Here is a 52,804-nt window from a genome sequence, read left to right on the forward strand (position 1 = left end):
GTTCGGAGAGCAGCGCAGCATATTGCCCCGCCGACACCGTTTCAGCCTCGGGCTCAACGACCGCAATGCGGCCGTGCAACTCAGACAAGCGCTGCGCCAGCCCGTCCGGGGCGACGCCGCTATTAACCATGCAGCACCTTTTCGATCTTCGACTGCAGCGTCTCCGCATTGAACGGCTTGACGATGTAGTTACTCACACCGGCCTGCTTGGCGGCGATCACGTTCTCGGTCTTACTCTCAGCCGTGATCATGATGAAAGGCGTGCTCTTGAGCCGCGTATCCGCGCGCACTTCCTGCAGCAACTGCAGCCCCGTCATCGGCGCCATGTTCCAGTCGCTGATCACCAGGCCGAAATTACCCGCGCGAAGCTTATCCAGCGCCTCACTGCCGTCGCTCGCTTCCTCGACGTTGTGGAAGTCGATCTGCTTCAGCAGGTTGCGGACAATCCGAAGCATGGTCTTGTAATCATCCACGATCAGCACGCCGGCAGAGGTATCCATCATGCTACGCAATTCCCTCGGTCGTCAGCCCGCGCCCTGATGGTCCGGGGGCGGCAGTGTGGTGGAGCGGGTTCGCTGAGCTGCCAGTTGCGTCGTGGCGAGGCGGGCCCGATCGGGCTGCATCGCACCAAGCACCAAGGCTGCCTTCGCGTCCTTCATCCGGTCCAACACATGAAGCAGCACAGGCATTTCCATATCGTTAAAAATTGCGGCGGCTTCACGAGGCTTCATCGTCTCGTAAACCTTTACCAGCCCGGTCCAGTTCGCCTCGTCATGGTCCTGACGCTCCTTCTCCAGCGTCTCCAACCGGGTTTGCAGGGCGGTTAATTCACCCACGCGCGCGCTTAACTTCTGCTCGGCTGCCGCCATCACGGCTTCGCGCTGGTTCAGCGCCTGCGCCCGCGCATCCAGCTCCTGCCGCCGGCCGCGCAGGTCCTGCAGCAACTGCTTCTCGGCATCGCTGACCATCGGTTGGGGCGGTGCGCTCGGCTCCCGCGGTGCACTCGGGACCGATGGTTTGGCGTACGGGCTGGCACTGGCAGTCCGCTCCACACCCGCTTTGGCCGCATCCTTCGCGTCGCCAGGCTTCGCCGCACCATGCGCGTCCGCTGGTTTCGCCGCCGCATCTTCATGCGCCGGCGCCGCTTCGGCGGATGACACGACGCTGCCAACGGGAAGGAACGCCAGACCCAACGTTACCGTCTTGGTCGCCATCAGCAGCCCCATCATGCCGAGCGTCGCCGGTAGCAGCCGCGGCTTCAACGTCCAGCCGTTCATCACCGGGTCACCCGCAAGGCACGCAGAAGATCGCGTTCCGCCTGGCTGCGCACCCGTGCACCACCAGAATCGGCCATTTCGGGTTCCGGCGCGGCCACGGGCGCCGCGTAGCGCCGCGTAGGCTCCGGCTCGCGGTTGGCACGCACCAAACCATCCATCCGGTCCGCCAGGCGCTCCCCGCGATCAATCAGTGCGACCAGATCATCCTTCAAATTGGCAGCGGCTTCGATCTGGCGGGCAATATGTCGCCCAGCGCCATCGGCGGCGCTGCGCAAACGCTCCACACCATTCTCGGCTTGGCGCGTGCTGTCGTTGAAGCCGCGCAGCAGCTCCTCCAACTCCGCGCGGTCGCGGCGCACGACGCCGAGCGCCTTCTCCAGCCGTAGGGCGTGAAACAACGTCGTGCCCAGGAGGGCAATCAACGCGACTTCCAACAAAATCTGCCAACCGCCCATTTTCCGGCGTCTCCTTCGTCAGGCGTCACGTGGCAATTGAGCCACTTCATTCTCAATCCGAACCGCGACCCGGTTCTTGCGTCGGCCAACCTTGCCTTCGAACAGCGTTACCGCGCCGCATCGCAGTTGCACCGGGCTGCCAGGGCCGCACGCCAGAACGATCTGGCTTCCGGGCTGCAGCGCCATCACATCCGCCAGGCTCATCACCTGCTCATCCAACACAACATCGATATCGACATCGGTCGCCCACAACTCTTCGGCCAAATGGGTTTCCCAAATGCTATCGCGGCCGAACTTTTCGCCCATGAATTGCTGCAGCAGCAATTCACGTACCGGCTCCAGCGTCGCATACGGCAGCAGCAATTCCATGCGCCCGCCGCGATCCTCCATATCGACCCGCAGCCGCGCCAACACCGCCGCATTCGATAGGCGGCTGATCGTGGCGAAGCGCGGGTTTACTTCCAACCGCTCGAACTTGAACGTCACCGGGCAGAGCGGGTCGAAGCTGGCGGAAAGATCGGTCAACACGACCTGGATCAGACGCTCGACCAACGTGCGCTCGATCGTGGTGTAGGGCCGCCCCTCGATCCGCATCGCCGCGGTGCCGCGACGGCCACCCAGCAGCACGTCGACGATCGAGTAGATCATGGCGGAATCAACCACCATCAGCCCGTAATTGTCCCACTCCTCCGCCTTGAACACCGCCAGCATGGCCGGCAGCGGAATGGAGTTGAGGTAGTCGCCAAACCGCAGCGACAGGATGTTGTCGATCGAGACGTCAACGTTGTCGGAAGTAAAGTTGCGCAGGCTGGTCGACATGATCCGGACCAGACGATCGAACACGATCTCCAGCATCGGCAGGCGTTCATACGATACCAGGCCGGAGGAGATAATCCGGTGCATGCCGGACCGGCTATCCTCCGCCGACGGGCCGCCATCGAAGCCCAACAGGCTGTCGATCTCGGCCTGGTTCAGCACCCGTGCCGGGGCCGCATTCTCCTCCGCAGCAGCACCCCAGGCGGCAGCCAATTGTTCGTCGTTACCGCTCACTGGACCAACAACTCGCTGAACAGGACGTCCACCACGGTTGCCGGCGCCGCAGCCAGGCTGGCCCGCGCGATCAACTCTTCCCGCAGGCGATAGCTGCCGGCGGAACCGCGCAACTCATCCGGCCGCATCTCCCGCAGATAGGTTTGGAACAGGTCGATCACCCGCGGCTGCGCAGCGGTGAACGCCGCCTGGTCCGCTTCCTTCGACAACTCCAGCCGTACCTTCAGCTTCACGAACGAAGCGCGGCGGCCAGGTGCGTTAAGGTTGGCGATCATCTCCGGCAGTTCGACGAAGACGGGGGCATGCGCCTCCTTCTCCTTCTCTTTGCCGGCATGTTCTTCAGTCTCGGCCTTATGCCCCATGCCCAGCATGTTTGGCAGGATGCCGCTGAACCACAGACCCGCGCCGATTGCGATCAGCAGAACCGGTATCGCCAGAATGATCAGCTTCTTCTTGCCGCCCTTCTTCGCCCCGCCCGCCCCGGCTGCCGCGTCACCCGGCGCCATCGTCGCTGCTGCCGCACTCATCATGCGCCCCTAGTACTGTGCGAGCGCGAATGTGGCGGCAGACAGTTAAAGCCGTCTCAACATCCCATTGCGTGATCGATTTATTCCAAAGGGCTGCCCGGCAATTTGGGGCGGATTTGACCCGGCATGTTCTGCCGACACGGCACATCCGCACCCTACCACGCCATACCAAAAATCCATCAAATCAACTACTTATCCAGTGGCACGTCCTTTGCGCTAGCTCCGCCGAACAAGCCGGACGCCGCGACGATGCAAAACTCCACCTCGGTTGCCCTCTCCCGCCTCGTTGCGCAGCAGCGCGCCATGGACGTGACGGCCATGAACCTCGCTAACGCCAACACGCCCGGCTTCAAGACCGGCCACACGCTCTTCGCCGACTGGCTAGACAATCAAACTGGAGTCAACCCGCCGCAAGGTGGTCGCCAACTCGCCTTCACCCAGGACCGCGCCACCTATCGCGACCAAGCCGAGGGCACCGTCAGCCACACCGCCAACCCGTTGGACATCGCCATCACCGGCGACGGCTTCTTCACCGTGCAGACCAAGGCCGGCCCGATGCTGACCCGCGCCGGCCGCTTCAACCTGCAGAACGATGGCACCGTCGTCGACATCGACGGCAACGCCCTGCTCGATACCGGCGGCCAGCCGCTGAAGGTCTCCTCCACCGACACCTCTCTCGCAGTAACCGGCGACGGCACGCTCAGCAGCGAGAACGGGCGGCTCGGCAAGATCGGCATCGTCAAGCCCGCCGACCTCTACCGCATGCAGGCCCAGGGCGACCATTTGTTCACCGCCCAAACCGCCACCACACCCGTCGCCCAGCCGAAGCTCATCGGTGGCGCGCTGGAGGAAAGCAACGTGCAGCCCGTCGCCGAAACCACCCGCATGATCAACGAATTGCGCCAATTCCAATTCGTCACCCAGTTCGTTCAGGGCGAGTCCGATCGGCAGCAATCTGCCATCGACAAGATCACTCAGCACCTGTCCTAAGGAGACCTAGTTCATGCGATCCCTCGACATCGCCTCCACCGGAATGCAGGCGCAGCAGACCAACGTGGACGTCATATCCAACAACCTGGCCAACATGACCACGACCGGGTTCAAGCGCCGCCGGACCGAGTTCCAGGATCTGATCTACGAGAACATGCGCCGCGTCGGCTCCAACACCTCCGACACCGGTACCGTCGTGCCGGCTGGCGCGCAGGTCGGCCTCGGCGTGCGCACCGCCGCCATCTACCGCATTAACGAGCAAGGCACGCTGCAGCAGACGTCGAACAGCCTGGACCTGGCTATTCGCGGCAACGGCTACTTCCCCGTCACCCTACCCTCCGGCGATACCGCCTACACCCGCGACGGCACATTCGGCCTATCCCCCGACGGCACCATCGTCACCGCGGACGGCTACCCGATCGCCGGCGGCATCACCGTCCCGCCCAACGCCACCTCCGTCACCATCAGCACCAACGGCCAGGTGCAGGCCAGCCTGGACGGGACCACCGCCCCGCAAACTGTAGGCCAGATCCAGCTCGCGACCTTCGCCAACGAAACCGGGCTCGACGCTCAGGGCGACAACCTGTTCCTGCAAAGCGGCGCCAGCGGCAACGCTGTCACCGGCAATCCGGGCGCACCCGGCTTCGGCACCGTGCTGCAGGGCTTCGTCGAAAGTTCCAACGTGAACGTCGTGACCGAGATCTCGAACCTGATCACCGCCCAGCGCGCCTACGAGATGAACAGCCGCGTCATCACGACGTCCGACCAGATGCTCTCCACCCTCACCAACCTGCGGTAAGACAGATGCGCGCGCTCCCCCTCGCCTTGATGGTCATCGTCGCCTTCCCCGCCGCCGCCGCAACCCTGCGGGGCGGGACCACGCTCACCGACCAGCAGGTCCGCCTGTCAGATCTATTCGACGGCGTCGACAACGACCGCGTCATCGGCCCCAGCCCGGACCCAGGCGGCCGCATCATCGTCGAATCGGCACAGCTCGGCGCAATCGCTCGCCAGTTCTCTGTCGACTGGCGTCCCAGCAGCACCGCGGACCGCATCGTACTGGACCGACCGGGCAGACCATTCTCACGCGACCTGGCGGTGGACGCCTTGCGCGACGCACTCAGCGTGGCCGGCGTGGCTACCGATGCCGAGGTGGAAATGCCCGGCTTCACCCCACCGATCGTCCCAACCGGCGCCACGGGCACTGCGGAGGTCGGCCAACTCGACTACAACTCCACCAGCGGCCAATTCACCGCAGTGCTGTCCGTCACCGCGCCGGGCATGTCGCCCGCCCACACTCGCCTATCCGGCCGGGTATCGGAGATGGTGGCAGTGCCGGTGGCCGTGCATCGCATGATGCCCGGCGACATCATCGGCCCGAACGACCTACAGATCGCCCGGCTACACGCCAACGCCGTCCGCTCGGACGTGGCGCAAGCACCCGCCCAGGCAATCGGCATGACCCTGCGCCACCCCGTTGGGCCCGGCGCGCCCATCCCCGTTGCCGACCTCGCGCGGCCCCAAATGGTTCAGAAAGGAGAGGCCGTGCAAATGCGGTTGGAAACGCCAGGCATTCAGCTCATCGCCCAGGGCATCGCCATGGACGGCGGCGCCATGGGCGAACACGTCCGGGTCCTCAACGCCTCCTCCCGCGCCATCGTGGACGCCGAGGTACTGGGCACCGGCAGGGTCCGCGTCAGCGGCACCACTCCCGTCGTTCTGCCCGCCGGCGCCAGCATGCCCGTTCGGTTGGCCGCCCGATGAGACCCGCGCTGACGCTGGCGACCGCGCTCGCCTCCACCCTCGCCCTGTCCGGCTGCGGCACCCTGTCCAAATTGGCGGAAGTAGGCCGCGCGCCCGCCATGTCCGCCATCACCAATCCGACGGCGGATCCAAACTGGCGCCCCGTCAGCATGCCGATGCCCCGGCCGGAGATGGCGCCTACCCAGGTGAGCAGCCTATGGCGATCCGGCAGCCGAGCGTTCTTCAAGGACCAGCGCGCCGCCATGGTCGGCGACATCCTCACCGTGTTGGTCAACATCTCCGACACCGCCAACCTGGCCAACGCTACCGGCGCCACCCGCACCGGGTCGGAAGATGCCGGCCTGCCGAACTTCCTGGGATTGGAGGCGCAGTTGCCGAAGCTGATTTCCAAGGCTCTGGACACCAGCAAGCTCATCAGTTCCAGCAGCACCAACGCCAACACCGGCACCGGCACCATCAAGCGTAACGAGACAGTGACTCTGCGCCTGGCTGGTACGGTCACCCAGGTGCTGCCCAACGGCAACCTGGTCGTCGCCGCCAAGCAGGAGGTTCGGGTCAATAATGAACTGAGAGAACTGCAGGTCAGCGGTATCGTTCGTCCACAGGATATCGCCAGCGACAACACGGTGGTGCACGATCGTATGGCAGAGGCCCGGATCGCCTATGGCGGCCGCGGGACGCTCAGCGACCTACAGCAGCCACGCTACGGCCAGCAAGTCATGGACGTCCTAATGCCATTCTAACCGAGAACGAGCGCTAGCCCAAAATGGGTCCGGCCAAAACGGCCAGATACAGCATCCTCATCGCGTCAGAAGACCCTTCCCGCCGGGAGGGTTGGATGAGGGTCCGCCACTGCAGTGTGACGATGAGACAAACGCCTCAATCGTCGCGATGCACCCGCTCCATACGCTCATGACGCTCCTGCGCCTCGATCGACAGGGTTGCGATGGGTCGGGCTTCCAGCCGGCGAAGGCCAATCGGCTCGCCAGTTTCTTCGCAGAACCCGTATGTCCCGCCTTCGATGCGGGCCAGGGCCTGGTCGATCTTGCTGATCAGCTTGCGGGCGCGATCTCGGGTCCGCAGTTCCAGCGCCCGATCGGTTTCCACGCTGGCCCGGTCGGTAATATCCGCCTCGTGGATGCCGCCCTCGGACAAACTGGCGAGGGTTCCGTCCGCTTCACGCAACAGGTCGTTGCGCCAACGCAGCAGCTTTTGCCGGAAATACTCCGACTGCCGCGCGTCCATGAACTCTTCGTCCTCGGCGGGGCGATAGTCTTGGGGCAGGGTTAGCATCATCAGTGCCATCCTTCGCGCTCCGGCCGCGTCCCGGCCTGAATGACCGGGTGGGCCGTTTCGCGGCTGTATAGCGATGCAGGTTCATGTCGCCAAGGGGACGGATGGCACGAATGTGGCGCAAAGAAGGCCGTCCGAGCCAGGTTTGGCGACATTCCATTCCGTGTCGCCAAACAGTCACATGGCGCGCCGGGCGATCTCCACTTGTACTCGCAGCGAAACGGCGCCCAGCGTCGCCCGCAATCCCGGATCGGCAGCCTCCGGACAATGCTCGGTCAGGGCACCCAGCCGTTCCAGCGTGCCTGGGTCCACATCGCCATCCAGCAATTCCCGTTGCAGCGCGGCCAGCCCCTCCAGCATCGCCTTGCCGTGCTTGCGCGCCTGGCGGTCCCGGGTTGCCCCGTCTTCCACCTGCTGCTGCAGCATCAACATGCCGTCCATCGACGTGGCGGACGTGGCCGCCGGGCCGGTGGCACCACTGGTGCCCGGCGTCGACACGGCAAAGCCGCTGCCACCTGCGACCCGACGTGCGCCGGCAGTCTGGATCGGAGGGCTACTCACCCGCCCGACGCTCACCATCCGAAAGACCTCATCGACCCGGCTCCTTCTACCCATCCCGGCAAGTTCTGCCGGGGCTTCTATCACCCGATCCGCAGAAATCCGCGGTTTACGGGGCGATCGAGGCTGGCACGCCGTTTGCGCTTAACGGTTCCGAAGCCCCGACGGGGTCAGAGTGCCGCGTAAATCTAAACGAGCCGGAAAGAAGACATGCACGTGCGATCCCTATTGCTCGCCGCCGCGTTATTCCTGCTGCCCGCAACCGTGTTCGCGCAGGTGCGGATCAAGGATATCGCCGACGTCGAAGGCATCCGGGAAAACCAACTGGTCGGCTACGGCCTGGTCGTCGGCCTGAATGGCACAGGCGACCGGTTGGACAACGCGGTCTTCACTCGCCAGTCGCTGATCGGCATGCTGGAACGGCTGGGCGTCAACACCCGCGACCAGGAATCCAAGTTGCAGACCAAGAACGTGGCCGCTGTCATGGTCACGGCGAATTTGCCCGCGTTCGCCCGCGGCGGCAGCCGGATCGACGTCAACGTCTCCGCCCTCGGCGACGCGAAGGACTTGACGGGCGGCACTCTGCTCGTCACCCCGCTGCTCGGCGCCGATGGCGAGGTCTACAGCGTCGCCCAAGGCGCCCTGGCCACCGGCGCCATCTCCGCCCGCGGCGCTGCCTCCTCCGTCACCCGCAACGTTCCCACCTCCGCCCGCATTGCCAACGGCGCGACGGTGGAAAAGGAGGTCCCGTTTCAGCTCGGCAGCAAGGCGCAATTGCGCCTCGGCCTACGCAATCCGGATCTGACCACGGCGCGCCGCATGGCCTCCGTTATCAATGCAGCCCTGGGCGGCGGCATCGCCAGCGCACGCGATCCTCGGACCGTGGCGCTGGACCTGTCGGGCCGCGACATCATCGACACGCTGGGCCGGATCGAGGATTTGCGGGTCGAACCCGACAGCCCGGCCGTCGTCGTGATCGACGAAGCCAGCGGCATCATCGTCATGGGCGCCAATGTCCGCGTCAGCACCGTGGCCATCGCCCAGGGTAACCTCACCATCCGCGTCACCGAAACGCCGCAGGTGTCGCAGCCCGCCCCGCTCTCCAATGGCACCACCACCACGGTACCCCGCACCAACGTCCAGGTGGACGATTCATCGGACAAACGACTCGGCATCATCAAGGGCAGTGTCACCCTCCGCGATCTGGTGGCCAGCCTGAACTCACTTGGAATAGGACCCCGCGACATGATCAGCATCCTGCAATCCATCAAGGCCGCCGGCGCCCTCCAAGCCGACCTACAGGTGCGCTGATGGACGCCCCGTCGATCACCACAACCCTGCCCCCGGCCCAGGTCCAGAAGGCCTGGAAGGCCGCGCAGGATTACGAGTCGATGACGCTGAGCCAGTTTCTGACCCCGATGTTCGACACCATCGACACCTCCGGTGGCCCCTTCGGCGGCGGCCAGGGCGAGCAGGCATGGAAGCCGATGATGATCGAAAACATCGCGAAGGGCCTGGAAAAGGCCGGCGGCCTCGGCCTCGCCGACCCCGTTTTTCGTCAGATGATCCACATGCAGGAGGTCAAGAACGGCCAAGGCGATAAGACATGACCCAAGATCTGGTCACCGCAGCCCGCACCCTTGCCGACACCATCGCGGTGGAGAACCAGGCGCTCGCCACGCTGAACCTTCAGGCCGCCGCCAAGTTGCTACCGCTAAAGGAAGCCGCCACCACCGCCTTCAACGCCGCGCAGAAGTTCGCCAGAACCACCCGCGCACCGATCGATGCCGAGGCCCTGCGCGATGCCGCCAAGCGACTCGACGCTGTGACGGAGGAAAATCGCCGCCTGCTGGAACGCGCTATTCGCGTGCAGAACCGCGTGCTGGGCATTCTGGCTAACGCCGCCCGCGCCGCCGACCCCACGCCGCGTTACGGCCGCTCCGGCGCCTACGCCGCGCGCCCGACATCCAGTTGGGCCCTCACCGCCAGCGCATGACGCCAGCAGTCCGGCGTGCTATCGCCGGGCTATGGCAGACTTCAACTTCCTCCTGCCGGCGCAGGACCTCCCGCCCGAGGGAGGAAACGCCTATCTCGGCAACCTCACCACGGCGCTCGCAGCGTTGGGTCATGGGATCTGGTTCGGCAATGGCCCTGGCAACGCGATCCAGGTGATCGACGGCCTGGCGCTCTCAAACATCCCGCCGGACCGGCTGCCCGGCGCCGTCGGCATCATCCATCACCCCACCGCCCTGGCCGCCGCCGCCGACCACGATGCGATCCGCGCGACCGAGCGGGAGCGGCTGCCGCGCCTGCGCCGGGTCATTACCACCAGCACGCCAGTCGCGACGCGGCTAACCGAAGAATTCGGCGTCGACGCAACCCGTCTAACGACTATCCGCCCTGGCGTGCCGGACGCGGTGCGCAGCCGCGGTTCCATACCGCCAGCCTGCAGTATCCTGTCCATCGGCAGCCTGGTGCCGCGCAAGGGCCACGCCGTTCTGCTGCAAGCCTTAGCCCGTCTGTTCGACCTTCCCTGGACCCTAGTGATCGCCGGCGACCCGGCGCGCGACCCGGACTACGCCGCCAGCCTACACGCCCAACTCGCCGCCTCCAGCCTCACCGACCGCGTCCGCTTTGCCGGCACACTCGACGCTCACGCGCTGGAGGCGGAGTGGCAACGAGCCGACATCTTCGCCCTCGCCACCGAATGGGAAGGCTACAGCGCCCCGATCGCCGAAGCGCTGCGCCGCGGCCTCCCGATCGCCGTCACCGCCGGTGGCAACGCTGCCGAATTGGTGAGCCCGGAGGTCGGCGTCGTCTGCACACCCGGCGATGTCACCGGGCTTTCCAAATCCATCCGCCGCGTGATCTTCGACACCGCGCTACGCGCCGACATGGCCAATGCTGCCTGGGACCTCGGGCAAACACTGCCGGGCTGGCAATCCCAGGCCGCCCTTTTTGTGGAGGCTACGCAATGCTTCTAGGCTGCATCGCCGATGACTTCACCGGCGCCACCGACCTCGCTTCCACACTGGTGCGTGGCGGCATGCGAACCGTGCAACTCATCGGTGTCCCCACCGGCCCGGCGCCCGACGCCGACGCCGTCGTCGTCGCGCTGAAATCCCGCACCACACCCGCCGCCGAGGCTGTGGCCGAAAGCCTCGCCGCGCTGCGTTGGCTGCAGGAAGCCGGCTGCCGCCAGGTCTTCCAGAAATACTGTTCGACCTTCGACAGCACCGAGGCTGGGAATATCGGCCCTGTCGGTGACGCGCTGATCGACGCGCTGGGCTGCGGCTTCGCCCTTGCCTGCCCGGCGTTTCCCGCTAACAACCGCTCCGTATTCCAAGGCCATCTCTTCGTTGGCACGGCGCTGCTCAGCGAAAGCGGCATGGAAAATCATCCGCTGACCCCGATGCGCGACTCAAATCTGGTCCGCGTCTTGTCCCACCAGACCGAAGGAACAGTGGGACTGGTCCCGTGGGCCACCGTTACCCAGGGCTCGGACGCCATTCGTCGCGTGTTGAATGCGCTGAAGGAGCAGGGTCGTCGCTATGCCATCGTCGATGCCATCACCGAGTCGGATCTGATGGCGATCGGCGAGGCCGCAGCGCATCACGCCCTCATCACCGGTGGATCGGGCGTGGCAATGGGCCTGCCCGCCAATTTCCGCCGCGCCGGTCTGCTGGCCGAACGATCCGACGTCGCCACGCTTCCGCCCGCACCAGGCCATGCTGCCGTGTTGGCCGGCTCATGCTCCCGCGCCACATTGTTCCAACTTGGCGCCGCACGCGATCGCGTGCCTACGCTGGAGTTGGACCCGATCGCCACGCCCGATGCGACCGAATTGGCGCGGCGTGCACTGGACTGGGCCGATGGCAAGTTGGGCGACGTCCCACTCGTCATTGCCGCCTCCGCCCCCCCGGACCGCGTTGCGGCGCTGCAGGCAAAACTGGGGCGTGACCAAGCCGGCGCCTTGGTGGAAGAAACCCTCGCCATCGTCGCGGCTGGGCTGGTCAAGGCTGGGGTCCGCCGCATGGTCGTCGCCGGGGGCGAAACCTCCGGCGCGGTCGTCTCTCGCTTGGGCGTGCGCCAGCTCCGCATCGGCGCGGAGATCGATCCGGGTGTGCCCTGGACCTATGCTGAAGGCTCCGGCCCCCCGATGCTGCTGGCGCTGAAATCCGGCAATTTCGGGGGGCGCGACTTTTTCACGGGCGCATTCGACCTGGCCTAGGCCAGGTCGCAGCGTAAACTGAGTTCGACCGGGTGGTCGGCATCGCCGCCACACCCGGTCGCCAGGCTAGTTGATCGCGTCGCTGATCTGCGACGTGGTCGGTTCGGGCGGCACCACCTCCACCTTGGCACGACGCACCCGGGTGGCCTTCGGCGCAGGAGTCTTGGCAGGTGTGGCCTTCTTTGGCGCAGCCTTGGGTGCCACCGCCTTCGCAGGCGCTGCCTTCTTTACCTCGCGCTTCGGCGCAACCGCTTTCTTGGGGGTGGCAGCCTTCTTGGGGGTGGCAGCCGCCTTTTTTGGAGCGGTTTTCGGCGCAGCCTTTTTAACCGTCGGCTTGGCCGCCGCTGTCTTCGTTGCCTTGCCAGCCGGCTTGGCCGCAGCCTTCACCGGCTTAGTCGCCGCCTTGGTTACCGACGCCTTCTTCACCGCGGGCTTCTTTGCCGCAGCAGCCTTGGTCGCAGTTGGCTTCGCAGCCTTTGAAGGCGCCGGCTTTGCTGCCTTTGGTGCACCCTTGGCAGTTGTCACCTTCGGCGCGGCCTTTTTCGGCGCGGCTTTCTTCGCTACCGCTTTTGGGGCCGCCTTGGTCGCAGCCTTTGCCGTCGTTGCCTTTTTGCGGCGGGCGAGTACGTCCGTGTCTTCAGTGCTCATGATTGAAATTCCCTCAGGGCCGTTTCGAGTCCAGTTGAAAGCGAACGGCCGCTGACGCGGCCAGTTCCTCCGGCCGCGAACGAAGCACCGGTAACGCCCGCGGGACGCGCAACCGGCCACACGTGCAACGCGCAGCGAAACGACAGCGCACCACATGCCCAATAGACACGGGTCTTCGGGACGTAAAATCGGTACATAGACCGCTCCCTCCGCCATCTGCGTTACGACCGGCTTCCATCAAGCCGGTCGTTTCACATGCCTTTCCGCTATCTCGCGTGCGACGTTTTCATGTCAAACAAAAAACGACGCCATTACTTGGGCGCTTACCAATAAAACGATTTTTAGCCGCTTCAGGCGGTCCGCTGCGCCAACGGGACGAACTTGCGATCCTCGGGCCCGGTGTAGTTGGCCGTCGGCCGGATGATCTTGTTGTCGATCCGTTGCTCGATCACATGGGCCGCCCAACCCGACGTGCGGGCGATGACGAACAATGGCGTGAACATCGCGGTCGGCACCCGCATCGTGTGATACGACACCGCACTGAACCAATCGAGATTGGGGAACATCTTCTTTGTGTCCGCCATCACGACTTCCAGCCGCTCCGCGATGTCGAAGATGGCCAGATTGCCGTCGGCAGCGGCCAATTCCTTGGCCACGCCCTTGATGACGACGTTGCGGGGGTCAGACACGGTGTAGACCGGATGGCCGAACCCGATCACCACTTCCTTATTGGCGACCCGGCGCCGCACATCCGCCTCTGCCTCATCCGCGTTGGCGTAGCGCTGCTGGATTTCCAGCGCGACCTCGTTCGCCCCGCCATGCTTCGGCCCCCGTAGCGCCCCGATGCCGCCCACGATGGCGCTGTACATATCCGACCCCGTCCCCGCCACGACGCGCGTGGTGAAGGTGGACGCGTTGAACTCGTGCTCCGCATACAGGTTCAGCGAGGTGTGCATCGCCCTTACCCAGGCTTCGGACGGCTTTTCGCCATGCAGCAGATTCAGGAAATGGCCGCCAATGCTGTCGTCGTCGGTTTCGACCTCGATCCGCTTGCCGTTGGTCGACCAGTGATACCAATACAGCAACATTGGCCCCAGGCACGCCATCAGCCGATCGGCGATATCGCGCGCACCTGGGTGATTGTGGTCGTCCTTCTCCGGCAGCACGCAGCCCAACGCCGACACGCCAGTGCGCATGACGTCCATTGGGTGCGTCGCCGGCGGCAATGCCTCCAGCACGCTGCGCACGGCGGCGGGCAGGCCGCGCATCGCATGCAGCTTCGACTTATAGGCCCGCAACTGCGCCTCGGTCGGCAGCGCGCCGTGCACCAGCAGATGGGCGATTTCCTCGAACTCGCATGTCTCGGCGATCTCTAGGATGTCGTAGCCGCGATAATGCAGATCATTGCCGGTGCGGCCGACCGTGCAAAGTGCAGTATTTCCCGCCGTAATCCCGGATAAGGCGACGGATTTCTTCGGCTTCGGACCGGTGGTCTCGGACAACGTATTTCTCCTTCAGGAACAGTCTCGCCTGCATGTGGCCCGGCGTGACGGGCCACATGCGATCGATCTCAGAAGATGCCGGGGTTTGGCTCCACCAGGGAGCCGGCCGGCATCGCGACGTTCAAGCGATGCAACTCCCCCGCGGGCAGCGACGCAAGATCCTGCACCGCATCCAGGAACCGCGTGGCTTCCTTCGGCGCGATCAGCCCCTCGGTCATCACGTTGAACTTGCCGATATAATCGTCCCGCTGCCACGGCGTGGCGCCCAGCGGGTGCGCGTTCGCGATCGCCATCTCGTCCACGATCACTTCGCCGCTCTTCATCGTAATCTCGATCCGCGCGCCAAACGCCAGCTCGTTCGGGTCTCGCGAGTGGTAACGCTTGGTCCAGGCCGGGTCTTCCATGGTCTCGATCTTGTGCCACAGCTCCACCGTATCCTTCCGCCCGGCGCGTTTCGGCGCATAGCTGTCGACGTGGTGCCATTTGCCGTCCTGCAGTGCGACCGCGAAGATGTACATGATCGAATGGTCCAGCGTCTCGCGGCTGGCCTTCGGGTCCATCTTCTGCGGGTCGTTGGCGCCAGTGCCGATCACGTAATGCGTGTGGTGGCTGGTGTGGATCACCACCTTCTCCACCTGACGCGTGTCGCCCACCTTCTCGCGCATGCGGAACGCGAGGTCGATCAGCGCCTGGCTCTGATATTCGGCCGAGTGCTCCTTCGTGTAGGAGTCCATGATCGCCCGCTTCGGCTCCTTCGGCGCTGGAAGGGGCACGGTGTATCGCGCGTCCTTCCCGTCCAGCATCCAGGCGATCACGCTGTCCTCGCCTTCGTATACCGGAGACGGCGCGCCCTCACCGCGCATCGCCCGGTCCACCGCCTCGATCGCCAGCTTGCCCGCGTGCGCCGGCGCATAGGCCTTCCACGAGCTGATCTCGCCCTTGCGCGACTGCCGCGTGGTGAAGCTGACATGCACCGCCTGTTGCACCGCCTGATAGATCACGTCCGTCTTCAGCCCCAGCAGCGTGCCGATGCCCGCTGCCTGCGCTGGGCAAAGATGGGCGATATGGTCGATCTTATGCTCGTGCAGGCAAATTGCCCGCACCAGGTCGATCTGGACCTCGTAGCCCGTGGCTAGCCCGCGGATCAGGTCTGCGCCCGACTTGTCCAGCGTCTGCGCCACCGCCAGGATCGGCGGGATGTTGTCGCCGGGGTGGGAGTAATCGGCCGCCAGGAAAGTGTCGTGCATGTCTAGCTCGCGCACCGCCGTCCCGTTCGCCCAGGCCGCCCACTCCGGGCTCACCCGCTTGTTGGACGCCACGCCGAACACCGTGGCACCGCCCTTGCGCAGATGGCCCATCGCCATGCCCCGGGCCGAAATCGGTGCCGACCGGTTCACCGATGCAATTGCCACCGCCGCGTTGTCGATGATGCGGTTGACGATCATGTCGGCAACGTCGCGCTGGACCTTCACCTTATCGGCGGCCACCGCGGCGATCTTCCACGCCAACTGGTCTTCCCGCTTCAACACGTCTTTGGATGGATGGACGCGGACGTCATGGCTCAGCATGCAAGGGCTCCCTGTAACTTCATCTGTGTAACTTTGTCGCAACTAACATCGTCGCAGCACAATATTATCAAGGCTTCCTAGGAGCCGCCGTGCACCGGGGCAAGCCGCGCGCCTACCAGAATCGCAGGAAACCGCAGCCCGGCATTGGCACTCGCCTTGTCGTCCGGCAAACTCTAACGTGCCGGTAGGGAGTGCAGTAACGACTTGTCAGCAACAACGGCGTCACCGACCGAGCCGCTACTGGAGTTGCCGGGCTTCTTCCCCGACGCGATTGGTTTCGCGCTTCGCACCACCTGCTCGCTGCTACTGGCCTACCTGGTTTCCTTCACCATCCAACTCGACACCGCGTCCAGTGCCGGGCTGTGCGTCGCCATCGTGGCGCAGCCGACGCCGGGCATGACGACATCGAAGGCGATCTACCGCACCATCGGCACGATCCTCGGTGGCATCGCGGCGATCGTGCTCATCGCGCTGTTCCCGCAGGACCGCACCATGCTGCTATGCCTATTCGCGCTGTGGCTCGGCGCCTGCACCTTCGTCGCCTCGTTGCTACGCGACTTCCGGTCCTATGGCGCGGTGCTCTGCGGCTACACAGTCGGCATCATCGCCGTCGCCGGCATCGACACGCCGGATGCTGCATTTCTCTCCGCGCTCAACCGCGTCGCCGCAATCCTCATCGGCATCGCCTCGGTCGCCGTCGTAAACCTGCTGTTTTCCCGCATGTCCGCCTTCCACGACCTGCTGGCCGCATTGCAGCAACGGGTTGCGGACGCCGAGGCCGTCTCTATCGCTGCGCTTGCCGGCCACAAACTGCCCCGGGAACCGCTGACCGCGCGAATCGGTGCCGGCATCCTGGGTCTGCGCACGCAGGCCGGCTTCGCTGCGGCTGAACTCCCCGACGGCCGCAATCGCCGGGCTGGCGCCACCGCCACCATCGCAGGGCTGCTCGGCATGATCTCCGCCGCCCGCGCCATCTCGGTCGCCCTGCAGCAGCCAACCAGCGAGCAAACCCGGCGCGCCATGGCCCATGCCTCCGCCCAGTTGAGCGGTTCGGAGCCTCGGGCCGCACTGGATTGCCCGCCCGAAACCCCCATTGCCGCATCGCTGCTGGACCGTGCCAACGAACTACTATCCCAGCACGACATCGTCCGGGACGGATTGCGCACCCTGGCCGAGGGTGAAGGCACGTCCATCCAGGTCGACCTGCCGGAGCACCGGGATTGGATCGGCGCGGCGCTGAGCGCGGTGCGCACGATTATCGCCGTCGGTCTGGGCGCTGTCTTTTGCATCTATGCCGGCTGGTCCGGCGCGACGTTGTTGCTGGTGCAACAGGCTGCCTTTACGGCGCTGCTGGGAATGACCCCCAATCCCTCCGCCGGGGCCGTGAATTTTTGCTTCTGCCTGCCACCCGCTGCGTTGGCCGCCGGCGTCATCGGTTACCTCGTCCTGCCGCAAACCTCCGGCTTCGTCCCTTTCGCGCTGGCCGTTGGCGGGGTCTTTTTCCTCTTTTGCCTCGCTGCCCGGCATCCTAAAACCGCCGCCTATGGCCCAGGTCTGCTACTCTACTTCGCCCTCATCCTATCCCCCGCCAATACCGAGAGCTTCGATCTGTCCTCCTTCATGAACAACGTCATGGTGCAGGCCCTGGCGGTGCTGTTCATGCTCATCGCATTCCGCTTCATTCTGCCCGTCTCCCGCGAGCGTCGGCTGTTCCGCATCGCCGACTCCATCGGCCAACGGTTGCGGCGATCGATCGATGGCGAGCTGCCACGCCACGGCCCAATCTCCGCGCGGTGCCTCCGGTTCGACCGGCTGGCGCAGGCGCAAATCTGGCTCGGCCGCGAAACCCCTGCCCGCGTTGCCGTGCTTGAGCGCCTATCCGCCTTCAGCGAACTCGACTCCGCCCTGCGCCGCGCTTGGACGGGGATGCGCGCGCTGGGCCTGCCTATGCCTCTGCGTGAGCCAGACGCAATGGAGGCCGCCTCAACCGAATTACTCGCCAGCGACCGCCCGAAATCCGACATGCTCGTCCACGCCGCCGCCGGCCTTTACGGCTCTGCCCTACTGATGCGCCAGCATCACCGCGCCCTGCAGCGCTACGGCGTGATCGACGCCTGAGGCATGTGGCGCGAGACAAACATCGACGGCGTGTTCATTTCGCCACTGGTGGCCTACATGATCGGCGCACTCGTCGTGTATATTCCGCTGCGCTGGCTTCTCGTGCGCCTGCGCCTACAACGCTGGGTCTGGAACCCATTGCTGGTGGAGGCTGGGATCTATGTCTGCATCCTCGGCATTCTGGTCGGCGTGTTCTAGACCGATGACGCTGCTTCCCCACCCCGCAACGAAAGGCTGATCCTGCGTGTTTGGACGCGCCCGCCGCGCACTGCGCATCGCCATCACCCTCGCCATCCTCGCCGCGGCCTGCGTCGCCGGCGTGGTAATCTGGAACCACTACGTCACCGGGCCCTGGACGCGGGACGGCCAGGTGCTCGCCAACGTCGTCAACATCGCGCCTGAGGTCGCTGGCCGGGTTACCAAGCTGTACGTTGTCGACAACCAGACGGTGCACAAGGGCGACCCCCTCTACGAGATCGACCCACTAGACTATCAGGTTGCGGTCGCTACCGCGCAGGCAAACGTGAACAGCAAGCTCGCCGATATGAAGCTGAAGCAGATCGAGGCAAAACGCCGCGCTATCCTCACCACCCTGTCCACCTCAGACGAGGAGCGCCAGACTTACGGCGCCAACGCGGACGTCGCGGCTGCGGCCTACGCCACCGCCATCGCGCAACTCAGCCAGGCGCACATCAACCTGGACCGCACCCACGTCGTATCGCCCGTCAACGGCTACATCACGAACCTGCTGCTGCGGGAGGGCGATTACGCCACCACCGGCACCCGCAATATCTCCATCCTGGACAGCGACAGCTTCTGGATTGCCGGGTATTTCGAGGAAACTAAGCTCAGCGGCATTCGTCTCGGCGACCCGGCCATCGCCTCCCTCATGGGATATCGCGACCCGGTGCAGGGACACGTCGAGAGCCTTGCCCGCGGCATCAACACGCCGAACACCGACCCGGGCAATCTGGGCCTGGCTTCGGTAAGCCCCGTCTTCACCTGGGTGCGCCTCGCGCAACGCATCCCGGTTCGTATTCACATCGACCAAGTGCCCGATGCGGTTCACCTGGCCGCCGGGATGACGGCGACCGTCTCTGTCGGTCCGGGCGTCCAGCCGAACTCGCTACACGGCGCCCTATCGCGCGCCGCGTCTCCCTAGCCAGTAATGCGCGGACGCGCGACCCCGCCCCCCGGCGGCACCAGGCCTTTTTGCTGCATGCAGCGATGCGCCGCATCGATCTTGGCGTATTTCAATTGATCGAGGTGGTTGAGCCGGAAGCTATCGCTGCCCGTACCTTTCAGGATCAAATCCTTCACCACCGGATCGGCATAAACCTGATCCTCACAAGCGGCCGGGATTGGCGCACTCGGCGCCTCGTCTATCGAACATCCCGACAAGAGGGCGATCGCCGCCAGCGCACCCAACGCTCTCATACCGCCAACCAATCTTCGATCAGGCGTCGGGCGATGCTATCGGCTCGCGGCAGGGCAAAGCCATTGGCTTTCGCATTCTTCATTTCGTCGCGGGTGAACCAGCGCGCATCGGTCAATTCGTCATCATCCAGGATGATCTCCTCCGTCAGCCCTTCGGCATAAAATCCCAGCATGATGCTGCCGGGGAACGGCCAAGGCTGGCTGCTGTGATAGCGCACGTTCGTCACCGCCACACCCGACTCTTCCAATACCTCGCGAGCGACAGCTTCCTCCAGGCTTTCGCCCGGTTCGACGAAGCCCGCCAGGGTTGAATACATGACGCTGTTGGGAAACCGCGCGGAATGGCCCAGCAGCGCCTTGTCCCCGCGCGTCACCAGCATGATCACCGCCGGGTCGGTCCGGGGAAAATGATGAGTATTACACTGGGTGCAGGCCATCACGTTGCCAGCAGCGTGTGGCTGGCAGGCCGCGCCGCACAAGCCGCAGAATTTATGCCGGCTGCGCCAATGCATCAGCCCGCGGGCATGCGCCAGAATGGCCGCCTGCTCCCGCGGCAGGCCCGCACCGATCGTCCGCAACTCGTTGAATTCGCCGCCGGTCGGCACCAGCGGCAACGGGTCCTCCGCCGGGCTCAGATCGACCGCAAACGTCGAAACGCCGCCGGCATTGCCCAGGAATGCCCAGCCAAACCCCTCGACCGACAGCCCACCTGGGAACACCGCCGTCGGCGTGCCATCCTCCGCCGTACCGAAATAATTCCGGCCGCGCCAAATCGGCACGAACTGCGTGGTCGGATCGGCCAACGTGTCCTCCACCCATCCGACATCCGTCCGCAGGTGGGAGGCACGGTCCAACGGACTACCCGTGTAGGCGTTGGGGCGACTTGGCGTGATGTTGTTCATTCCGTCCGACCGTGGCACGGCCTTCGGCACTCGGCAACTGGATGCAGACATCTCACCGCACCACCTTGCCCCACCCCCCACACCCCGTGATATACCCCTCGTGGGGAGCCGGTTGCGGACGGTCGCCTTGCCAACCCGGTCAGGTCCGGAAGGAAGCAGCCGCAGTGAGTTCCGCCCGGGTCGTGGTCCGGTTCCCCACCCTACTACTCATGACGAGGAGGCCTGGCGCCGCTGATGTCTGGCCTGTTCGGAGATGCGCCAGCTGAGGAAGCGCCGCCACAAGCTGGCGCCGGCCTGTTCGGTGACACGCTGCCCACGACCGCGGCCACGCCCTACCGCGTCCTCGCCCGTAAATACCGCCCGACCCGGTTTGAGGACCTGATTGGCCAGGACGTGATGGTGCGCACCCTGCGCAACGCGTTCTCGCTCAATCGAATCGCCCACGCCTTTATGCTCACCGGCGTCCGCGGGGTGGGGAAAACCACCACGGCCCGCATTATCGCCCGAGCGCTCAATTGCATCGGGCCCGACGGCCAGGGCGGTCCCACGGCCACGCCCTGCGGCATCTGCGCAAACTGCACCGCCATCCTCGCCGACCGCCACCCAGACGTGATCGAGATGGACGCCGCCACCCGCAACAAGGTGGACGATGCGCGCGAGATCATCGAGGCCGTGCGCTACAAACCGCTCCAGGCCCGCACCAAGGTCTTCATCCTCGACGAAGTCCACATGCTCACGACCCAGGCCTTCAACGCCCTGTTGAAGACGCTGGAGGAGCCGCCGCCCCACATCATCTTCATCTTCGCCACCACCGAGATCCGCAAGGTTCCCATCACGGTGCTGTCCCGCTGCCAGCGTTTCGACCTGCGCCGCATCTCCGCCGCCGAGTTGGCCAGCCTGTTCACCCGCGTCGCCACGGCCGAAACCGTGGCCGTCGCCCCCGCCGCGATGGACCTGATCGCCCGTGCCGCGGACGGCTCCGCCCGCGATGGCCTGAGCCTGCTGGACCAGGCGATCGCCCGCATGGAGGGCGCGGAGGTCACAGCCGCCGAAGTCACCGATATGCTGGGGCTGGCTGACCGGCAGTTGGTGTTCGACCTGATGGAGGCCATCGCCGCCGGCGACGTCCGCACAGCCCTGGACATCACCGACCGCGCCCACGCCTTCGGCGCCGATCTTGGCACCATCCTCACCGACCTGGTGGAGTTGGTGCACATGCTCACCCGGCTCCGCTCCGTACCCGAGCTCCGCGACGGTTTGGCGCTTCCAGAAGCCGAGCGTACTCGCGGCGCCGCCTTGGCCGACCGCCTGTCCGTCCCCGTACTCAGCCGCGCCTGGCAGATGCTGCTGAAGGGTCTGACCGAGGTCGAATCCGCCCCCGACCGCCGGGCCGCGGCCGAGATGGTACTGATCCGCCTCTGCCATGTCGCCGACGTGCCGCCTCCCGGCGACCTTGTCCGCCGCCTCACCGCAGAGGGCACTACCACCACCGCATTACCACTTGCGCCCCCACAATCCGGTGGCGGCGCCCGTGCCATATCCAGCGGCGGCGCCATGGCTGCTCGTGCCCCGGAACCGGAGGCACTGACAGCAGCACCCGCCCCGCGCCTGGCCAATTTCCGCGACGTCGTCGCGCTCTGCTCCGGCCGCGATCCCACGCTTCACAGTCACATGCGCCACTCCGTGCATCTGGTCCGCTTCGCCCCGGGTATCATCGAGCTACGTCCAGAACCCGTCGCCCCGCGCGACCTCGCACCGCGCCTGGCGGCCCTGCTACTGGCCGAATCCGGCACGCGCTGGACCATCGCCTTGTCCACCGCACTAGGCGAACCCACGATCGGTGAGCAGGGCGACGCCGCCGAACTCACCCGGCGCGACACCGCTGCGGCCCACCCGCTGGTCCTTGCCATACTGGAAGCCTTCCCCGGCGCCACCATCGGCAAAGTGCGGGACAGCGCGATGGACGAATATGGACTACCCGCCACCCCGATGGCCTTGGGCGAGCCTGACATGCCCGACTTCGCCCCGCCGGACGCCGAGCCGGCCGATATGATGGAGGATTGATCCGATGAAGAACCTTGCCGGCCTCATGAAGCAGGCCAGCCAGATGCAGTCCAAAATGGCCGAGATGCAGGCTAAGATGGAGGCAATGGAGATCGAGGGTAGCTCCGGCGCCGGCATGGTCCATGTCGTCATGTCCGGAAAGGGCGATCTGAAGCGCGTCCGGCTCGACCCCAAGCTGCTCGACCCGGCGGAGGCTGAGATGGTACAAGACCTCCTCATCGCCGCCCACGCCGACGCCCGCCGCAAACTGGAGGCGGAGACGGCCACGGAGATGGAGAAGGTGACCGGCGGCATGCCCCTACCCGGCGGCTTCAAACTCCCATTCTAGCCGACAGCTCTCTGCTGCTCGGTTTAATCGGCAGCCGAGCGGCGGTGTGCAGAGGGCTGGCGGTTCTTGCCCTGCCTCTCTGCCTCGCTGCGTCGCCGCCCCGCATGACGCATCTCGGCATGAACCTGGCGTCGGCAGAGTTCGGCATCCCCGACATGGAGCACGGCGGCATCCACGCCGGCGTCTACGGGAAGGACTACACCTACCCGACCCACGCCGAGCTGGACGCGGTCGCTGTCGCCGGGCTGAACATCGTCCGCATCCCGTTTTCGTGGGAGCGAATGCAACCCAGCCCGAAGCGTCCGCTCGACCCGGCGCAACTGGCGCACATGGACGACCTGGTCGCCTATGCCGCCCGCCGCGGCATCACCGTTATCCTCGACCCGCATAATTATGGCTACGGCTACGGCCACCTGATCGGCTCGCCCGGAACACCAACCAACGTGTTCGCCGATTTGTGGCGCCGCCTAGCCGCGCATTACCGCCACCACCGGAACATCGTCTTCGGCCTCATGAACGAACCGCACGACCAGACCCCGGCGCAATGGCTCGCCCCCGCCAACGCCGCGATCACCGCCATCCGCAGCACAGGCGCCCGGCAAGAAATCCTGGTGCCCGGCACCTACCATACCAACGGCGCCGCCTGGGTGCGTCAGGGCGTGGCTGCAGAATTCGCCGACAAGATCGTCGATCCCGCCAACAACTTCGCCTTCGAAGTTCACCAGTATAACGACGGCGACCAGAGCGGCGGCAGCACCATCCCCGCCTCACCCACCATCGGCGCCGAACGTTTGGCGGATGTCACCGCCTGGGCCGAGTCGCACCACAAACGCCTCTTCCTCGGCGAATTCGGCGCCGGCCCGGACGCACCGAGCCTTCTTGCCATGACGAATCAGCTCGCCTTCATGCAAGCCCACGCAAATGTGTGGCAGGGTGGCACCGCCTGGGCGGGCGGCCCGATGTGGCCACAGGGCAATCCCTGGGCGATGGATGCCGTCGACGGCGTCCTATCCCCGCAGACCCGCGCCCTTCAAGCTTTCGTCCCCAGCGCTATCAATCCATGACGATCCGCGGCCCAGCGCCCACCGGCAGACCCAATTTCGCCCAAACGCGCGACGCCAACGCCTGATACGCCAGCGCCGCGACACTTTCGGGCGCAGACGCCACGATCGGTGTCCCGGCATCCGCGCTCTCGCGAATATCCAGTAGCAGCGGAATTTCTCCCAGGAACTCCACGCCCAGCCGCTCCGCCTCGCGTCGTGCGCCGCCATGCCCAAACAATTCCTCCCGATGCCCACAGGCCGGGCAGCAGAAAAAGCTCATGTTCTCCACCAGCCCCAGCACCGGCACGTGAGTCTTTTCGAACATTCGCACCCCGCGCCGGGCGTCGGCCAACGCCACATCTTGCGGCGTCGACACGATCACCGCGCCAGACAGCTTCAGCTTCTGCGCCACCGTCAGTTGCGCATCCCCAGTGCCCGGCGGCATGTCTAGCACCATCACGTCGAGCGGCCCCCACTCCACCTGCCCCAGCAACTGCTGCAACGCACCCATGACCATCGGCCCGCGCCAGACCATCGCCGTCTCCGGATCCACCAGCAGCCCGATCGACATGGCGCGCAGGCCCCACGCCTCCAGCGGCACCATCTTGTCCCCGCGAATCGTCGGTTTGACATGCACCCCCAGCATCTGCGGCAGGCTGGGCCCGTAGATATCGGCGTCCAGCAGTCCAACCCGGTGCCCGGCCTGGGCCAACGCCACCGCCAAATTGACCGCCGTGGTGGATTTCCCGACGCCTCCCTTGCCGGAGGCAACGGCCACGATGTGCTTCACGCCGGGCAGTAGCCCGGCGGCCACAGCCGCAGCCGGTGGCGCTTCCGCCCGATGCGCCGTCAGCACGGCGCTCACGTTCAACACGCCCCGAACCCGGCGCAAAACCGCTTCTGCCCGCGCCCGCACGCCTTCCATCGCTGGCGCCGTCGACCGGTCTGCCAGCAGCGCCAGATGCACCATGCCATCCCGCACGGTCAGGCTATCGACCAGTCCGGCCGTCACGATATCCCGCCCCCCGGAAGGCTCCGCGATCCCGCGCAGCGCCTCTCGCAGCGCCGCCTCCAGTCCCGAGCCCGGCGTGGTTTCGGCCATGCGCTTGCAAACCCCTGGTGCGTCGTCATTATGCGGCCAGCCCATATCCGATCCCGGCCACGCCGGGGATATGGCTCACGGATGCTGCAATGCCAACGCCGTCCGTCCAACCGATGAGGAGCGTGGCAGCAATGCCTTGGAATACTGGCGGCAACGACCCGACTCCTGGGCCGTGGGGTTCGCCCGGAGACGGCAACAAGCGCCCCCGGAACGAGGGCAGCAAAGACCGCGGCCCTTGGGGCGGTGGAGGCAAGCGCCCTAGCGGCAGCGGCCCGGGCAACAACATGCCCGATCTGGACCAACTGATCGCCCGTGCCAACGCAGCCTTCCGCGGCATCCTGCCGAACGGCGGCGGCAATGGCGGCCGCCCTGCACTCCCGGGCCTTCCCTTCTCGGGCGGGCGCGGCATGGTGCTTCTGGTTTTGCTATTCGTTGCAATCTGGCTCGCAACTGGCTTCTACCGCGTCCAGCCCGACGAACAGGGCGTGGTGCTGCGATTCGGCGCCTTCAACCGCACCACGCTCCCCGGCCTCAACTACCACATCCCTTGGCCGGTCGAGGCGGCGCTCACCCCCTCCGTCACCCATATCAACCGGGTTGAGGTCGGCTTCTCCCCCGCCGTCGACACTCCCGTGCTGCGGATGACGTCCCGCGGCCTCGTGAACGACGCCGGCAGCCGCGAGCAGAGCAAGCCCGCGGAAAGCCTGATGCTGACCGGCGACGAGAACATCATCGACATCGACTTTGCCGTGTTCTGGCGGGTCCGTGACGCCGGCAATTACCTGTTTAGCGCACGGCACCCGGACGACACCGTCAAGCAAGTCGCCGAAAGCGAGATGCGCGAAGTCATCGGCCGCACCCCGATCCAGCCCGCCCTGACCGAGGCCCGGGCGCAGATCGAAACCGACGTACGCGCTGGCATGCAGGCGATCCTGGACCAGTATAAAACTGGTGTCGAAATCACCCAGGTGCAGTTGCAGAAGGTCGACCCGCCCGCCGACGTGATCGAAAGCTTCCGCGACGTGCAGCGCGCCAACACCGATGCCGAGCGCATGCGCAACGAGGCCGAAAGCTACCGCAACGACATCGTCCCCCGCGCCCGCGGCGACGCAGCCGCCGTCACCGCAACGGCCGAGGGTGCCCGCCAGGCCGCCATCGCCGAGGCCGGCGGCCAGGCCCAGCGTTTCGAGAGCGTGTATGCCGCCTATCAAGCCGCCAAGGATGTGACCCTGCGCCGCCTGTACATCGAGACGATGCAGGCCATCATCTCCCGCACGCCGACCACGGTGCTGGATGCGGGCATCAAGACGCCCATCCCACTGTTGAACCTCGGTGACGCCCAGCCGGCCCAGGCAAGCCCCCCAACAGCACCGGCCGCAGCCGCAACGACGGCGGGGACAAACCAATGATGCGTAGTGGCGTGATCCTCGGGATCGTATTGCTGGTGGCCGTCGCCGCGGCCTCATCTGCCCTGTTCACGGTGCGGCAAACCGACCAGGTCCTGATCACCCAATTCGGCCAGCCCATTCGCATCATCACGGAGCCCGGGTTGCACGCGAAGATCCCGTTCATTCAGACCGTGATCTCGTTCGACCGCCGCCTGCTGGACTATTCCACCCCTGGCGAGGAAGTGATCCTCAGTGACCAGCGCCGCCTGATCGTGGATAGCTTCACCCGCTTCCACATCACCGATCCGCTGCAATACTTCCAGGCCGTCGGCGCACAGGAGGACGCTATTCGCGCCCGCCTCAACTCCGTCGTTACCTCGGCCCTGCGCCGGGTGCTCGGCAACGAAACGCTGCTGGCGGTGCTGTCTGCCGATCGCGGCCATATCATGGGGTTGATCCGCGATCAGGTGAACAAAGAGATGTCCGGCTTCGGCGTCGCCATCGAGGACGTGCGCATCCGTCGCGCCGATCTGCCAGAGGGCAACACCCAGGCCATCCTCAACCGTATGAAGTCCGAACGTCAACGCGCCGCCAGCCAGGCACGCGCCGAGGGTGCCGAGGCGTCTGCAAAGATCCGTGCCGATGCCGAACGGGACCGCACGGTGCTGCTGGCCGACGCCCGCGCCACCGCCGACAAGCTCCGCGGACAAGGTGAGGCCGCGGCCATCGCCACCTCCGCCGCCGCTTTCGGTCGCGATCCGAAGTTCTTCACGATCTGGCGCACGCTGCAGGCCTATCGCGACGGCCTTGCGGGCGCCCAATCTCGGATGATTGTCTCGACCGATGACGATTTCTTCAAGATGCTGCGGGAGGCGCCTGCGACCCCCACCCCCTAGGCGGCGGGTTACATCGTGCCCATCTGCATAGCTCACATGACGTACAGGCTTGTCGCGGAAATGTCCGCGTGATCATCATTGCCGATCTATAGGGGTCCGAACCACATGCGCTTGCTCACCTTGCGCGCCGCGGCGCTGGCCACCGCGCTCACGCCGATCGCTCTGCCAATCGCCACGGTGGTCGCCCCGTTCACCATTCCGCATGCCCAGGCACGCGGGGCGCCGGAAAGCTTTGCGGATCTGTCAGCCACGCTACTGCCCGCAGTGGTGAACATCTCGTCCCAGCAGGCGATCCAGGCCAAGGCTGACCGGCCGGATGGCCCCGGCGCCCCACAATTCCCCCAGGGCTCCCCGTTCGAGCAGTTCTTCCGCGACTTCATGGAGCGTCATGGCGCACCAGGTGGTGGCGGCGGGAATGGCGGCGGCGGTCAGAATCGCGGCGACAATGGTGGCGGCGGCGGCGGCGATGCTCCCCAGCGCCGTGGCGTCGCTCTCGGCTCCGGCTTCATCATCGATCCGGCCGGCTACATCGTCACGAACAACCATGTGATTGAGGGCGCCGATGAGATTACCGTAACCCTGCACGATGGCACCTCGCTCAAGGCCAAGCTGATCGGCCACGACGACCGCACCGACGTTGCCCTGCTGAAGGTCGAAAGCCCGACGCCTCTCCCGGCCGTCCCCTTCGCCGACAGTGACACGGCGCGGGTCGGCGATTGGGTGATCGCGATCGGCAACCCCTTCGGCCTGGGCGGCTCGGTCACCGCCGGCATCGTCAGCGCGCGCGGCCGCGACATCCGCCAGGGCCCCTACGACGACTTCATCCAGACCGACGCGGCCATCAACCGCGGCAACTCGGGCGGTCCGCTGTTCAACATGGATGGCCAGGTCATCGGCATCAACACCGCCATCTACTCCCCGTCCGGCGGCTCCATCGGCATCGGCTTCTCCATCCCTTCTAACATGGCCAAGCAGGTCGTGGCGCAACTCAAGGATTTCGGCCACGCCAAGCGCGGCTGGCTTGGCGTGCAAATCCAGCAGGTCACGCCCGATATCGCCGACGGCTTGGGTCTGAAGCCGCCGCACGGCGCCATGGTGGCAAGCGTCACCGACGACGGTCCGGCCGCCAAGGCGCAGATCCATGGCGGCGACGTCATACTGAAGTTCAACGGCATGGACGTGAAGGAAATGCGCACCCTGCCGCGCGTCGTGGCTGAGACGGAGATCGGCAAGCAGGTCCCAGTCGTCGTCTGGCGCGACAACAAGGAACTAACGCTGCAGGCCTCCATCGCCGAACTGCCGGATGACGTGCAGCAGGCCAGTGCCACCCCCACCCCAGCAGCGCCCCCGAAGAAGCCCGCGGACGACACGACCTCGATCACCGGCTTGGGCATGAAGGTGGCTACGATCACCACCGATTTGCGCACCAAATACAACATCGGCGCCGATCAGAAGGGCGTTGTCGTGACCGATATCACTGCCAATAGCCCCGCTGCCCAACGCGGTGTGAAGCCCGGCGATGTTGTGGTGGAAGTGCAGCAGGAAAGTGTGGCCACCGGCCAGGACGTCTTGGATCGGGTGGAAAAGTATCGCAAGATGAGCCGCAAGACGGTTCTGATGCTGGTGCAGAACACTGATGGCCTGCGCTGGGTGCCGATCGCCCTCAGCAGCGACGCCAAAGGCGGCTAAAGTCCACGCCCTCTCCCCGTTAGGAGAGGGCGTATTGGACGTCTAGGCGCGTGCGCGGACCTCTTCATCGGTCGGCATCTCAACATCGATTTCCAATGTCGAGAACGACTCGCCACGGTCCAAATTGACCTTCACCTTGTCCCGGTCGATCGCGATATGCTTCGCGATGACCCGCAGGATCTCCTCCTGCAAGGTTGCCGCCAGGTCATTGCCGCCAACGAATGCGCGCTCGTGCGATAGCAGGATCTGTAGCCGGTCCCGCGCAACCGGGGCCGTGCTACGGCGTGTGAGAAACCCAAACAGGCTCATGCCACCCTCCGCCCAAACAGCCGCCCCAGTAGCCCGCTCTTGTCGCTGTGGACGGTCATCGGCACCGTTTCGCCCCGCAGCCGCTTCGCCGCGTCGAAGTAGGCGCGCGCCGGGGCGGATGTCGGGCTGCTTAACGTCACGGGCGAGCCAAGGTTCGATGCCTTCAGCACCTCCTCGCTATCCGGGATAATTCCTAGCAACGGGATCGAAAGGATTTCCAGCACGTCGTCGGTCTTCAGCATGTCGCCGCGTTCGGCGCGCACCGGGTCATAACGGGTCAGCAGCAATTGCTTCTCCATCCGCTCCCCCCGCTCAGCCTTCGCCGTCTTGCTGTCCAGCAACCCGATGATCCGGTCGGAGTCGCGAACCGACGATACTTCCGGGTTGGTCACCACTACGGCGCGATCGGCATACTTCATCGCCAGCGCCGCACCCTTTTCGATACCGGCCGGGCTGTCGCAGATAACCCAGTCGAACTTCTCGCGAAGCTCACCGATCACCCGCTCCACACCCTCTTCGCTCAGCGCATCCTTGTCCCGGGTCTGCGAGGCCGCAAGCAGCGACAGCGTGTCGACCCGCTTATCCCGGATCAGCGCCTGCGCCAGCTTGGCATCGCCTTGCACGACGTTGATCAGGTCGAACACAACCCGGCGTTCCGCACCCATGATCAGGTCCAGATTGCGCAGACCCACGTCGAAATCGACAATGACCACCTTCTGCCCGGATTGCGCCAAAGCCACACCCAAAGAGGCGGTGGATGTCGTCTTACCCACCCCGCCCTTGCCGGATGTTACGACCAGCACCTCCGCCATATCTATTCCCCCACTCCGAATTCAGAAAACGTCAGGACATCGTGACCATGACGATCGCGTCGCCATCGAGCTTTGCGTGGATCGGCTTGCCGCGAACCGTCGCCGGCATGTCGTCCGCAACCTTGTAGACGCCGTTGATCGCGATCAACTCCGCCTCCATCCGGCGGCAGAACACGCCGGCATCCGCCTGCCCGGCGAATCCAGCAATCACCCGGCCTCGCAACGTGCCATAGACATGCACCGAGCCACCCGCAATCACTTCCGCACCCGATGCGACGGAGCCCAGGACGGTCACGTCCCCCCGCTCGAAATACACAGTCTGGCCCGACCGGATTGGTCCCTGCAACACCAGTGAGTTGACGTCTGGGACCGCCGGTTCCTTGGGTTCGTCCTCGACCACCTCGATGAACCGATCCGCCCGGCCATTCGTCGCGATCGGCGGGCGCCCCCAGGTGTCGCTATCCGTCCAGCCCTCCGGCGCGCCCTCTACTCCGATGATGCGGATATCGCGCTTCTCCAACTCCGCGATCAGCGCCTGATAATCCGTCTTAGGCTCGCCCAGTCCGGAAAAATCGACGATCACCGGCCGGCCCTCGAAGAACGTCGGTGCGCGTTTCATTTGCCCGTCCAGGCTGGCGAGCCAGTCCTCGGTCGGCCACTCGGGCATCAGCACGAGCGCCACGAATGACCGGCCTTTAATTCGGATCGCACTCTTGGCAGGGCTAGACACTGGGCGTGGAGACTCCAATGAGCGTTCGCCTATGTTGGACCATCCGACACTCGCCAATGCAATCGCCACGCGCCGTCCGCAAGACTTTGACGACCAACTTGCATAATGCTAGTATCTTCCGATGCAGAGAACGTCTTTCAGCAGTATGTCCTGTCCCATCGCACGCAGCCTGGAGCATGTGGGCGAATGGTGGAGCATCCTCATCCTCCGCGAAGCCTTTAACGGGAAAACCCGATTCGATGAGTTCCGCGATGCATTGGGGGTCGCCCCAAACATCCTTACGCGGCGCCTGAAATCCCTCGTCACCGCCGGCCTGCTGGAGCGTCGGCGCTACTGCGAACGTCCCCCGCGTGACGAGTATGTCCTGACCGAACGTGGCCGCGACTTCCGCCCGGTCATGCTGAGCCTGATGACCTGGGGCAATCGCCACTTTGCCCCCGAGGGCGCGAACGTCGAAATCGTCCACGCCGAGACCGGCCGCCCGGCCGAACCAATTCTCGTCGACCGTCCCACGGGTCTTCCCGTCGAAGGGCCCGAGTTCAAGATCCGACGAAACCGCACCCCAGAACCCGCAATTGGCTGACATGACAGCCCGCGGCTAAATACAGGGAGGGTGCGATGAGCACGACAACCGCTACCGCCGCGTCCGGGCTCAGCCCCCGGACCCGAACACTGCTTCAGGCGCCGATCCTTCCGACGCTGCTACGTCTCGCCTGGCCCAACGTGCTGGTTATGCTGGCCCAGGCCTCCACCGGACTCATCGAAACATGGTGGGTCGCCCGGCTCGGCACCGACGCTTTGGCCGGCATGGCCCTGGTCTTCCCCGGTGTCATGTTGATGCAGATGATCTCCGGCGGCGCCATGGGCGGCGGTATTTCTTCCGCCATAGCCCGCGCTCTGGGCGCCCGCCGCAATGCGGACGCCGATGCGCTCGTTCTCCACGCAATCGTGATTAACATCATCCTGGGCGGCATCTTCTCGGTCACCGTGCTCATCTTTGGCCCCACTCTCTACCGAGCCCTGGGCGGCTCTGGCGCCTCACTCCAGGCGGCGCTCGCCTATTCCAATGTCATTTTCGGCGCGACCATCATCCTTTGGGTCATGAACGCCTTGGCCAGCGTCATCCGCGGCACCGGCAACATGCTGTTTCCCGCCTTGGTCACTTGCGCCGGTGTCGTCATCCTGGTCCCGCTCTCCCCGTGCCTCATTTTCGGCATCGGCCCATTTCCGGCGCTTGGCGTCGCCGGCGGCGGTTGGGCCCTTTCGATCTTCTATCTCGGCAGCGCAGCCATTCTCGGCTGGTACGTGCTCACCGGCCGCGCCGGGGTCCGCCTCGGCTTCCGCAAGTTGCGCTGGCCCATGTTCCAAGAAATCCTGGCTGTCGGCGCCATCGCTTCCATCAGCTCCATCCAGACCAACGTCACCGTCCTGCTCACGACCGCCCTCGTCGCCCACTCCGGCGGCACGGACGCGGTTGCCGGCTACGGTACCGGCGCACGGTTGGAATACCTTCTCATCCCCCTGGTATTCGGCTTGGGCGCGCCCCTGGTCGCCCTCGTCGGCACCAACATCGGCGCGGGGCAATGCCAGCGCGCCCTGCACATCGCCTGGATCGGCGCCGGGCTCGCCTTCATCATGACCGAAGCCGTGGGCCTGCTCGCCGCCAGTTTCCCGCACGCTTGGCTCGGTCTTTTTGGCACCGACCCGGCGATGCTCGCCTCCGGCACCGCCTACCTCCGCAGCGTCGGCCCAGCCTACGGTTTCTTCGGCGGCGGCCTCGCGCTCTATTTCGCCTCCCAGGGTGCTGGTCGCCTACTCTGGCCGCTCCTAGCCGGGTTTATCCGGGTCATCGTCGCAGTCGGCGGCGGGTGGATCGCCTTGCGCCTCACCGGCTCCCTGGGGTGGATGTTCGTCGCCTTGGCGCTCGCTCTGGTGCTGTATGGCGGTCTTCTGGCCGGCGCGATCCACGCCGGCGCCTGGTTCAAACGAGGAATGGCATGAAACAAAAAATCCTAGTCGTCGGCGCCGGCGCAATCGGCGGATACTTCGGCGGTCGTCTGCTGGCCGCAGGGGAGGACGTAACCTTCCTCGTCCGCCCTCGTCGCGCCGCCCTGCTGGCCGAGCATGGCCTCAATATCCGCAGCCCCCGCGGCGACGTGTCGCTGCCCAACCCACCCACCGTCCAGGCCGGCGCCATCACTGCCCCGTTCGACTCGATCATCCTCAGTTGCAAGGCGTTCGATCTGGGCAGCGCCATCGAATCCTTCGCCCCGGCGGTCGGGCCCACCACCAAGATCCTACCCCTGCTGAACGGCATGGCCCATCTCGACGCCCTAGTCGCCCGCTTCGGCGAGTCCGCCGTGCTCGGCGGCCAATGCGCGATCTCCACCACGCTGGAGGACAGCGGCACCATTCGCCAATTTGGCGACATGCAAGCCGTATCCCTGGGGGAGCGCACCGGACCCGCCTCTCCAACCGCCGAGGCCCTGGCAGCCGCCCTAGCGCCCCAAAACGGTCGCCTCAGCGAGACGATTCTTCAGGATATGTGGGAAAAATGGGTGTTCATCACCACGATTGCCTGCACCACCTGCCTGATGCGCACCACGATCGGTGACGTTGTTGCGGCCGGTGCGACGGAAATCCCGCTCGCCATCGGCGACGAGTGCGCCGCCATCGCCACGAGCGCCGGATACGCCCCCCGCCCCGCCGCCCGTGACCGGTTACGCGCCATGATGACGACGCCGGGCTCGCCCCTCACCGCCTCGATGCTGCGCGATATCGAGCGTGGTGGCCCGATCGAAGTCGATCACGTCGTTGGTGATCTTCTCAACCGCGGTGCCGATGGCGGATCCCCCACCCTCCGCATCGCCTATCTACACCTGAAGGCCTACGAGGCCCGGCGCACGCGCCTCCATTCCTGATCCACCAGCGTGTAACCCCCGACCAGGATTACACGCTAAATCGATGTCAGTGCCTGTGCGCCCGCCGCACAGCTGCCCGCCGTGCCGCAGCACGGCGACGCACCGCAGCACCCCGCGAGACGACCGGCGCCGGCGGATTGCCGATCTTGTCGAATGTGGCATCCAGCGCCTTGGCCGCGAACGCCTCCGCATCTCCCGCCCGCGCCACGACAGCGCCCATGCCAAAGAACTCGTGCGTCGTGCCGCCGTACTCGATCCGGTCCACCGTGACGCCCTGCGCTTGCAACTTATAGGTCAGGAACGTTCCATCAGATTCCAGCGGATCGATCTCGGCCGACACGATCGTCGTCGGCGGCAGATTATGCAGATCCGCTTTGCCGATCAGGTCCAATCGCGGGTCCTGCAGATCCGCCGGGCTGTTAACGGTGTTTTTCACATACCAAAGGATATCTTCGCGCCCCAGTGGGACCGCAGCCTGGTTCGCGATGTAGGACGGCGTCATGGTGTCCGCCCCCGCTACCGGGTAAATCAGCAATTCATGCACCGGCGGCCGGATGTGCGCGTCTCGCGCCGCGATCGACACGTTGATCGCCAGATTGCCACCCGCCGACTCCCCCGCCACCGCAATCCGCCGCGGATCCGCACCCAGGGAGGCAGCATTGGCCAGCAACCAGCGGTATGACGCGAACGCGTCATCATGCGCCGCCGGAAACTTGTTCTCCGGCGCCAGCCGATAGGCGACCGACAGCACCTTCGCATGCGCCTGGCTCGCCAACGCCCGATCGGACGCATCATAGGTGTTCAAATCACCCGTGACCCACCCGCCGCCATGGAAATAGAGGATGATCGGCTCACCCGCGCGACCCGGCGTTGCATCGTACAGCCGCGCCTGCAGCGGCCCTGCCGCGCCGTCCACCTGCAGATCCCGCACCTGGGTGAACACATCTGCCGTGAACGGCCGCCCGGTTTGGGCCGCCTTCACGGCCCTCACGGCGTCGCCCAGCGTCGGCTGCGTGCGCGCCTGGTCCACGGTCAACAGATGGACCGGCTTGGCGCCCAGCTTGACGTAGGTGTCGATCACCGCCGCCATATCCTCGTTCGCCCGCCCATTTGCGTCGAGAAACGGGGTGTAGGTCTGGCAACCCGCCAGTAGCATCAGGCCGCCCAGGCTCACCAACGCACGGCGCGTCCAACGCGCAGCCCCGCCCTGGTGGTGATCGACGCAAACGGCGGAATCGGTAGCTGACATAAGGCATCCTCCATCGCGCGACCCAAATGGCACGGCCTGCCGGGCATGCTCGCGCTTGCTTTGTCCTCCGTGCCATCCTATCCGCGCCGCAACAATACCCTCCATCGGAGAACCCTTCGTCATGGCCGCCATCGCAGACATCGTCGCCCGCGAGATTCTCGACAGCCGCGGCAATCCCGCGCTCGAGGTAGACGTCGTTCTCGACAGCGGCGCCATGGGCCGGGTCGCCGTTCCCTCCGGCGCCTCCACCGGCGCGCACGAGGCGGTGGAACTTCGCGATGGCGACAAATCCCGCTACGGCGGCAAGGGCGTCCGCCAGGCTGCAGCCAACGTCGAAGGCGAGATCTTCGACATGCTCAGCGGCATGGACGCCACCGACCAGGTGAAGATCGACGAGATGATGATCGACCTCGACGGCACCCCCAACAAGGGGCGCCTCGGCGCCAACGCCATTCTCGGCGTGTCCCTGGCCGTCGCCAAGGCATCGGCCGAGGACTACGGCCTCCCTCTCTACCGCTATGTCGGCGGCGTCTACGCCCGCACGCTGCCCGTGCCGATGATGAACATCATCAACGGCGGCCAGCACGCCGACAATCCGATCGACATCCAGGAATTCATGATCCAGCCGATCGCCGCCGCCAACGTGGCCGAAGGCATCCGCATGGGTTCGGAAATCTTCCACGCCCTGAAAAAAGCCCTTTCCTCCGCCGGCCACGCTACCAACGTCGGCGACGAGGGCGGCTTCGCGCCCAACCTCAAATCCGCCGAGGAAGCCTTGGGCTTCATCAGCAAGGCCTGCGAAACCGCCGGCTATCGCCCTGGCGAGGACGTCACCTTCGCCCTGGACTGCGCCGCAACAGAATTCTACCGCGGTGGCAAATACGAGATGGAGGGCGAGGGCAAATCGCTCGACTCCGCAGCCATGGTCGCCTACCTCGCCGACCTGGTCAGCCGCTTCCCCATCGCCTCCATCGAGGACGGCTGCGCCGAGGACGATTGGGACGGCTGGGCCCACCTCACCGCCGAACTCGGCGCCCGCGTCCAACTGGTCGGCGACGACCTTTTCGTCACCAACCCGGAGCGTTTACGCCGCGGCATCAAGGCCCACACTGGCAACGCCGTCCTGGTGAAGGTCAACCAGATCGGCACCCTCTCCGAAACCCTGGAGACGATGGAAATCGCCCACCGTGCGGGCATGGCAACAGTCATGAGCCACCGGTCCGGCGAGACCGAGGACAACACGATCGCCGACCTGGCCGTCGCCGCCAATTGCGGGCAGATCAAGACCGGCAGCCTCTCGCGCAGCGACCGCACCGCCAAGTATAACCAGCTCATCCGCATCGAGGCCGAACTGGGCGCCGCAGCCCGTTACGCCGGCCGATCCATCCTGCGGCGTTAGTGCAACACCCAACTCTTGTTTCGCACGCTCTTGTAATTTCCTCCGCTGTTCACGGACGCGCGAGTCTATGCTGCCCAGGCAGTTAGGCTGCGTTGTTCGTACGGGAAAGAGGCCGGGTGGATGTCGATAGGACGTGCAATCAAGCGGCGGACCAAAGCAGCCATTCCATCAGTCGTTCTGCTGGCGATCGCAGCCTATTTCGGGTGGAGCGCCACGCAGGGCGACCGTGGGCTGCAGGCCTATGCCCATCAGCAAGACCAGCTCCGCCTCGCCCAACTCGATTTGAGCCGCACCAACACCGATGTCGATGTGTGGGAGCGTCGGGTATCCGCCCTGCGCAGCACCCGCCTTGATCCCGATGCTTTAGACGAGCGCGCGCGCGCGATGCTCAACCTCGCCGATCCCACCGATATCGTCGTGATGTACGGCCAGGGCAAAAAGCTCTTCTAGTCGGTGGTTCCGCGACCCGGCGGCGCCTCATCCAGCAATCCGTGGACCGCCGCCACCGTCTCAGGCGGCAAATGCCGGATCCCCCGGGCCAACCGGTTGGCCAACGCCGTCTGCTGGGACGATAATCCGGCGGTATTTACCACCACCCGCGGATGCGACAGCCGGGCCAGGCGCGTCAACTCGTCCGCCTCCTCCCAGATCAGTCCCAACACCTCGCACACCTGGTGCACCAGCCCGGTGCTGGGTATGCCGCGTCGCCCATGCTCAAGCGCCGACACATAGGCGCTGGAAATCTGCAACGCCGCGGCAAAATCCTTCAGCGTCATGCCACGCTCCGCCCGAAGCACCCGCAAGTGCTCTCCAAACGGCGTCATTTTGGCTTCCGCAGCAGCAACCTGACGGAGCCGACATTTGCCGCATGCGGATGCGTCACTGCCAGCACCAGCGGACGCAAAGGCGGAAGATTTAACCATAACGGCAGCTCCCGCCGTATCACCCCGCCATTTTCCCCGCTGCCGCGCCCGGTAATCACTTCCACGCAGCGCACCCGGTCCGCATGCGCCTGGTGCAAGAACGATTGCAGCGCATGGAACGCGTGTTGCGCCGTCCGCCCATGCAGGTCCAGTGTCCGCCCTGGCACCAGCTTGCCCGTCTTCAGCCGCGACCAGGTGCTGTTATCCACCCCTGCCGGCTGCTCCCCCACGCTCATATACGACGCTGCAACCCGCGTGACTCGCGACGGCGCCACGCTTGCCACGGTTATCACCGCCGGCCTCACCGCGGGCGGTGCCACGGCCGGCGTTAGCGCAGGCACCGCCCGCCCCGGCAGCGCGGCAACGTGTTTGGCGTACGCCGCCCACAGTTCCCGATCTACATCCGTTAGCCCACGCCGGGCCATCTAACCCGGCCGAAACGCCGCAAGCATCACGCGCCACCTCGCTGCGACGCGAACGCCCAAAATCTCAACGTCACGCCTCCTCCGCGCTCCCCAAGGCCGCAGTCCACCGCTCCGGGTGCGCCGGAGGCAAACCGGGCTCTATCGCCTGCAACCAGGTCACCACATGCGTCAGAATATCCCGCGCGATGGACCCATGCGGATCGGGTGCAATCTTGCCCCGGCTCCGCTCTAGCCGCTCCGCCAGAGGCGCAGGCGCCAGTACACCCTGCTCCACCAGCTCCGCCAGCAGTCCCTGGTACATGCACAACAACATCGCATGTGTCTCGTTATGCCGATGATCGCGCGTTTCCAGCACGGCACGAATGAGGTCGCGGGACACCGGGTTGTGCGGGGTTTGTTCCATACCGCCCACTTTGAAGCCCCGGGCCCACCCCTGCAAGCGTTGCCCAAAACAATCGAATTGGCTACGCAAACTCCATGACCCAAGAATGGCGCCCCTCAGAACGCTACCCGGATCCGGCTGTCGAAATCCTCGACCCCAAATTTGCACCCTACCGCATCGCCCTTGCCGCCGTCGAACGCCTCTACACCGGCTGCCGCTGGGCCGAGGGCCCGGTGTGGTTCGGCGACATGCGCGCCGTGCTCTGGAGCGACATTCCCAACAACCGCATCCTCCGGTGGGATGAAGCAACCGGCACGACCTCGGTCTTCCGCCAACCCTCCAACAACGCCAACGGCAACACCCGCGATCGGCAGGGCCGCCTTATCACCTGCGAACACGGCGCCCGTCGGGTCACCCGCACCGAATATGACGGTAGCATCATTGTCCTGGCCGACCGCTTCAACGGCGCCCGCCTGAACTCTCCCAATGACGTCGTCGTCAAATCCGACGACTCCATTTGGTTCACCGACCCGGAATTCGGTATTCTCGGCTATTACGAGGGCGAACGCGCAACTCCCGAATTGCCCACCAACGTCTACCGGATCGACGGCCATACCTGCGCAATCACCCTCGCCACCGACGAGATCGCCCGTCCCAACGGCCTGGCCTTCTCCCCCGACGAGCGCATTTGTTATATCGTCGAGTGTGGTGTCCTCCCCCGCCGCATCCTCGCCTTCGACGTTGCTGCCGACGGCCGCAAGCTCATCAACCGCCGCACTTTCATCGACGCGGTGGATGGCACGCCAGACGGCTTCCGCGTCGATATCGACGGCAACCTCTGGTGCGGCTGGGGAATGACTCCAGCCCTCGACGGCGTCATGATCTTCGACCCGGCAGGCACGCCGATCGGCCGAATTGCCCTGCCCGAGCGCTGTGCCAACCTCTGCTTCGGCGGCCGCCACCGAAATCGCCTCTTCATGGCGGGCAGCCAGTCGCTCTATTCCCTCTACGTACAAACCCAAGGCGCTCCCGGCGGTTAAGCTCGGACAACCACCGCAGAACACCTCATGTCCAAACTCATCGTGACGATTCCCACCGACTGGACCCAGATCGTCCTAGCCTGCAAGAAATGCAGTAAAAAACTTCATGGCGGCTTCGGCCCCGAGGGCGATCAATCTCTCCCCAGGGCTCTGAAGACCGAACTGCGCGCCACTGGCCGCCGCCGCTCCATTCGCGTGATCGAGACGAAGTGCCTCGGCCTCTGTCCGAAGAACGCCGTCACCATCCTGGATGGCAACGCGCCCGGCGCTATGCTCGCAATCCCGGCTGGCACCTTGGTCGCCGATCTCCTGGCTAGGCTACCGCCGCGGCCCTGACGGCATCCTCGCCATACACGCGCTCCAACCGTCGCACTGTGAAATGTGCCTTCGCCAACTCCCGGTAATGCGACAGGAAAGCGCCGTTGAGCGCCGCCCCGCCAACTGCGCCCATGACCGGAACCGCCTGCAACGCGAACTTCTGCGACAGTGTCACCCCAAATCGCGACGCCACCTCTGCCATCAGCATCGCCAGCGGCCGGCCTTGCAGCACCAGCCTAGTGCCGAAATAACCCATCTCCGCCTCACGCTCCCCAGGATTGAGCGCGAACACCTGCAGGCACGCCTCTCGCGCATCCGGATCTTCTAGATCCTCGCCCTCCTCCTGCGCGATCCGCGCAATCTCGCGCATGATGGCCAGCGTCGTCACCGCCGCATCCGGCACGAACCCGCCCAAGCCTAGAAACCCGCCAACCGCGCCAGACAGCATCACCAGCGGCCGGGCCAGCCGCTTGCTGCGCATCTGCTCGCCATCGCGGTCCAGCCGCAGCACCGCGACGTCGAACGCCCGTGCCAAGGCCGACTCCACCACCTTCGAGACCATCGACTGCCCTCCCGGCACCGCATTCAGCGTCCGCGTGCCCAGCCGGAAGGTTCGTCCCATCACGCCGCCCACGAGATCAGCCATTCGCATCACCAGGCCGCCGCCATCCCGCAGCCGCCGCATCGCCGCCGCCAGTTCCGCCTGCGATGCGCCATCCATCACCGGCCCCACCGTCGCAACGACCGCGCTGCCGGTCACATCGTTCTGCGTCACACTCATACCCGCCTCCGCACTTGATCCGCATCAAACGCCGGGACCGACCTCAGGCTCCCCCACATCACGCGCCAACCGCCGCGCCAGCCGCAGAACCTCCGCTCGCCCGTCCGCCGCGCACGCGCGATACAGCCGTAGCACCGCCAATTCATCGCCAGTCAGCCCGTCCGATCCGTGCAACAGCGCCTCGACCGAGACATCTAATGCTCGCGCTATCCGTGACAAATTGCCGCTGACTTGCCCGGCCCGGTCGGTCTCCCACTGCGCTACGGCACTGCGCGACACCCCTGTCGCGGTCGCCAGCGCCGCCTGGCTCATCCCCCGATCCCGCCGCCACGCCGCAATGCGCTCCCCGATGCTCCGATCCATCGAAACCTCCTTCCAAAACACACAAACGACGATGAGAACAATTGACGAACAATGTTAGATATACTAACACATAACGATCCACTTCGGATCCCACAAAATGCCAATCGCTATCGCCTGGACGCAGTCCTCGGACACGCGACTGCTGAGTCTACGCGCCCGCGGCTTTCCTTGGTACGCCGTCGCTGCCGACCTCCGCGTCGGACGCAACGCCGTTATCGAACGCGCCCGCCGCCTCGGCCTCCCACCCCTCACCCGCATCCAACCCCCGCCCCGCGCTACCGTCGAACGGGTCGATCGCCAACCGCTTCCTCCCGGCCATCCCATCTGCTGGCAGGCTATCACCAACGGCACGTCCATCGAGGGCGAACCCTATCCTTATCCCGTCTTCCTCTAGCGTCAGGCCCAACATGCCCCAACTCCGTCTCGCAAATCCCCCCGCCACCGACCCACGCGTGGCGCCCCCTCGTTTCGACCGGCACCGCACCAGCCGCAACCCGGCTGCCGCCGCCAGCCCCACGTCACCGCAGATCGACGCCGAAACGATTATCGCCAGACTGGAAGAAGCCGGGCACACACTGCTCTGCCTTCCCCGCACCGGCCCCACCACGGCCCTGCGGCAAACCCGTCACCAATACGTCGCCGAAGCGCTTGAAGCATTCACGACCCCAGACACCACCCGCGCCAGCCCCTCTACGCCGCCCCCTATCCGCATCACCAGGATGGACCAGGCCCTCGCCTGGATCCCCCTCATTCCACCGGATAGGCTCGTCCTACGCCGCATCGTCGGCTGCCGCTGTCTGGTCAGCCCGCTTACCGGTCGCCACCTCTTCAGTTGGCGCCGCCTTGCCCGCCTGCTCGGCGCCGACCACAAGGCCATCCAGCGCTGGCATGCCACCGGCATCGACCTCATCGCCACATCGCTCAACCGCGACGCCGCACTCGTCCGGGCGTGGGACCGCCTGCGCTAACCTTCACCGCCGGCTGAGCACGACGTTCGCCCGGCACCGCGGCGTCGCAAACCGGCCCGTAACCGCATCACCCTTCCGATCACCCTCGAACACTTGCTGAAACAGTTTTCGGTCGGCGCCGGGCGCGCTATTTTGCACCACCACGTGCCCTGCATCCGTCATGTCTCCGGTCAACAAAATCACCCCGTCTGTCGGCGCAAACTGCACCGCCTTGCCCCGCACGGTCAGCACCGCATTCGCCTTTCCACCGGCGTCGAAGCCCGGCCCGCAGGCTCCCTGCTCCGTCGTCACGCTCCCGACATACCGCTCCGTGCCACTGCATCCGCAAACCACCAGCACGGCTCCGAAAACAAAACCCTTGCCCAAACGCCCCATCATGACTTAGGAATTTCCTTATACTGCAAATCACGCCGCCTCAACGCCTCGCTCGACGCGAGCCGCTCAACCCCAACCAACGAGATTTCGCTGACTAGGAAAATAAGCCTTGCCCAAACGCCCCAGCGAGGCCTATCAATCTCCCTACGCTGACCAGCCAAGCATCCCGCTGGCAAGCAACCTCACTCCCCTCGCTATCATCCTCGACACCATGCGCCGACGCTATGCCGAGGGCGACCTCGACGGCGCCGTCGCATTGGCCCGCATCGCCGCCCCCTACCTCCACCCCCGCATCCCTGCTGCCACACCGCCCACGGACCTTGCCGCAATGCCCGATGCCGACCTGGACGCCTTCCGACCTCAAGACTGAGCGCACCCTCCGAAAGAGCATCCGCGCAGACCTCACCGCCTGGGCCACTCTCGCCCTCGCCCCCCGCGGCCAAACTCCGGCCGCCCATCACCGCCTCATCATCGCCGAGCTTGAACGGCTCGCCGATGCCCGAACCGACCGCCTGATGCTGCTACTGCCACCGGGCTCGGCCAAATCAACTTACGCCTCCCTAGTCTTCCCGCCCTGGTGGCTCGCCCGCCACCCCAAATCCTCTATCATCGCGACCAGCCATACCGCCTCCCTGGCCCGGCATTTCGGCCGCGGGGTTCGTGGCCTTATCGAACAGCATGCCCCCCGCCTCGGCTACACGATCGACCCCGCTAGCCACGCCGCCCACCGCTTCGCCACCACCACTGGCGCCGAATACTACGCAACCGGTGTACGCGGCCCAATCACCGGCCGTCGCGCCGACCTCATCCTCATCGACGACCCCGTCAAATCCCAGGCCGAGGCCGACAGCCCATCTGCCCGCGACCAACTCTGGGCCTGGTTCCGCTCCGACCTCGTCACCCGCCTCAAACCCGGCGGCCGCATCCTCCTCGTCATGACCCGCTGGCACCCCGATGACCTCGGCGGCCGCATCCTCGAAGGCTCCGACCCCTGGCGCGTCCTCCGCCTGCCCGCTCTCGCCGAACCGGATGATCCCTTGGGCCGCGAACCCGGCGCGCCCCTCTGGCCCGAATGGGAGGACGCCACCGCCATCGCACGCAAACGCACCCTGCTCGACGAGCGCACCTTCGCCGCCCTGTTCCAGCAGGACCCCCGGCCCCGCATTGGCCGCCTCTTCCACCCCGCCAGGATCATGATCCTGGAGGATGCCCAAACCACCACCGCCGTCCGCGCCTGGGACCTGGCAGCATCCGCCGAGGCCCGTGGCAAGGACCCGGACTTCACCGTCGGGCTCAAGCTCGCCCGCGACGCTGCCGGCGCATACATCGTGCTCGACATCATTCGCTTCCGCGGCGGCCCGCACGAGGTGGAACAGGCCATCCTCGCCACCGCGGCTGCCGACGGGGTCGCCGTCGCCATCGGCCTCCCGCAGGACCCTGGCCAGGCCGGCCGATCGCAGATCCGCTACTTCACATCGCGTCTCGCCGGCTTCCGCGTCATCGCCAGCCCCGAAACCGGCTCGAAGGAAACCCGCGCCATGCCCGCCGCCAGCCAGGTCAACGCGGGCAACATGGCCCTCCGTCGCGCTCCGTGGAACCGAACCTTCCTGGAGGAACTCCAGGACTTCCCCAACGGCGCCAAAGACGACCAGGTTGACGCTCTCAGCCGCGCCATGTCCCTCCTCACCGACGCCCCAGCCCCCGCCCGCCGCGCCAACCTCCCCCTCCTGTCCCGCTAACCAGTCCCCGCGCGGCGCAGGCCGGAGCCCGAAGGACCCGCATGTTCCAGACCATCTGCGACCTCATCCCCAGCGACCCCGGCATGCCGGAGCGCGCTCGTCGGCTGGACATCCTCCGCCGTGCGCTCAACGGCACACTCTACGACGTCCTACCGCATGATTTTCATGAGGAACGCACCCAGTCCGGTGACTATATCCCCCTCCGCCTGCGCCGCCCAAGCGTCCGCTACGCCATGGCCCGTATCGTCACCGAGGATAGCGTCGCCCTGTTGTTCAGTGAGGGCCATTTCCCCACTGTCGATTCTCCCGATCACGCCACCCGCGACACCCTCGCCGCCTTGCTGAAATCTGCCCACCTCAACGAGATCATGATCGATGCCGCCCTCCGCGGCAGCATCGGCAGCATTGCCATCCTCATGCGGATCCTGGGTGGCCGACCCTTCTTCTCCGTGCTCGACACCATCAATCTCACGCCCTGCTGGCGCCCGGACGCACCCGATACGCTCGCCTCCGTCACCGAGCGTTACAAACTTCCCGGCGCCAACTTCGCCGCAGCCGGCTATGCAATTCCCGACATAGGCGAAACCTACTGGTTCACTCGCTGCTGGGACGACCAGGCCGAAATTTGGTATCTACCCCAGCCCGTCAGTGACATCGGCCCGCCGCAGCGCGATCCGGACCGTTCCATCACCCATGGCCTCGATTTTGTGCCCCTTGCCTGGGTGCGCAATCTCCCCGGTGCCTCCTGGACCAATGACCCGGCGGACGGCGCCTGCACCTTTCGCGCCGCCATCGAGACCTCGATCGAGATCGACTATCAACTCTCCCAGGCCGGACGTGGCTTGAAATACAGCTCCGACCCAACCCTGCTTATCAAGGAACCCGCCGGCCTGGACGGGGAAATGATTCGCGGCGCCGGCAACGCGCTGGTCGTCTCCGAACACGGCGACGCAAAATTGCTGGAAATTGGCGGCACCGCGTCGGCAGCCGTGATCGAATACGTCCGCACCTTGCGGGAATTCGCGCTTGAAAGCGTTCACGGCAACCGTGCCGACGCCTCCCGCCTCTCCGCCGCCACCTCCGGCCGCGCTCTGGAGCTTATGAACCAGGGCCTACTCTGGCTCGCCGACAACTTGCGCATCTCCTACGGCGAGGGTGCCATCCTCACCCTGGCGCGCATGGTTCTTCGCGCCGGCGCCAAATACCAACTCCGCCTCGGCGACGCCGCCCTAGCCAAGCTCGACGAGCACGCCCCACTCAGCCTCATCTGGCCGCACTGGTACCCGTCCTCCTCGGTCGACCGGCAAAACGACGCGCAAACCCTCGCCACCCTTACCGCCGCGGGGCTGATGAGCAAGCAGACCGCGGTCAAGTCGCTCGCCGATGCCTACGACGTCGAGGACATCCCGGCCGAGCTGAACCGGATAGCGGAATCGACCCCGCCAAGCGACCCCAAGCACCCCAATCGGGACAAAGAATGACCGACGAACCAGTAGAGCCTGCCAACCCCGTCGATCCCGTTGAGACTCTGCGCGCCCAGTTGGCCGAGGCCAACCATCGGTTGATCCAGGCTGAGCTGAAAAGCCACGCCATCCGCGCCGGCATCATCGATGTGGATTGTCTGAAACTGCTGGACACCAGCGGTCTCGTCCTGGACGCGTCCGGCGACCTCATTGCCGCCCCAGCGGCTTTGGCCAAGCTCAAGCTGGACAAGCCCTGGTTGTTCACCAAGCCCAACACCAGTCACCCCACGCCGCCTCCGGCGCCAGAACCGCCCAAGCCCCGCATGGCCCGGGACATGACGTTCCGCGAATGGCAGACCGCACGGGAGCGGCTTTTGCGCGGGCGCTGATCCCGGCTCGCTAGTTCCGCGCCTCGCCGACCTCGCCGGAATGCACCATCCCAAGATGGCTGGTCAGCGCCGAAACCATTTTCCGCACCTCGGCTGCCGCCAGCACGAACCCCACCGTGCCAAACGCTGGATGCGCGAACGCCAACATCGAGCCTTCAGTGAGCGCCTCCGGCCGGACGATCCAGGCCGGTGCAACGACCGCCTGCACCCCGGTGGCCTCCAGCCCGCGCTCCTTGGCATCTGGCGGCAAATCCCCCACCAGCCTGGCCCGTGCAGCGCCCAGCGCCCCAATCAACTCCAGCAACTGACCCGGCGTGAGCGTCACCGACCCTTCCGCCCCGCTCCCGGGCAGCAAAGACAGCACCGCACTTCCATCGCCGAGCGCAACGTTCATCCGCGGCTGCGCCATACCCAGACCTCCATATTCAAGGGACCCACATGGGCATCCAGAACTTCCCCCTCTCGCTCCAGCCCATCATCCAGCAGGGCTTTCTCGAGCGCGAGTTCGAACACGCCCTCACTTCCCGCCTGGGCTATCGCGCCATCGCGGATCGCGAAGCCTTTGCGGTTGGCATCGGCGAGACCCTTACCAAGACCCGCGCCGGTCTTAAACCCTCCGTCACCACCCCGCTCGCAGCCTCAACCAATACCAACCTCGACAACGGCCTCACCCCGACCTCCTGGGGTGTCGAGCAATACACGATCACGATCAACCACTACGCGTCCACTACCGACCTCAACATGGTCACATCTCGCGTCGGGATCGAAGGACAATTCCTGCTGAACGCCTACTCGAACGGCCAGCAGGCAGCCCGGTCGCTCGACGAGTTGGCCCGTAACGCCCTCTTCGCTCCGTATTTCGGCGGCAACACGCGGCTGCGGACAACCCTTGGCTCCGCCGGCCCGGTCATCGCCGTGGACGACATCCGCGGCTTCCAGATGGTTTTCGTCAACGGCATCCAAACTCCCGTCTCCGGCGCAGCCACCCTGACTGTAACCGTCGGCGCCAACGCCTACACCCTCACCGGCGCCACGGCGGACGGCACGAACGTCTCCACCGCACCGGGCGGCCTATCCGGCAGCCTCACCTTCAGCAGTTCCGTCAGCATCAGCGACGGCACCGTCGGCAACGCCGTCCAGGCCGCCAACGCCTCGGTCGTGCTGCGGCCAAATACGCGCACCACCACCGCTGGTCTCATCGCCACTGACACGCTCGGCATGGCCAACCTGCTGGACGCCGTGGCAAAGCTCCGCATGAACGCCGTGCCGGAAATCGACGGCGTATACAACTGCTATCTCGATCCGGTCAGCGCCCGCCAGCTTTTTGCCGACCAGGACTTCCAGCGCCTCTTTACCGGCGCCACCTCGGCCAACCAGGTCTTCAAACAGGGCATGGTCAACGACTTCCTCGGCCTCCGCTTCATCCCCACGACCGAAGCCTACGTCCAAGCCCACCCGACCATCGCCGGCGCCGTCGTCCGCCGCCCGATCATCTGCGGCAAGGGAGCCCTTATCGAGGGTGATTTCGCCGGCATGGCGGCAGACGACGTCGCCCCCAAGGACAGCATCGTCACCATGGTCGACGGCATCGCCATGGTCACTCGCGAGCCGATAGACCGTCTGCAGCAGATCATCGCCCAGTCCTGGTACTGGATCGGCGGCTTCTGCGCTCCCAGCGACACCACAACCAATCCAACCATCATCCCCACCGCGACCAACGCCTCGTTCAAGCGCGCCGTCATGATCGAGCACGTAGGCTAGGCCCAACATTCGCGCCGCAGGGACCGTATCCATGCTCACCGACGCCGAAAAGACCGATGCCCGACGCTTCTGCGGCTATCCTGCCTACGGTGCGGCCCCCAGCGGCAACACCGGCTACCGCTTCTTCCAAGCCTACGGCACCCTCGAATACCGCCTCAACAACCTGTCGGCTGCAGAGGAAACCGTCCTGCGCACCCACCTCGCGACGCTGCGTGGCTTTGAACGCGCCATTCCGTCCGCCGCCGAAAATTTGGACACTGCCGCTGCCGCCGTCTGGACCCGTAATCCCAACGAACTCGCCGATCGGCAGAACCTGGAATTCGACTGGGGCCGCCGCCTCTGCGGCTTCCTGGGTCTACCGCCTGGTCCGGCGCTGCAGAACCGATCCACCGTCACCCTCATCGTCTAGCCCGGCATCATGCACTACCGGCAAATACAGGACCGCATAGCCCGCGGCCTCGGCACCGCCGCGCGCCACGTCGGACCACCATACGACGCCTTCCGTCCCCGGACCGCTCACAATCCGCTTGCCCCCGAACACCGCTACCTGCGCCTGCCAGCTGCCTTCGCCGACGAAAACCTCTCCCTCCGGCACCCGGTCGGCTACGGCCATGCGGGTTGGGGTGGCATTTTCGACACCGCCTACACACGACCCGGCGACTACCTGGTCGGCGAGATCGGCACCTTCTTCATCTCCGCCCAGCAACCGCTGCTTCCAGCGTTCTGCATCCTAACCAACCGCATCGTCACGATCACTCGGGCTGCCAGCCCGGGCGCCGCCGGCGTCAATGCTTATGGCGGTCTTACCACGGCGACGGCGACCACTATCCTCAGCGCTTGGCCTGCCTCGATCCTGTTCGCGGGTACCGGCTCCCCCGGCGACCTACCCGGCGACGCCACAACGCCCAATTGGACCATCCTGCTGCCCACCATCCCCGTCGGCCTGCGTCCCGCCGATCTCATTAGCGACGACCAGGGCAGCGCCTACGTCATCGGTTCTGTAGAACGCACATTTCTCGGCTGGCGTCTGCTCGCCAAACAGGCGTCGACCTAATGCCCACGCAATCCGACGCCGAAACGGCCCTTACCGAATTGGCCGCCGCCGCCCTGTACCCCAACGGCACTGCGGCTGATCCGGCTATCGCCAGCACCATCCGCCTCTATCGCGGCTGGCCCAATGCCACCGCCCTAGATGCAGACCTGGCTGCGGGCAACGTCAACATCACCGTATTCCCCGTCCCCGGCGCCACCCGCCTCACCACCCGCTACACGCTCGACTGGATGCCCGATCCCGTAACCCCGACGCTCACCGTGTCCGTCACTGGTAACACCGTCACCTTCGCTGGGTCTGCTGATGCCGGGCAACTCGCAGGCATACTCGTTGAAGGCAAGTCCTACGTCCATCGCACGATAGACGCCGACAACCCGGCGCTCGTCGCCGCCATCCTAGCAGCCGCCATCAACCCGATCCGCCCCGCCACCGCCGCCGGCACCACAGTGACCATTCCGAACGCCACCAGCCTCGTCGCCCGCACCGCCGCCGACGCCTCTGCCAACCTGGAACTCCGCCGCCAACAGCAGGAGTTTCGGGTTACCGCCTGGTGCCCCACGCCAGACCTGCGCGACGCCACCTGCAACACCCTGGACATCACGTTCGCCGCCACGCCGTTCCTGACTCTCCCCGACGGTTCGGCCGCCCGGCTACGCTACGTCTCCACCACCACATTCGATCAACGCCAGGACGCCGCCCTCTATCGCCGCGACCTTCTTTACACCGTCGAGTTCCCAACGACGCAGGTCGCCACCCAGCCATCGATGCTCTTCGGCACCCTGGGCCTCGGCGCGTCAGTCATCACCGCCTGAACGGAGCTTCCATGGATATAATCCTTGTCGTCGTGCGCGCCTTTGGTCCGCACGCGATCGGCGACCGCATCACCACGCCTTCCGACGTCACCGCCATGCTCGCCTCCGAACACGCCGGCTGCGTCGTGGCCATTCCCCAGCCCACCCCGACGACGGAGCACTGAGCATGCCGATTGTCCAACAGGGCTCGATCAACACCACCGCACTTGTCGTGCCGGACCTTTACGTCCAGATCGTCCCGCCGCAGAACCTCGTCCTCAATGGCGTGCCGACCAACGTTCTCGGCGTCGTCGGCACCGCGTCCTGGGGTCCCGTCAATCAGCCGGTCACCCTGGCCTCCATGGCCGACTACGCCCGTACCTTCGGCCCGGTTCTCGCCCGCAAATATGACATGGGCACCCAGGTCGCCACCGCCGTGCAGCAAGGCGCCAGCAACTTCCGCTGCGTCCGCGTCACCGACGGGACGGACATGGCCGCGACATACGCCATCTTCTATGCTGGCGGGTCATACCCCCTCGAACTCGTGGCGCGCTACACCGGCAGCCTCGGCAACAGCATCGCCGTCAACATCACCAGCGGTTCGCAAGCCGGCACCTGGCGCCTCACCCTCGCTATCCCAGGTCTTACGCCCGAACAGTTCGACAACATAGCCGCACCCAGCCCGGCAGTGTTCTGGACCAACCTGGCCAACGCAATCAACAACGGCGCCTCGGCTCTGCGCGGTCCCAGCCAGCTTGTTGTCGCCTCACTCGGCTCCGCCACCAGCACCGCTCCACAAGCTCTCTCCAACCAAGCCCTGCTCGGCGGCACCGACGGCGCCACCAGCATCAATGCCGCGACACTGGTCGGCGTCGACACCCTGCCGCGCCGCGGCCTCTACGCCCTGCGCGGCCAGGGCTGCAGCATCGGCCTGCTGGCGGATGCGGATGATGCGGGCCAATTCTCGGTCCAGGCGGACTTTGCCCTGTCCGAAGGCGTCTACATGATCGCCACCGGCCCGTCCGGAGACACGCTGGCCACCGCCATCAGTGCGAAACAGGCCGCCGGGCTCGACAGCTACGGCGTCAAGCTGATGTTCGGTGATTGGCTCTACTGGAATGACCAGACCAACGCCTCGATCCGCCTCGTATCCCCGCAGGGCTTCACCGCCGGCCGGCTCGCGAACCTCTCGCCGGAGCAATCCAGCCTCAACAAGCAGCTTTACGGCGTCATCGGCAGCCAGAAATCCGGCACGCCCGGCTCCGGCCAAACCACCAGCTACAGCAGTGCCGAACTTGCGCAATTGTTGGGTAACGGCATCGACGTCATCGCCAACCCGCAACCTGCAGGCACATTTTGGGGCGTGCGCGGTGGCCACAACTCCAGCTCCAACGCTGCAACGAACGGCGACAACTACACGCGCATGACCAACTACATCGCCAGCACGCTTGCCGCCGGCATGGGCCAATTCGTCGGCCAGGTCATCAACGCCACCCTGTTCCGCCGCATCCGAGCCACCCAGCTTTCCTTCCTGCAGAACCTACTCTCCCAGGGTATCCTCGGCAGCACCGACGGATCCCTCCCCTTCGGCGTCGTCTGCGACACTTCCAATAACCCCAACAGCCGCACCAGCCTCGGCTACGTCCAGTCCGACGCCCAGATCCAATACCAGGCGATCAACGAGAAGTTCATCGTCAACATGGAGGGCGGCCAGACCGTCCAGGTCACCCGCCAGACCCTGCCGTCCGGGCAGATCAGCAGCTAAGGAGCAGCCTCAGTGCCCACCAACGCCTTTACTCTCGGCCGCGACTGCCAACTCGTCGTCATCGGCCCTCAGGGTCGTGTCGACCTCACTCACGTCACCGGCTTCGACAGCCGCCAGATGACCCAGCCCATCCGCATCGACCGGCTGGACGGCACGCAACTCGCCGCCGAACTGCCGAAAGGCTGGGAGGGCAGCTTCGAACTCGAGCGCGGCAACAGTGTCGCCGATGACTTCATCGCCACCACCGAGCAGGCCTATTTCACCAATGGCCAGCTCACCGCCAGCACCTTGTACCAGTATGTGAGCGAAGCCGACAGTAGCACCAGCACCTATCAATACGATGGCGCCGTCTTCAAACTATCAGCCGCCGGCGCCTGGCGCGGTGACGCTGCCGTGAAGCAGAAATTGGAATTCTTCGCCACTCGCCGCCGCCGGGTCTAACCCAAGCCCCGCCTTCCTCATTCGAGAAAGTCGATCCGGGAGCCAACGATGCAAACCCCTACACAATCCTACGTCGCCGCCGCCCAAGACATCCGCACCATCACCGACGCGGTGGGTCGCACACTCACAATCCGTCGCCCCACCACCCTGGACCGCCTGCACCTGTTCAAGGCGGCCGGCCCAATCCTCTCCGGCAACGACCGCTATCTCGGCCTAGCCATGCTCGCCTTCACCGTCATCGCCATCGACGGCGTCCCAATGCCGCGCCCAACCAGCGAACCCCAGATCGATGCCGCCGTCGATCGCCTCGGCGATGACGGCATAAACGCGATCGCCGCTTGCCTCGACCCCACGGACACCGAAGGCCTGGCCGTCGCCACCGCGGGAAACTGAGCGAGCACCCCGATCTTGTGGACAGCCTATACCTGGTCCGCAACGGGGTGCCCTTCGACGTTGCGTTTTCCCTGAGCCGCGAAGATCGCCTCGCCTGGGTCGTCGTCCTCGGTCGCCTCGACACCGGCCGCGCTTTCGACTGGGCAACCCACACATGGTCGGAGTGATGTTCCGATGACTCCCGCCCAAGCCGCTGCAGCCCTATCGGATCTTCCGATTACGGACACCCTGGCCACGGTCCTCGCTGCCCAGTCCAACCGTCTGGCCGAGGCCGTGCGCGCCAACCTCGCCACTCCACCCGGCGGTCCGCACGACCGTCCCTGGCGTCAATCTGGGCAACTCCAGGCCAGCATCGCCGCCAGCACCGACGGCCTTGCCGCGCAAATCGGCTCCAACGATCCGGCGGCCGCGCCACAGGAACTCGGCACCGCCACCATCCCACCCCGCCCATTCCTCGCCCCCGCCGCCACCGCCCTGGCAGAGCCGATTGCGCGCGAGATCGGCCGGGTCCTCGTAGACCTGCTGATACATCGCCTGAAATAGGCCAGACCTAACTCAGAGGCACCGCCCATGCTAGAAGCCTACGAGATCGGCATCTCCCTTGCCCTCCAGGATGGCGTCAGCGACGGCATCGCCCTCATCCGCCGCGACCTATCGGCGCTGGACCGCGCAATCGCCGCAACATCCCAGCACCTGGCCCAACTCCGGACCCAATCCGCCGCAACCGGCATCACCCGGCCGCCACTACCCGCCATCGCCGGACCGGCCACCCAGTCGGCACCCCCCGCCACCGATGCCGCTGAACTACCCGCCCGGCCGACGCCACCCGCTGCGACGACTTCAACATCATTCATCGCACCGGCCGTAATCCCGACACAGCCGATTGCAACGCCTGCACCAGTTTCGCCTTCGGCACCGCTTGCCAAGGCACCCAGCCAACCACTCCCGCCGCGAGCGCAGGCGGCGCTGCAAACACCTTCACAGCGGCCGTCCGGTTCCCTCCAACCGCCTCAGCAAAGTCGCCCAGGCGCAGCGGTTGCAGCCCCTTCAGCCGCCGGATCGGTGGCCGTAGCCCGCGATACCGCTCCCATCCTCTCGCAATCCGCCGCTGCACCAACCAACACGAGAGACGCCGCACCGCCGCAAGCCGCAGCACTGTCCTCCAGCCCCACCATCCCGGCCCGCG

General features: G+C 65.6%; 66 protein-coding genes and 1 other RNA gene (2 of these 67 running past the window's edge). 42 read left to right on the forward strand and 25 right to left on the reverse strand.

The genetic code is table 11. The features are described from left to right. The 6 genes in view from GSQ76_RS20805 to GSQ76_RS20830 are tightly spaced (at most 21 nt apart) and all read right to left on the reverse strand, a layout consistent with a single transcriptional unit that may run on beyond the window. Nucleotides 1-130, reverse strand: the 5' end (the start) of a protein-coding gene (locus GSQ76_RS20805; protein ID WP_158746020.1) for a protein phosphatase CheZ. The gene continues 455 nt to the left of window position 1, outside the view; only the first 130 of its 585 coding nucleotides appear in the window; it begins with the start codon at nucleotides 128-130; the stop codon falls past the left edge of the window. Further along, on the reverse strand, nucleotides 123-503 hold the full coding sequence (locus GSQ76_RS20810) for a chemotaxis response regulator CheY (protein ID WP_408836989.1): 381 nt from the start codon (nucleotides 501-503) through the stop codon (nucleotides 123-125). Before GSQ76_RS20810 ends, GSQ76_RS20805 begins: the two co-directional genes overlap by 8 nt. A 21-nt stretch (nucleotides 504-524) precedes the next feature. Beyond that, nucleotides 525-1,277, reverse strand: coding sequence for a MotE family protein (locus GSQ76_RS20815; protein WP_158746021.1), 753 nt, complete (start codon nucleotides 1,275-1,277; stop codon nucleotides 525-527). Then, nucleotides 1,277-1,732, reverse strand: coding sequence for a DUF6468 domain-containing protein (locus GSQ76_RS20820; RefSeq protein WP_158746022.1), 456 nt, complete (start codon nucleotides 1,730-1,732; stop codon nucleotides 1,277-1,279). The genes GSQ76_RS20815 and GSQ76_RS20820 overlap by 1 nt, the downstream gene beginning before the upstream one ends. Nucleotides 1,733-1,750: 18 nt before the next feature. After that, complete coding sequence (gene fliM, locus GSQ76_RS20825) at nucleotides 1,751-2,761, reverse strand: flagellar motor switch protein FliM (RefSeq protein ID WP_254070555.1); 1,011 nt, start codon at nucleotides 2,759-2,761, stop codon at nucleotides 1,751-1,753. 17 nt (nucleotides 2,762-2,778) lie between these two features. Next, nucleotides 2,779-3,309, reverse strand: coding sequence for a flagellar basal body-associated FliL family protein (locus GSQ76_RS20830; RefSeq protein ID WP_254070538.1), 531 nt, complete (start codon nucleotides 3,307-3,309; stop codon nucleotides 2,779-2,781). A 249-nt stretch (nucleotides 3,310-3,558) separates the two neighbouring features. Here GSQ76_RS20830 and GSQ76_RS20835 point away from each other — a divergent pair, with 249 nt between their 5' ends. From GSQ76_RS20835 to flgH, 4 genes are read left to right on the forward strand one after another with little or no spacing between them, the layout of a single operon-like run. Next, a complete protein-coding gene (locus GSQ76_RS20835; protein WP_158746025.1) occupies nucleotides 3,559-4,299 on the forward strand; it encodes a flagellar hook-basal body complex protein in 741 nt (246 codons plus the stop codon). 13 nt (nucleotides 4,300-4,312) lie between these two features. Then, nucleotides 4,313-5,098 (forward strand): flagellar basal-body rod protein FlgG, encoded by a 786-nt coding sequence (gene flgG / locus GSQ76_RS20840; RefSeq protein ID WP_158746026.1) that lies wholly within the window; start codon nucleotides 4,313-4,315, stop codon nucleotides 5,096-5,098. Between the two features lie 5 nt (nucleotides 5,099-5,103). Next, on the forward strand, nucleotides 5,104-6,063 hold the full coding sequence (gene flgA, locus GSQ76_RS20845; RefSeq protein ID WP_158746027.1) for a flagellar basal body P-ring formation chaperone FlgA: 960 nt from the start codon (nucleotides 5,104-5,106) through the stop codon (nucleotides 6,061-6,063). After that, nucleotides 6,060-6,806 (forward strand): flagellar basal body L-ring protein FlgH, encoded by a 747-nt coding sequence (gene flgH, locus GSQ76_RS20850; RefSeq protein ID WP_158746028.1) that lies wholly within the window; start codon nucleotides 6,060-6,062, stop codon nucleotides 6,804-6,806. Before flgA ends, flgH begins: the two co-directional genes overlap by 4 nt. A 136-nt stretch (nucleotides 6,807-6,942) precedes the next feature. On the opposite strand, the gene dksA is transcribed toward flgH, so the two are convergent. Together dksA and GSQ76_RS20860 are read right to left on the reverse strand one after the other, a co-directional pair. Next, nucleotides 6,943-7,356: an RNA polymerase-binding protein DksA gene (dksA, locus tag GSQ76_RS20855; protein ID WP_158746174.1), complete on the reverse strand. Its 414-nt coding sequence runs from the start codon at nucleotides 7,354-7,356 to the stop codon at nucleotides 6,943-6,945. A gap of 177 nt (nucleotides 7,357-7,533) precedes the next feature. After that, the gene (locus tag GSQ76_RS20860) at nucleotides 7,534-7,917 is read right to left on the reverse strand and encodes a flagellar assembly protein FliX (RefSeq protein ID WP_158746029.1); all 384 of its coding nucleotides are present in this window, start codon (nucleotides 7,915-7,917) and stop codon (nucleotides 7,534-7,536) included. A gap of 207 nt (nucleotides 7,918-8,124) precedes the next feature. Here GSQ76_RS20860 and GSQ76_RS20865 point away from each other — a divergent pair, with 207 nt between their 5' ends. The 6 genes from GSQ76_RS20865 to GSQ76_RS20890 all read left to right on the forward strand — a co-directional run bounded on the left by GSQ76_RS20865 (nucleotide 8,125) and on the right by GSQ76_RS20890 (nucleotide 12,848). Beyond that, a complete protein-coding gene (locus tag GSQ76_RS20865) occupies nucleotides 8,125-9,225 on the forward strand; it encodes a flagellar basal body P-ring protein FlgI (RefSeq protein ID WP_158746030.1) in 1,101 nt (366 codons plus the stop codon). Continuing rightward, the gene (locus GSQ76_RS20870) at nucleotides 9,225-9,524 is read left to right on the forward strand and encodes a rod-binding protein (RefSeq protein ID WP_158746031.1); all 300 of its coding nucleotides are present in this window, start codon (nucleotides 9,225-9,227) and stop codon (nucleotides 9,522-9,524) included. Before GSQ76_RS20865 ends, GSQ76_RS20870 begins: the two co-directional genes overlap by 1 nt. Further along, a complete protein-coding gene (locus GSQ76_RS20875; RefSeq protein ID WP_158746032.1) occupies nucleotides 9,521-9,910 on the forward strand; it encodes a hypothetical protein in 390 nt (129 codons plus the stop codon). Before GSQ76_RS20870 ends, GSQ76_RS20875 begins: the two co-directional genes overlap by 4 nt. 31 nt (nucleotides 9,911-9,941) lie before the next feature. Next, on the forward strand, nucleotides 9,942-10,898 hold the full coding sequence (locus GSQ76_RS20880; protein ID WP_158746033.1) for a glycosyltransferase family 4 protein: 957 nt from the start codon (nucleotides 9,942-9,944) through the stop codon (nucleotides 10,896-10,898). Beyond that, nucleotides 10,889-12,145 carry a 3-oxo-tetronate kinase gene (gene otnK / locus GSQ76_RS20885; RefSeq protein ID WP_158746034.1) on the forward strand — a complete coding sequence of 419 codons (1,257 nt, stop codon included), beginning with the start codon at nucleotides 10,889-10,891 and terminating at the stop codon, nucleotides 12,143-12,145. Before GSQ76_RS20880 ends, otnK begins: the two co-directional genes overlap by 10 nt. Nucleotides 12,146-12,215: 70 nt before the next feature. After that, the gene (locus tag GSQ76_RS20890; protein WP_158746035.1) at nucleotides 12,216-12,848 is read left to right on the forward strand and encodes a hypothetical protein; all 633 of its coding nucleotides are present in this window, start codon (nucleotides 12,216-12,218) and stop codon (nucleotides 12,846-12,848) included. A gap of 295 nt (nucleotides 12,849-13,143) precedes the next feature. Here the strand turns inward: GSQ76_RS20890 and prpC are convergent, their stop codons facing one another. Then, nucleotides 13,144-14,295, reverse strand: a complete 1,152-nt coding sequence (gene prpC, locus GSQ76_RS20895) for a 2-methylcitrate synthase (protein ID WP_158746036.1) — start codon at nucleotides 14,293-14,295, stop codon at nucleotides 13,144-13,146. A gap of 68 nt (nucleotides 14,296-14,363) precedes the next feature. After that, on the reverse strand, nucleotides 14,364-15,863 hold the full coding sequence (locus GSQ76_RS20900; protein WP_158746037.1) for an MmgE/PrpD family protein: 1,500 nt from the start codon (nucleotides 15,861-15,863) through the stop codon (nucleotides 14,364-14,366). A 204-nt stretch (nucleotides 15,864-16,067) separates the two neighbouring features. Between GSQ76_RS20900 and GSQ76_RS20905 the strand changes: the two genes are divergently transcribed. The 3 genes from GSQ76_RS20905 to GSQ76_RS20915 are packed head-to-tail and all read left to right on the forward strand — an operon-like array spanning nucleotide 16,068 to nucleotide 19,143. Then, nucleotides 16,068-17,981 carry an FUSC family protein gene (locus GSQ76_RS20905; protein ID WP_158746038.1) on the forward strand — a complete coding sequence of 638 codons (1,914 nt, stop codon included), beginning with the start codon at nucleotides 16,068-16,070 and terminating at the stop codon, nucleotides 17,979-17,981. A gap of 3 nt (nucleotides 17,982-17,984) precedes the next feature. After that, nucleotides 17,985-18,179, forward strand: coding sequence for a DUF1656 domain-containing protein (locus GSQ76_RS20910; protein ID WP_158746039.1), 195 nt, complete (start codon nucleotides 17,985-17,987; stop codon nucleotides 18,177-18,179). A 46-nt stretch (nucleotides 18,180-18,225) separates the two neighbouring features. Next, complete coding sequence (locus GSQ76_RS20915; RefSeq protein WP_158746040.1) at nucleotides 18,226-19,143, forward strand: HlyD family secretion protein; 918 nt, start codon at nucleotides 18,226-18,228, stop codon at nucleotides 19,141-19,143. Here GSQ76_RS20915 and GSQ76_RS20920 read toward each other — a convergent pair. Both GSQ76_RS20920 and nudC read right to left on the reverse strand, forming a co-directional pair. Continuing rightward, nucleotides 19,140-19,409 (reverse strand): hypothetical protein, encoded by a 270-nt coding sequence (locus tag GSQ76_RS20920; protein ID WP_158746041.1) that lies wholly within the window; start codon nucleotides 19,407-19,409, stop codon nucleotides 19,140-19,142. The genes GSQ76_RS20915 and GSQ76_RS20920 overlap by 4 nt on opposite strands. Nucleotides 19,410-19,414: 5 nt before the next feature. Next, on the reverse strand, nucleotides 19,415-20,371 hold the full coding sequence (gene nudC / locus GSQ76_RS20925; protein ID WP_335904924.1) for an NAD(+) diphosphatase: 957 nt from the start codon (nucleotides 20,369-20,371) through the stop codon (nucleotides 19,415-19,417). A gap of 51 nt (nucleotides 20,372-20,422) precedes the next feature. Here nudC and ffs point away from each other — a divergent pair. From ffs to GSQ76_RS20945, 4 genes are all read left to right on the forward strand, one after another. Continuing rightward, nucleotides 20,423-20,520, forward strand: an RNA gene (gene ffs / locus GSQ76_RS20930) — signal recognition particle sRNA small type. 34 nt (nucleotides 20,521-20,554) lie between these two features. Next, nucleotides 20,555-22,384, forward strand: a complete 1,830-nt coding sequence (locus tag GSQ76_RS20935; protein ID WP_158746042.1) for a DNA polymerase III subunit gamma/tau — start codon at nucleotides 20,555-20,557, stop codon at nucleotides 22,382-22,384. 4 nt (nucleotides 22,385-22,388) lie between these two features. Continuing rightward, entirely contained in the window at nucleotides 22,389-22,712 is a 324-nt protein-coding gene (locus tag GSQ76_RS20940) for a YbaB/EbfC family nucleoid-associated protein (protein WP_158746043.1), read from the forward strand. Between the two features lie 104 nt (nucleotides 22,713-22,816). Beyond that, nucleotides 22,817-23,776 (forward strand): glycoside hydrolase family 5 protein, encoded by a 960-nt coding sequence (locus GSQ76_RS20945; RefSeq protein ID WP_158746044.1) that lies wholly within the window; start codon nucleotides 22,817-22,819, stop codon nucleotides 23,774-23,776. Here the strand turns inward: GSQ76_RS20945 and GSQ76_RS20950 are convergent. Further along, nucleotides 23,766-24,857, reverse strand: a complete 1,092-nt coding sequence (locus GSQ76_RS20950) for an Mrp/NBP35 family ATP-binding protein (RefSeq protein ID WP_158746045.1) — start codon at nucleotides 24,855-24,857, stop codon at nucleotides 23,766-23,768. The genes GSQ76_RS20945 and GSQ76_RS20950 overlap by 11 nt on opposite strands. A 131-nt stretch (nucleotides 24,858-24,988) precedes the next feature. Here GSQ76_RS20950 and hflK point away from each other — a divergent pair, with 131 nt between their 5' ends. From hflK to GSQ76_RS20965, 3 genes are all read left to right on the forward strand, one after another. Beyond that, nucleotides 24,989-26,266, forward strand: coding sequence for an FtsH protease activity modulator HflK (hflK, locus tag GSQ76_RS20955; protein ID WP_158746046.1), 1,278 nt, complete (start codon nucleotides 24,989-24,991; stop codon nucleotides 26,264-26,266). After that, nucleotides 26,263-27,141, forward strand: coding sequence for a protease modulator HflC (gene hflC, locus GSQ76_RS20960; protein ID WP_254070540.1), 879 nt, complete (start codon nucleotides 26,263-26,265; stop codon nucleotides 27,139-27,141). Before hflK ends, hflC begins: the two co-directional genes overlap by 4 nt. 105 nt (nucleotides 27,142-27,246) lie before the next feature. Next, nucleotides 27,247-28,830: a DegQ family serine endoprotease gene (locus GSQ76_RS20965; protein WP_158746047.1), complete on the forward strand. Its 1,584-nt coding sequence runs from the start codon at nucleotides 27,247-27,249 to the stop codon at nucleotides 28,828-28,830. A 42-nt stretch (nucleotides 28,831-28,872) separates the two neighbouring features. Here the strand turns inward: GSQ76_RS20965 and minE are convergent, their stop codons facing one another. Genes minE through minC form a run of 3 tightly spaced genes read right to left on the reverse strand, consistent with a single transcriptional unit; the run spans nucleotide 28,873 to nucleotide 30,750 of the window. Then, nucleotides 28,873-29,139 carry a cell division topological specificity factor MinE gene (gene minE, locus GSQ76_RS20970; protein WP_158746048.1) on the reverse strand — a complete coding sequence of 89 codons (267 nt, stop codon included), beginning with the start codon at nucleotides 29,137-29,139 and terminating at the stop codon, nucleotides 28,873-28,875. Next, nucleotides 29,136-29,951: a septum site-determining protein MinD gene (gene minD, locus GSQ76_RS20975; RefSeq protein WP_158746049.1), complete on the reverse strand. Its 816-nt coding sequence runs from the start codon at nucleotides 29,949-29,951 to the stop codon at nucleotides 29,136-29,138. The genes minE and minD overlap by 4 nt, the downstream gene beginning before the upstream one ends. A gap of 31 nt (nucleotides 29,952-29,982) precedes the next feature. After that, nucleotides 29,983-30,750 (reverse strand): septum site-determining protein MinC, encoded by a 768-nt coding sequence (minC, locus tag GSQ76_RS20980; protein WP_408836998.1) that lies wholly within the window; start codon nucleotides 30,748-30,750, stop codon nucleotides 29,983-29,985. A 109-nt stretch (nucleotides 30,751-30,859) separates the two neighbouring features. Here minC and GSQ76_RS20985 point away from each other — a divergent pair, with 109 nt between their 5' ends. Genes GSQ76_RS20985 through GSQ76_RS20995 form a run of 3 tightly spaced genes read left to right on the forward strand, consistent with a single transcriptional unit; the run spans nucleotide 30,860 to nucleotide 33,602 of the window. Beyond that, nucleotides 30,860-31,264: a helix-turn-helix domain-containing protein gene (locus GSQ76_RS20985; RefSeq protein WP_254070542.1), complete on the forward strand. Its 405-nt coding sequence runs from the start codon at nucleotides 30,860-30,862 to the stop codon at nucleotides 31,262-31,264. 35 nt (nucleotides 31,265-31,299) lie between these two features. Then, the gene (locus tag GSQ76_RS20990) at nucleotides 31,300-32,682 is read left to right on the forward strand and encodes an MATE family efflux transporter (protein WP_158746052.1); all 1,383 of its coding nucleotides are present in this window, start codon (nucleotides 31,300-31,302) and stop codon (nucleotides 32,680-32,682) included. Beyond that, the gene (locus tag GSQ76_RS20995; protein WP_158746053.1) at nucleotides 32,679-33,602 is read left to right on the forward strand and encodes a ketopantoate reductase family protein; all 924 of its coding nucleotides are present in this window, start codon (nucleotides 32,679-32,681) and stop codon (nucleotides 33,600-33,602) included. The genes GSQ76_RS20990 and GSQ76_RS20995 overlap by 4 nt, the downstream gene beginning before the upstream one ends. 46 nt (nucleotides 33,603-33,648) lie before the next feature. Here GSQ76_RS20995 and GSQ76_RS21000 read toward each other — a convergent pair whose 3' ends face one another. Continuing rightward, a complete protein-coding gene (locus GSQ76_RS21000; protein WP_158746054.1) occupies nucleotides 33,649-34,851 on the reverse strand; it encodes an alpha/beta hydrolase in 1,203 nt (400 codons plus the stop codon). Between the two features lie 121 nt (nucleotides 34,852-34,972). On the opposite strand from GSQ76_RS21000, the gene eno reads away from it, so the two are divergent. Further along, nucleotides 34,973-36,250 (forward strand): phosphopyruvate hydratase, encoded by a 1,278-nt coding sequence (gene eno / locus GSQ76_RS21005; RefSeq protein WP_158746055.1) that lies wholly within the window; start codon nucleotides 34,973-34,975, stop codon nucleotides 36,248-36,250. A 120-nt stretch (nucleotides 36,251-36,370) separates the two neighbouring features. Further along, on the forward strand, nucleotides 36,371-36,700 hold the full coding sequence (locus GSQ76_RS21010; RefSeq protein WP_158746056.1) for a septum formation initiator family protein: 330 nt from the start codon (nucleotides 36,371-36,373) through the stop codon (nucleotides 36,698-36,700). Here GSQ76_RS21010 and GSQ76_RS21015 read toward each other — a convergent pair. The 3 genes from GSQ76_RS21015 to GSQ76_RS21025 form a co-directional block, all read right to left on the reverse strand. Beyond that, nucleotides 36,697-37,074 (reverse strand): helix-turn-helix domain-containing protein, encoded by a 378-nt coding sequence (locus GSQ76_RS21015; protein WP_158746057.1) that lies wholly within the window; start codon nucleotides 37,072-37,074, stop codon nucleotides 36,697-36,699. The two genes, GSQ76_RS21010 and GSQ76_RS21015, sit on opposite strands and share 4 nt — an antisense overlap. Beyond that, the gene (locus GSQ76_RS32060; RefSeq protein WP_254070543.1) at nucleotides 37,071-37,409 is read right to left on the reverse strand and encodes a Smr/MutS family protein; all 339 of its coding nucleotides are present in this window, start codon (nucleotides 37,407-37,409) and stop codon (nucleotides 37,071-37,073) included. The genes GSQ76_RS21015 and GSQ76_RS32060 overlap by 4 nt, the downstream gene beginning before the upstream one ends. Nucleotides 37,410-37,668: 259 nt before the next feature. Continuing rightward, a complete protein-coding gene (locus GSQ76_RS21025; RefSeq protein WP_158746059.1) occupies nucleotides 37,669-38,001 on the reverse strand; it encodes a hypothetical protein in 333 nt (110 codons plus the stop codon). Nucleotides 38,002-38,075: 74 nt separating this feature from the next. Here GSQ76_RS21025 and GSQ76_RS21030 point away from each other — a divergent pair, with 74 nt between their 5' ends. Both GSQ76_RS21030 and GSQ76_RS21035 read left to right on the forward strand, forming a co-directional pair. Further along, on the forward strand, nucleotides 38,076-39,020 hold the full coding sequence (locus GSQ76_RS21030) for an SMP-30/gluconolactonase/LRE family protein (RefSeq protein ID WP_158746060.1): 945 nt from the start codon (nucleotides 38,076-38,078) through the stop codon (nucleotides 39,018-39,020). A gap of 27 nt (nucleotides 39,021-39,047) precedes the next feature. Further along, nucleotides 39,048-39,356 carry a hypothetical protein gene (locus tag GSQ76_RS21035; RefSeq protein WP_216851194.1) on the forward strand — a complete coding sequence of 103 codons (309 nt, stop codon included), beginning with the start codon at nucleotides 39,048-39,050 and terminating at the stop codon, nucleotides 39,354-39,356. Here GSQ76_RS21035 and GSQ76_RS21040 read toward each other — a convergent pair. Together GSQ76_RS21040 and GSQ76_RS21045 are read right to left on the reverse strand one after the other, a co-directional pair. After that, nucleotides 39,334-40,119, reverse strand: a complete 786-nt coding sequence (locus GSQ76_RS21040) for an EcsC family protein (protein WP_158746061.1) — start codon at nucleotides 40,117-40,119, stop codon at nucleotides 39,334-39,336. The two genes, GSQ76_RS21035 and GSQ76_RS21040, sit on opposite strands and share 23 nt — an antisense overlap. 24 nt (nucleotides 40,120-40,143) lie before the next feature. Then, entirely contained in the window at nucleotides 40,144-40,482 is a 339-nt protein-coding gene (locus GSQ76_RS21045; protein WP_158746062.1) for a helix-turn-helix domain-containing protein, read from the reverse strand. 97 nt (nucleotides 40,483-40,579) lie between these two features. Between GSQ76_RS21045 and GSQ76_RS21050 the strand changes: the two genes are divergently transcribed. Beyond that, the gene (locus tag GSQ76_RS21050; RefSeq protein WP_158746063.1) at nucleotides 40,580-40,876 is read left to right on the forward strand and encodes a hypothetical protein; all 297 of its coding nucleotides are present in this window, start codon (nucleotides 40,580-40,582) and stop codon (nucleotides 40,874-40,876) included. Nucleotides 40,877-40,889: 13 nt separating this feature from the next. Then, nucleotides 40,890-41,450: a hypothetical protein gene (locus GSQ76_RS21055; RefSeq protein ID WP_158746064.1), complete on the forward strand. Its 561-nt coding sequence runs from the start codon at nucleotides 40,890-40,892 to the stop codon at nucleotides 41,448-41,450. Between the two features lie 3 nt (nucleotides 41,451-41,453). Here the strand turns inward: GSQ76_RS21055 and GSQ76_RS21060 are convergent, their stop codons facing one another. After that, nucleotides 41,454-41,828, reverse strand: coding sequence for a hypothetical protein (locus tag GSQ76_RS21060; protein ID WP_158746065.1), 375 nt, complete (start codon nucleotides 41,826-41,828; stop codon nucleotides 41,454-41,456). Between the two features lie 106 nt (nucleotides 41,829-41,934). Here GSQ76_RS21060 and GSQ76_RS21065 point away from each other — a divergent pair, with 106 nt between their 5' ends. From GSQ76_RS21065 to GSQ76_RS21080, 4 genes are read left to right on the forward strand one after another with little or no spacing between them, the layout of a single operon-like run. Beyond that, nucleotides 41,935-42,195, forward strand: a complete 261-nt coding sequence (locus GSQ76_RS21065) for a hypothetical protein (protein WP_158746066.1) — start codon at nucleotides 41,935-41,937, stop codon at nucleotides 42,193-42,195. Next, entirely contained in the window at nucleotides 42,161-43,564 is a 1,404-nt protein-coding gene (gene terL / locus GSQ76_RS21070) for a phage terminase large subunit (RefSeq protein WP_158746067.1), read from the forward strand. The genes GSQ76_RS21065 and terL overlap by 35 nt, the downstream gene beginning before the upstream one ends. Nucleotides 43,565-43,605: 41 nt before the next feature. Beyond that, complete coding sequence (locus GSQ76_RS21075; protein ID WP_158746068.1) at nucleotides 43,606-45,045, forward strand: phage portal protein; 1,440 nt, start codon at nucleotides 43,606-43,608, stop codon at nucleotides 45,043-45,045. Beyond that, complete coding sequence (locus tag GSQ76_RS21080) at nucleotides 45,042-45,416, forward strand: hypothetical protein (RefSeq protein WP_158746069.1); 375 nt, start codon at nucleotides 45,042-45,044, stop codon at nucleotides 45,414-45,416. The genes GSQ76_RS21075 and GSQ76_RS21080 overlap by 4 nt, the downstream gene beginning before the upstream one ends. A gap of 10 nt (nucleotides 45,417-45,426) precedes the next feature. Here the strand turns inward: GSQ76_RS21080 and GSQ76_RS21085 are convergent, their stop codons facing one another. Then, a complete protein-coding gene (locus GSQ76_RS21085; protein WP_158746070.1) occupies nucleotides 45,427-45,825 on the reverse strand; it encodes a hypothetical protein in 399 nt (132 codons plus the stop codon). A gap of 29 nt (nucleotides 45,826-45,854) precedes the next feature. On the opposite strand from GSQ76_RS21085, the gene GSQ76_RS21090 reads away from it, so the two are divergent. From GSQ76_RS21090 to GSQ76_RS21130, 9 genes are all read left to right on the forward strand, one after another. Beyond that, entirely contained in the window at nucleotides 45,855-47,177 is a 1,323-nt protein-coding gene (locus GSQ76_RS21090; RefSeq protein ID WP_158746071.1) for a DUF4043 domain-containing protein, read from the forward strand. A 31-nt stretch (nucleotides 47,178-47,208) separates the two neighbouring features. Beyond that, nucleotides 47,209-47,586, forward strand: a complete 378-nt coding sequence (locus tag GSQ76_RS21095; RefSeq protein ID WP_158746072.1) for a hypothetical protein — start codon at nucleotides 47,209-47,211, stop codon at nucleotides 47,584-47,586. A gap of 9 nt (nucleotides 47,587-47,595) precedes the next feature. Beyond that, nucleotides 47,596-48,231 (forward strand): hypothetical protein, encoded by a 636-nt coding sequence (locus GSQ76_RS21100; RefSeq protein ID WP_158746073.1) that lies wholly within the window; start codon nucleotides 47,596-47,598, stop codon nucleotides 48,229-48,231. Next, nucleotides 48,231-49,040 carry a hypothetical protein gene (locus tag GSQ76_RS21105; RefSeq protein WP_158746074.1) on the forward strand — a complete coding sequence of 270 codons (810 nt, stop codon included), beginning with the start codon at nucleotides 48,231-48,233 and terminating at the stop codon, nucleotides 49,038-49,040. The genes GSQ76_RS21100 and GSQ76_RS21105 overlap by 1 nt, the downstream gene beginning before the upstream one ends. 11 nt (nucleotides 49,041-49,051) lie before the next feature. Further along, nucleotides 49,052-49,204: a hypothetical protein gene (locus GSQ76_RS21110; protein ID WP_158746075.1), complete on the forward strand. Its 153-nt coding sequence runs from the start codon at nucleotides 49,052-49,054 to the stop codon at nucleotides 49,202-49,204. A gap of 2 nt (nucleotides 49,205-49,206) precedes the next feature. Then, nucleotides 49,207-50,784, forward strand: a complete 1,578-nt coding sequence (locus GSQ76_RS21115) for a phage tail protein (protein ID WP_158746076.1) — start codon at nucleotides 49,207-49,209, stop codon at nucleotides 50,782-50,784. A 12-nt stretch (nucleotides 50,785-50,796) separates the two neighbouring features. After that, nucleotides 50,797-51,225 (forward strand): hypothetical protein, encoded by a 429-nt coding sequence (locus tag GSQ76_RS21120; protein WP_158746077.1) that lies wholly within the window; start codon nucleotides 50,797-50,799, stop codon nucleotides 51,223-51,225. 48 nt (nucleotides 51,226-51,273) lie between these two features. After that, nucleotides 51,274-51,618 carry a hypothetical protein gene (locus GSQ76_RS21125; RefSeq protein WP_158746078.1) on the forward strand — a complete coding sequence of 115 codons (345 nt, stop codon included), beginning with the start codon at nucleotides 51,274-51,276 and terminating at the stop codon, nucleotides 51,616-51,618. A 174-nt stretch (nucleotides 51,619-51,792) separates the two neighbouring features. Further along, nucleotides 51,793-52,161, forward strand: coding sequence for a hypothetical protein (locus GSQ76_RS21130; protein ID WP_158746079.1), 369 nt, complete (start codon nucleotides 51,793-51,795; stop codon nucleotides 52,159-52,161). Nucleotides 52,162-52,628: 467 nt separating this feature from the next. Here the strand turns inward: GSQ76_RS21130 and GSQ76_RS21135 are convergent, their stop codons facing one another. Then, nucleotides 52,629-52,804: the 3' portion of a hypothetical protein gene (locus GSQ76_RS21135; protein WP_158746080.1), read on the reverse strand. Its footprint extends 52 nt past the window's final position; 176 of the gene's 228 nt are visible here — the last part of the coding sequence; its start codon lies off the right edge, out of view; the stop codon is at nucleotides 52,629-52,631.

This window comes from Acidisphaera sp. L21 (genome assembly GCF_009765685.1).
GTDB lineage: Bacteria > Pseudomonadota > Alphaproteobacteria > Acetobacterales > Acetobacteraceae > LMUY01.

Excerpts from the sequence above, each read along its gene's own strand:
- GSQ76_RS20875 (WP_158746032.1), top strand. The coding sequence starts at position 9,521 with ATGACCCAAGATCTGGTCACCGCAGCCCGCACCCTTGCCGACACCATC.
- flgA (WP_158746027.1), top strand. The coding sequence starts at position 5,104 with ATGCGCGCGCTCCCCCTCGCCTTGATGGTCATCGTCGCCTTCCCCGCC.
- GSQ76_RS20870 (WP_158746031.1), top strand. The coding sequence starts at position 9,225 with ATGGACGCCCCGTCGATCACCACAACCCTGCCCCCGGCCCAGGTCCAG.
- GSQ76_RS20950 (WP_158746045.1), bottom strand. The coding sequence starts at position 24,857 with ATGGCCGAAACCACGCCGGGCTCGGGACTGGAGGCGGCGCTGCGAGAG.
- GSQ76_RS32060 (WP_254070543.1), bottom strand. The coding sequence starts at position 37,409 with ATGAGCGTGGGGGAGCAGCCGGCAGGGGTGGATAACAGCACCTGGTCG.
- GSQ76_RS21060 (WP_158746065.1), bottom strand. The coding sequence starts at position 41,828 with ATGATGGGGCGTTTGGGCAAGGGTTTTGTTTTCGGAGCCGTGCTGGTG.
- GSQ76_RS21035 (WP_216851194.1), top strand. The coding sequence starts at position 39,048 with ATGTCCAAACTCATCGTGACGATTCCCACCGACTGGACCCAGATCGTC.
- GSQ76_RS21090 (WP_158746071.1), top strand. The coding sequence starts at position 45,855 with ATGGGCATCCAGAACTTCCCCCTCTCGCTCCAGCCCATCATCCAGCAG.
- GSQ76_RS20935 (WP_158746042.1), top strand. The coding sequence starts at position 20,555 with ATGTCTGGCCTGTTCGGAGATGCGCCAGCTGAGGAAGCGCCGCCACAA.
- GSQ76_RS20990 (WP_158746052.1), top strand. The coding sequence starts at position 31,300 with ATGAGCACGACAACCGCTACCGCCGCGTCCGGGCTCAGCCCCCGGACC.
- GSQ76_RS20880 (WP_158746033.1), top strand. The coding sequence starts at position 9,942 with ATGGCAGACTTCAACTTCCTCCTGCCGGCGCAGGACCTCCCGCCCGAG.
- GSQ76_RS21105 (WP_158746074.1), top strand. The coding sequence starts at position 48,231 with ATGCCCACGCAATCCGACGCCGAAACGGCCCTTACCGAATTGGCCGCC.
- GSQ76_RS21125 (WP_158746078.1), top strand. The coding sequence starts at position 51,274 with ATGCAAACCCCTACACAATCCTACGTCGCCGCCGCCCAAGACATCCGC.
- GSQ76_RS20865 (WP_158746030.1), top strand. The coding sequence starts at position 8,125 with ATGCACGTGCGATCCCTATTGCTCGCCGCCGCGTTATTCCTGCTGCCC.
- GSQ76_RS20835 (WP_158746025.1), top strand. The coding sequence starts at position 3,559 with ATGCAAAACTCCACCTCGGTTGCCCTCTCCCGCCTCGTTGCGCAGCAG.
- minE (WP_158746048.1), bottom strand. The coding sequence starts at position 29,139 with ATGAGCCTGTTTGGGTTTCTCACACGCCGTAGCACGGCCCCGGTTGCG.
- GSQ76_RS21095 (WP_158746072.1), top strand. The coding sequence starts at position 47,209 with ATGCTCACCGACGCCGAAAAGACCGATGCCCGACGCTTCTGCGGCTAT.
- GSQ76_RS21050 (WP_158746063.1), top strand. The coding sequence starts at position 40,580 with ATGCCAATCGCTATCGCCTGGACGCAGTCCTCGGACACGCGACTGCTG.
- minD (WP_158746049.1), bottom strand. The coding sequence starts at position 29,951 with ATGGCGGAGGTGCTGGTCGTAACATCCGGCAAGGGCGGGGTGGGTAAG.
- GSQ76_RS20900 (WP_158746037.1), bottom strand. The coding sequence starts at position 15,863 with ATGCTGAGCCATGACGTCCGCGTCCATCCATCCAAAGACGTGTTGAAG.
- GSQ76_RS21010 (WP_158746056.1), top strand. The coding sequence starts at position 36,371 with ATGTCGATAGGACGTGCAATCAAGCGGCGGACCAAAGCAGCCATTCCA.
- GSQ76_RS21045 (WP_158746062.1), bottom strand. The coding sequence starts at position 40,482 with ATGGATCGGAGCATCGGGGAGCGCATTGCGGCGTGGCGGCGGGATCGG.
- GSQ76_RS20810 (WP_408836989.1), bottom strand. The coding sequence starts at position 503 with ATGATGGATACCTCTGCCGGCGTGCTGATCGTGGATGATTACAAGACC.
- terL (WP_158746067.1), top strand. The coding sequence starts at position 42,161 with ATGCCGACCTGGACGCCTTCCGACCTCAAGACTGAGCGCACCCTCCGA.
- GSQ76_RS20830 (WP_254070538.1), bottom strand. The coding sequence starts at position 3,309 with ATGAGTGCGGCAGCAGCGACGATGGCGCCGGGTGACGCGGCAGCCGGG.
- GSQ76_RS21000 (WP_158746054.1), bottom strand. The coding sequence starts at position 34,851 with ATGTCAGCTACCGATTCCGCCGTTTGCGTCGATCACCACCAGGGCGGG.
- GSQ76_RS20995 (WP_158746053.1), top strand. The coding sequence starts at position 32,679 with ATGAAACAAAAAATCCTAGTCGTCGGCGCCGGCGCAATCGGCGGATAC.
- GSQ76_RS21040 (WP_158746061.1), bottom strand. The coding sequence starts at position 40,119 with ATGAGTGTGACGCAGAACGATGTGACCGGCAGCGCGGTCGTTGCGACG.
- GSQ76_RS21130 (WP_158746079.1), top strand. The coding sequence starts at position 51,793 with ATGACTCCCGCCCAAGCCGCTGCAGCCCTATCGGATCTTCCGATTACG.
- flgG (WP_158746026.1), top strand. The coding sequence starts at position 4,313 with ATGCGATCCCTCGACATCGCCTCCACCGGAATGCAGGCGCAGCAGACC.
- GSQ76_RS21115 (WP_158746076.1), top strand. The coding sequence starts at position 49,207 with ATGCCGATTGTCCAACAGGGCTCGATCAACACCACCGCACTTGTCGTG.
- GSQ76_RS21075 (WP_158746068.1), top strand. The coding sequence starts at position 43,606 with ATGTTCCAGACCATCTGCGACCTCATCCCCAGCGACCCCGGCATGCCG.
- GSQ76_RS21110 (WP_158746075.1), top strand. The coding sequence starts at position 49,052 with ATGGATATAATCCTTGTCGTCGTGCGCGCCTTTGGTCCGCACGCGATC.
- GSQ76_RS20815 (WP_158746021.1), bottom strand. The coding sequence starts at position 1,277 with ATGAACGGCTGGACGTTGAAGCCGCGGCTGCTACCGGCGACGCTCGGC.
- GSQ76_RS21080 (WP_158746069.1), top strand. The coding sequence starts at position 45,042 with ATGACCGACGAACCAGTAGAGCCTGCCAACCCCGTCGATCCCGTTGAG.
- GSQ76_RS21015 (WP_158746057.1), bottom strand. The coding sequence starts at position 37,074 with ATGACGCCGTTTGGAGAGCACTTGCGGGTGCTTCGGGCGGAGCGTGGC.
- nudC (WP_335904924.1), bottom strand. The coding sequence starts at position 20,371 with ATGTCTGCATCCAGTTGCCGAGTGCCGAAGGCCGTGCCACGGTCGGAC.
- GSQ76_RS21025 (WP_158746059.1), bottom strand. The coding sequence starts at position 38,001 with ATGGAACAAACCCCGCACAACCCGGTGTCCCGCGACCTCATTCGTGCC.
- GSQ76_RS20945 (WP_158746044.1), top strand. The coding sequence starts at position 22,817 with ATGACGCATCTCGGCATGAACCTGGCGTCGGCAGAGTTCGGCATCCCC.
- dksA (WP_158746174.1), bottom strand. The coding sequence starts at position 7,356 with ATGCTAACCCTGCCCCAAGACTATCGCCCCGCCGAGGACGAAGAGTTC.
- hflK (WP_158746046.1), top strand. The coding sequence starts at position 24,989 with ATGCCTTGGAATACTGGCGGCAACGACCCGACTCCTGGGCCGTGGGGT.
- GSQ76_RS20940 (WP_158746043.1), top strand. The coding sequence starts at position 22,389 with ATGAAGAACCTTGCCGGCCTCATGAAGCAGGCCAGCCAGATGCAGTCC.
- flgH (WP_158746028.1), top strand. The coding sequence starts at position 6,060 with ATGAGACCCGCGCTGACGCTGGCGACCGCGCTCGCCTCCACCCTCGCC.
- eno (WP_158746055.1), top strand. The coding sequence starts at position 34,973 with ATGGCCGCCATCGCAGACATCGTCGCCCGCGAGATTCTCGACAGCCGC.
- hflC (WP_254070540.1), top strand. The coding sequence starts at position 26,263 with ATGATGCGTAGTGGCGTGATCCTCGGGATCGTATTGCTGGTGGCCGTC.
- GSQ76_RS20910 (WP_158746039.1), top strand. The coding sequence starts at position 17,985 with ATGTGGCGCGAGACAAACATCGACGGCGTGTTCATTTCGCCACTGGTG.
- GSQ76_RS21085 (WP_158746070.1), bottom strand. The coding sequence starts at position 45,825 with ATGGCGCAGCCGCGGATGAACGTTGCGCTCGGCGATGGAAGTGCGGTG.
- GSQ76_RS21100 (WP_158746073.1), top strand. The coding sequence starts at position 47,596 with ATGCACTACCGGCAAATACAGGACCGCATAGCCCGCGGCCTCGGCACC.
- GSQ76_RS20965 (WP_158746047.1), top strand. The coding sequence starts at position 27,247 with ATGCGCTTGCTCACCTTGCGCGCCGCGGCGCTGGCCACCGCGCTCACG.
- GSQ76_RS20820 (WP_158746022.1), bottom strand. The coding sequence starts at position 1,732 with ATGGGCGGTTGGCAGATTTTGTTGGAAGTCGCGTTGATTGCCCTCCTG.
- otnK (WP_158746034.1), top strand. The coding sequence starts at position 10,889 with ATGCTTCTAGGCTGCATCGCCGATGACTTCACCGGCGCCACCGACCTC.
- GSQ76_RS21030 (WP_158746060.1), top strand. The coding sequence starts at position 38,076 with ATGACCCAAGAATGGCGCCCCTCAGAACGCTACCCGGATCCGGCTGTC.
- GSQ76_RS21055 (WP_158746064.1), top strand. The coding sequence starts at position 40,890 with ATGCCCCAACTCCGTCTCGCAAATCCCCCCGCCACCGACCCACGCGTG.